The 57,671-nt window shown below is 46.5% G+C and carries 51 protein-coding genes and 2 pseudogenes (2 of these 53 cut by a window edge); 27 read left to right on the top strand and 26 right to left on the bottom strand.

Going from position 1 to position 57,671, the window contains the following annotated elements; translation table 11 throughout:
- From G8759_RS21655 to G8759_RS21640, 4 genes are all read left to right on the top strand, one after another.
- Positions 1–757, top strand: the final stretch of a protein-coding gene (locus G8759_RS21655; protein WP_167212305.1) for a RagB/SusD family nutrient uptake outer membrane protein. It extends 1,211 nt beyond the left edge of the window; only the last 757 of its 1,968 coding nucleotides appear in the window; its start codon lies beyond the left edge, outside the window; its stop codon occupies positions 755–757.
- Between the two features lie 107 nt (positions 758–864).
- Complete coding sequence (locus tag G8759_RS21650) at positions 865–2,175, top strand: rhamnogalacturonan acetylesterase (protein WP_167212302.1); 1,311 nt, start codon at positions 865–867, stop codon at positions 2,173–2,175.
- Between the two features lie 142 nt (positions 2,176–2,317).
- Entirely contained in the window at positions 2,318–4,132 is a 1,815-nt protein-coding gene (locus tag G8759_RS21645) for a rhamnogalacturonan lyase (RefSeq protein ID WP_232073894.1), read from the top strand.
- Positions 4,133–4,309: 177 nt separating this feature from the next.
- Positions 4,310–5,638 carry a rhamnogalacturonidase gene (locus G8759_RS21640; protein WP_167212295.1) on the top strand — a complete coding sequence of 443 codons (1,329 nt, stop codon included), beginning with the start codon at positions 4,310–4,312 and terminating at the stop codon, positions 5,636–5,638.
- 71 nt (positions 5,639–5,709) lie between these two features.
- Here G8759_RS21640 and G8759_RS21635 read toward each other — a convergent pair whose 3' ends face one another.
- On the bottom strand, positions 5,710–6,387 hold the full coding sequence (locus G8759_RS21635; protein WP_167212292.1) for a hypothetical protein: 678 nt from the start codon (positions 6,385–6,387) through the stop codon (positions 5,710–5,712).
- 128 nt (positions 6,388–6,515) lie between these two features.
- On the bottom strand, positions 6,516–7,484 hold the full coding sequence (locus tag G8759_RS21630; RefSeq protein WP_167212289.1) for a zinc-binding alcohol dehydrogenase family protein: 969 nt from the start codon (positions 7,482–7,484) through the stop codon (positions 6,516–6,518).
- Between the two features lie 161 nt (positions 7,485–7,645).
- Between G8759_RS21630 and G8759_RS35710 the strand changes: the two genes are divergently transcribed.
- Positions 7,646–7,819 (top strand): hypothetical protein, encoded by a 174-nt coding sequence (locus G8759_RS35710; RefSeq protein ID WP_197933041.1) that lies wholly within the window; start codon positions 7,646–7,648, stop codon positions 7,817–7,819.
- Here the strand turns inward: G8759_RS35710 and G8759_RS21625 are convergent.
- Both G8759_RS21625 and G8759_RS21620 read right to left on the bottom strand, forming a co-directional pair.
- Positions 7,775–8,245, bottom strand: coding sequence for an NADPH-dependent F420 reductase (locus G8759_RS21625; protein ID WP_197933040.1), 471 nt, complete (start codon positions 8,243–8,245; stop codon positions 7,775–7,777). The two genes, G8759_RS35710 and G8759_RS21625, sit on opposite strands and share 45 nt — an antisense overlap.
- A 90-nt stretch (positions 8,246–8,335) precedes the next feature.
- Entirely contained in the window at positions 8,336–8,944 is a 609-nt protein-coding gene (locus G8759_RS21620) for a Crp/Fnr family transcriptional regulator (RefSeq protein ID WP_167212286.1), read from the bottom strand.
- A gap of 196 nt (positions 8,945–9,140) precedes the next feature.
- On the opposite strand from G8759_RS21620, the gene G8759_RS21615 reads away from it, so the two are divergent.
- Positions 9,141–9,908 carry an AraC family transcriptional regulator gene (locus G8759_RS21615; protein ID WP_167212283.1) on the top strand — a complete coding sequence of 256 codons (768 nt, stop codon included), beginning with the start codon at positions 9,141–9,143 and terminating at the stop codon, positions 9,906–9,908.
- Positions 9,909–10,033: 125 nt separating this feature from the next.
- Entirely contained in the window at positions 10,034–10,948 is a 915-nt protein-coding gene (locus G8759_RS21610; protein ID WP_167212281.1) for an SDR family oxidoreductase, read from the top strand.
- 18 nt (positions 10,949–10,966) lie between these two features.
- Here the strand turns inward: G8759_RS21610 and G8759_RS21605 are convergent, their stop codons facing one another.
- Positions 10,967–11,341: a winged helix-turn-helix transcriptional regulator gene (locus tag G8759_RS21605; RefSeq protein ID WP_167212278.1), complete on the bottom strand. Its 375-nt coding sequence runs from the start codon at positions 11,339–11,341 to the stop codon at positions 10,967–10,969.
- 82 nt (positions 11,342–11,423) lie between these two features.
- On the opposite strand from G8759_RS21605, the gene G8759_RS21600 reads away from it, so the two are divergent.
- Positions 11,424–12,167, top strand: coding sequence for an SDR family NAD(P)-dependent oxidoreductase (locus G8759_RS21600; protein WP_167212275.1), 744 nt, complete (start codon positions 11,424–11,426; stop codon positions 12,165–12,167).
- A gap of 199 nt (positions 12,168–12,366) precedes the next feature.
- On the opposite strand, the gene G8759_RS21595 is transcribed toward G8759_RS21600, so the two are convergent.
- Positions 12,367–13,038: a succinate dehydrogenase cytochrome b subunit gene (locus G8759_RS21595; RefSeq protein WP_167212271.1), complete on the bottom strand. Its 672-nt coding sequence runs from the start codon at positions 13,036–13,038 to the stop codon at positions 12,367–12,369.
- Between the two features lie 577 nt (positions 13,039–13,615).
- Here G8759_RS21595 and G8759_RS21590 point away from each other — a divergent pair.
- Both G8759_RS21590 and G8759_RS21585 read left to right on the top strand, forming a co-directional pair.
- Entirely contained in the window at positions 13,616–14,443 is an 828-nt protein-coding gene (locus G8759_RS21590) for a helix-turn-helix domain-containing protein (RefSeq protein ID WP_167212267.1), read from the top strand.
- A gap of 79 nt (positions 14,444–14,522) precedes the next feature.
- Positions 14,523–15,338 carry an oxidoreductase gene (locus tag G8759_RS21585; RefSeq protein ID WP_167212264.1) on the top strand — a complete coding sequence of 272 codons (816 nt, stop codon included), beginning with the start codon at positions 14,523–14,525 and terminating at the stop codon, positions 15,336–15,338.
- A 174-nt stretch (positions 15,339–15,512) separates the two neighbouring features.
- Here G8759_RS21585 and G8759_RS21580 read toward each other — a convergent pair whose 3' ends face one another.
- The 12 genes and pseudogenes from G8759_RS21580 to G8759_RS21525 all read right to left on the bottom strand — a co-directional run bounded on the left by G8759_RS21580 (position 15,513) and on the right by G8759_RS21525 (position 28,742).
- Entirely contained in the window at positions 15,513–15,851 is a 339-nt protein-coding gene (locus G8759_RS21580; protein ID WP_167212261.1) for a YciI family protein, read from the bottom strand.
- 39 nt (positions 15,852–15,890) lie between these two features.
- Positions 15,891–16,229 carry a YciI family protein gene (locus tag G8759_RS21575; RefSeq protein WP_167212258.1) on the bottom strand — a complete coding sequence of 113 codons (339 nt, stop codon included), beginning with the start codon at positions 16,227–16,229 and terminating at the stop codon, positions 15,891–15,893.
- 350 nt (positions 16,230–16,579) lie between these two features.
- Positions 16,580–19,276 carry a sigma 54-interacting transcriptional regulator gene (locus G8759_RS21570; protein ID WP_167212255.1) on the bottom strand — a complete coding sequence of 899 codons (2,697 nt, stop codon included), beginning with the start codon at positions 19,274–19,276 and terminating at the stop codon, positions 16,580–16,582.
- A gap of 65 nt (positions 19,277–19,341) precedes the next feature.
- Positions 19,342–20,115 (bottom strand): exodeoxyribonuclease III, encoded by a 774-nt coding sequence (gene xth, locus G8759_RS21565; protein ID WP_167212252.1) that lies wholly within the window; start codon positions 20,113–20,115, stop codon positions 19,342–19,344.
- Positions 20,116–20,274: 159 nt separating this feature from the next.
- On the bottom strand, positions 20,275–21,282 hold the full coding sequence (locus G8759_RS21560) for a hypothetical protein (RefSeq protein WP_167212249.1): 1,008 nt from the start codon (positions 21,280–21,282) through the stop codon (positions 20,275–20,277).
- 56 nt (positions 21,283–21,338) lie between these two features.
- Complete coding sequence (locus G8759_RS21555; protein ID WP_167212246.1) at positions 21,339–22,346, bottom strand: bestrophin family protein; 1,008 nt, start codon at positions 22,344–22,346, stop codon at positions 21,339–21,341.
- 95 nt (positions 22,347–22,441) lie between these two features.
- Positions 22,442–23,500 (bottom strand): alpha/beta fold hydrolase, encoded by a 1,059-nt coding sequence (locus G8759_RS21550; RefSeq protein WP_167212243.1) that lies wholly within the window; start codon positions 23,498–23,500, stop codon positions 22,442–22,444.
- A 289-nt stretch (positions 23,501–23,789) separates the two neighbouring features.
- Positions 23,790–24,545 carry an SDR family oxidoreductase gene (locus G8759_RS21545; RefSeq protein ID WP_167212240.1) on the bottom strand — a complete coding sequence of 252 codons (756 nt, stop codon included), beginning with the start codon at positions 24,543–24,545 and terminating at the stop codon, positions 23,790–23,792.
- Between the two features lie 472 nt (positions 24,546–25,017).
- A complete protein-coding gene (locus G8759_RS21540; protein WP_167212237.1) occupies positions 25,018–25,470 on the bottom strand; it encodes a carboxymuconolactone decarboxylase family protein in 453 nt (150 codons plus the stop codon).
- 540 nt (positions 25,471–26,010) lie between these two features.
- Positions 26,011–26,217, bottom strand: a complete 207-nt coding sequence (locus G8759_RS21535; RefSeq protein WP_167212234.1) for a hypothetical protein — start codon at positions 26,215–26,217, stop codon at positions 26,011–26,013.
- Between the two features lie 683 nt (positions 26,218–26,900).
- Positions 26,901–27,622 (bottom strand): annotated as a pseudogene (locus tag G8759_RS21530) (alpha/beta fold hydrolase).
- A 121-nt stretch (positions 27,623–27,743) separates the two neighbouring features.
- Positions 27,744–28,742: an alpha/beta hydrolase gene (locus G8759_RS21525; protein WP_167212231.1), complete on the bottom strand. Its 999-nt coding sequence runs from the start codon at positions 28,740–28,742 to the stop codon at positions 27,744–27,746.
- A gap of 895 nt (positions 28,743–29,637) precedes the next feature.
- Between G8759_RS21525 and G8759_RS21520 the strand changes: the two genes are divergently transcribed.
- Entirely contained in the window at positions 29,638–31,686 is a 2,049-nt protein-coding gene (locus G8759_RS21520) for a sigma 54-interacting transcriptional regulator (RefSeq protein WP_197933039.1), read from the top strand.
- Between the two features lie 26 nt (positions 31,687–31,712).
- On the opposite strand, the gene G8759_RS21515 is transcribed toward G8759_RS21520, so the two are convergent.
- The gene (locus tag G8759_RS21515; protein ID WP_167212228.1) at positions 31,713–32,297 is read right to left on the bottom strand and encodes a DsbA family protein; all 585 of its coding nucleotides are present in this window, start codon (positions 32,295–32,297) and stop codon (positions 31,713–31,715) included.
- 433 nt (positions 32,298–32,730) lie between these two features.
- Here G8759_RS21515 and G8759_RS21510 point away from each other — a divergent pair, with 433 nt between their 5' ends.
- Complete coding sequence (locus tag G8759_RS21510) at positions 32,731–35,052, top strand: histidine kinase dimerization/phosphoacceptor domain -containing protein (protein ID WP_167212225.1); 2,322 nt, start codon at positions 32,731–32,733, stop codon at positions 35,050–35,052.
- A 68-nt stretch (positions 35,053–35,120) separates the two neighbouring features.
- On the opposite strand, the gene G8759_RS21505 is transcribed toward G8759_RS21510, so the two are convergent.
- Positions 35,121–35,468 carry a YciI family protein gene (locus G8759_RS21505; protein WP_167212222.1) on the bottom strand — a complete coding sequence of 116 codons (348 nt, stop codon included), beginning with the start codon at positions 35,466–35,468 and terminating at the stop codon, positions 35,121–35,123.
- A gap of 528 nt (positions 35,469–35,996) precedes the next feature.
- Between G8759_RS21505 and G8759_RS21500 the strand changes: the two genes are divergently transcribed.
- The 5 genes from G8759_RS21500 to G8759_RS21480 all read left to right on the top strand — a co-directional run bounded on the left by G8759_RS21500 (position 35,997) and on the right by G8759_RS21480 (position 42,729).
- Complete coding sequence (locus tag G8759_RS21500) at positions 35,997–38,567, top strand: histidine kinase dimerization/phosphoacceptor domain -containing protein (RefSeq protein ID WP_167212219.1); 2,571 nt, start codon at positions 35,997–35,999, stop codon at positions 38,565–38,567.
- Positions 38,568–38,721: 154 nt separating this feature from the next.
- A complete protein-coding gene (locus tag G8759_RS21495) occupies positions 38,722–39,810 on the top strand; it encodes a glycoside hydrolase family 43 protein (RefSeq protein WP_167212216.1) in 1,089 nt (362 codons plus the stop codon).
- Positions 39,811–40,074: 264 nt separating this feature from the next.
- The gene (locus tag G8759_RS21490; RefSeq protein WP_167212213.1) at positions 40,075–40,887 is read left to right on the top strand and encodes an SMP-30/gluconolactonase/LRE family protein; all 813 of its coding nucleotides are present in this window, start codon (positions 40,075–40,077) and stop codon (positions 40,885–40,887) included.
- Between the two features lie 307 nt (positions 40,888–41,194).
- Positions 41,195–42,007 (top strand): alpha/beta fold hydrolase, encoded by an 813-nt coding sequence (locus G8759_RS21485; RefSeq protein WP_197933038.1) that lies wholly within the window; start codon positions 41,195–41,197, stop codon positions 42,005–42,007.
- 284 nt (positions 42,008–42,291) lie between these two features.
- Positions 42,292–42,729, top strand: coding sequence for an acyl-CoA thioesterase (locus tag G8759_RS21480; protein WP_167212210.1), 438 nt, complete (start codon positions 42,292–42,294; stop codon positions 42,727–42,729).
- A gap of 44 nt (positions 42,730–42,773) precedes the next feature.
- On the opposite strand, the pseudogene G8759_RS21475 reads toward G8759_RS21480, so the two are convergent.
- A pseudogene (locus G8759_RS21475) lies at positions 42,774–43,408 on the bottom strand (HAD-IA family hydrolase).
- A gap of 469 nt (positions 43,409–43,877) precedes the next feature.
- On the opposite strand from G8759_RS21475, the gene G8759_RS21470 reads away from it, so the two are divergent.
- Positions 43,878–44,069, top strand: a complete 192-nt coding sequence (locus G8759_RS21470; RefSeq protein WP_167212207.1) for a hypothetical protein — start codon at positions 43,878–43,880, stop codon at positions 44,067–44,069.
- Positions 44,070–44,162: 93 nt separating this feature from the next.
- Here the strand turns inward: G8759_RS21470 and G8759_RS21465 are convergent, their stop codons facing one another.
- Together G8759_RS21465 and G8759_RS21460 are read right to left on the bottom strand one after the other, a co-directional pair.
- Positions 44,163–45,092 (bottom strand): aldo/keto reductase, encoded by a 930-nt coding sequence (locus G8759_RS21465; RefSeq protein WP_197933037.1) that lies wholly within the window; start codon positions 45,090–45,092, stop codon positions 44,163–44,165.
- Between the two features lie 34 nt (positions 45,093–45,126).
- Positions 45,127–45,501 (bottom strand): response regulator, encoded by a 375-nt coding sequence (locus G8759_RS21460; RefSeq protein ID WP_167212204.1) that lies wholly within the window; start codon positions 45,499–45,501, stop codon positions 45,127–45,129.
- Positions 45,502–45,947: 446 nt separating this feature from the next.
- On the opposite strand from G8759_RS21460, the gene G8759_RS21455 reads away from it, so the two are divergent.
- From G8759_RS21455 to G8759_RS21435, 5 genes are all read left to right on the top strand, one after another.
- Positions 45,948–46,139 carry a hypothetical protein gene (locus G8759_RS21455; protein WP_167212200.1) on the top strand — a complete coding sequence of 64 codons (192 nt, stop codon included), beginning with the start codon at positions 45,948–45,950 and terminating at the stop codon, positions 46,137–46,139.
- 177 nt (positions 46,140–46,316) lie between these two features.
- A complete protein-coding gene (locus tag G8759_RS21450) occupies positions 46,317–46,898 on the top strand; it encodes a DUF4468 domain-containing protein (RefSeq protein ID WP_167212198.1) in 582 nt (193 codons plus the stop codon).
- Positions 46,899–47,110: 212 nt separating this feature from the next.
- Positions 47,111–48,688, top strand: coding sequence for a M81 family metallopeptidase (locus G8759_RS21445; protein WP_167212195.1), 1,578 nt, complete (start codon positions 47,111–47,113; stop codon positions 48,686–48,688).
- A gap of 145 nt (positions 48,689–48,833) precedes the next feature.
- The gene (locus G8759_RS21440) at positions 48,834–50,993 is read left to right on the top strand and encodes a hypothetical protein (RefSeq protein WP_197933036.1); all 2,160 of its coding nucleotides are present in this window, start codon (positions 48,834–48,836) and stop codon (positions 50,991–50,993) included.
- Positions 50,994–51,150: 157 nt separating this feature from the next.
- Positions 51,151–51,663, top strand: coding sequence for a hypothetical protein (locus tag G8759_RS21435; protein ID WP_167212192.1), 513 nt, complete (start codon positions 51,151–51,153; stop codon positions 51,661–51,663).
- 56 nt (positions 51,664–51,719) lie between these two features.
- Here the strand turns inward: G8759_RS21435 and G8759_RS21430 are convergent, their stop codons facing one another.
- Positions 51,720–52,232 (bottom strand): dihydrofolate reductase family protein, encoded by a 513-nt coding sequence (locus tag G8759_RS21430; RefSeq protein ID WP_167212189.1) that lies wholly within the window; start codon positions 52,230–52,232, stop codon positions 51,720–51,722.
- Positions 52,233–52,290: 58 nt separating this feature from the next.
- Complete coding sequence (locus G8759_RS21425) at positions 52,291–53,157, bottom strand: helix-turn-helix domain-containing protein (protein WP_167212186.1); 867 nt, start codon at positions 53,155–53,157, stop codon at positions 52,291–52,293.
- A gap of 169 nt (positions 53,158–53,326) precedes the next feature.
- Here G8759_RS21425 and G8759_RS21420 point away from each other — a divergent pair, with 169 nt between their 5' ends.
- The 4 genes from G8759_RS21420 (at position 53,327) to G8759_RS21405 (ending at position 57,583) form a co-directional block, all read left to right on the top strand.
- Positions 53,327–55,255 carry a sensor histidine kinase gene (locus G8759_RS21420; protein WP_197933035.1) on the top strand — a complete coding sequence of 643 codons (1,929 nt, stop codon included), beginning with the start codon at positions 53,327–53,329 and terminating at the stop codon, positions 55,253–55,255.
- A 62-nt stretch (positions 55,256–55,317) separates the two neighbouring features.
- A complete protein-coding gene (locus G8759_RS21415; RefSeq protein WP_167212183.1) occupies positions 55,318–56,571 on the top strand; it encodes a DUF819 family protein in 1,254 nt (417 codons plus the stop codon).
- An 81-nt stretch (positions 56,572–56,652) separates the two neighbouring features.
- A complete protein-coding gene (locus G8759_RS21410) occupies positions 56,653–57,018 on the top strand; it encodes a VOC family protein (RefSeq protein WP_167212180.1) in 366 nt (121 codons plus the stop codon).
- Between the two features lie 4 nt (positions 57,019–57,022).
- The gene (locus tag G8759_RS21405; protein ID WP_167212177.1) at positions 57,023–57,583 is read left to right on the top strand and encodes a DUF6624 domain-containing protein; all 561 of its coding nucleotides are present in this window, start codon (positions 57,023–57,025) and stop codon (positions 57,581–57,583) included.
- Between the two features lie 27 nt (positions 57,584–57,610).
- Here the strand turns inward: G8759_RS21405 and G8759_RS21400 are convergent, their stop codons facing one another.
- Positions 57,611–57,671, bottom strand: the 3' end of a protein-coding gene (locus G8759_RS21400) for a hypothetical protein (RefSeq protein WP_167212174.1). The gene runs 446 nt beyond the window's last position; 61 of the gene's 507 nt are visible here — the last part of the coding sequence; its start codon lies off the right edge, out of view; it ends in the stop codon at positions 57,611–57,613.

The raw sequence follows: 57,671 nt of genomic DNA, 5'->3' as shown, positions 1-57,671 counted from the left end.
GTTACGGGCCCCGACGATGTATGTCCGGTATTTTGCCGGGCAGGCCGAAAATATGCTGGGTGGTCATGGCAACTATACCACCAGCCAGTACCTGTCCTTGTCCAAGTTTTTAGATGGCTCGCGGAATGCCGTAGCTTCGCAGTTTGGGCAGCGGGATGGTATCCTGGCCCGTCTGGCAGAAACCTATCTGATTGCTGCGGAAGCCTACGGCCGTTTAGGTCAGTATGTGGCTGCACTTCCCTATCTGAATAAAGTTCGCGATCGGGCGGCCTATAAAGCAGGAGAAGACCGTTCGGCTTATGTCGATGGGGGGCTGTCGTACAAAAACAATACGGCTGCCAACACGGCTCAATTCGTTTCGTACTCGGATAAGAACACGTATTTCGAATCCAATAACCTGACGGCAACCACTGCGAGCACGCTCGATGCGATGCATCTGAACAGTGCAACCGATATTTTTGGTGCCACCAACCAGTTCTATACGAAGTTAGGGGCAACCTCGCAGGCTGATCAATTCATTGCCTTTATGCTCAATGAACGCTCGAGGGAGTTATTGGGTGAATTAATGCGATGGGAAGACTTGTCGCGTACCCGAACGTTAGTGGCCAGAGCGACTGCCTTTAATGATGAGGCTAAACCGATTGCGCCAAAACATTTACTGCGCCCGCTTCCACAGAAATTTCTGGATGGGGTGAAACAGGGTGGTTCCATTTTAACAGCCGACCAAAAGACGGCAATGCAAAATCCCGGCTGGTAAAATCAGTTGACCAGAAGCAGGTTTATATAGCTGCCTCTGGTCAATGAACACCTGTCAGCAAAATGGCAAACACTTGAGATTCAACTTAGAAAGAAAAAGGTTTTTCCATGAATCAATTCATAAACGGCCTTATCTGCTGGCTAGTCTGGGGAAGCTGGCTCATCACTCATCTGGCTGCTGGTCAAACCTTTACTTTTGGAGCGCAGGTGAAAAAGGGATATACTATAGTGGATACCTCGGTGCGCTACCAGTCTGCCAGAGGTTATGGCTTTGATTTAAATACATCTGCTCAGTTGATAAACCGGTCGGCCACGAATGGGTTTGTTACAAGTAGCCAGCCGTTTTATTTTTCGGTAGCGGTGCCACAGGAGGGGAATTACAAGGTTACTGTAACCCTGGGCGATACACAGGATCGGAGCCTGACAACCGTAAAAGCCGAATCCCGACGACTCATGCTCCATCACGTGGCCACGCAAAAGGGAGAAATCAAGCGGATTAGTTTTGTGGTGAATATACGCAGGCCGGAAATTAGTACGGGTGGACGCGTTAGCCTAAAACCTCGGGAAGTTGGAAAACTGGACTGGGATGATAAGCTTACCCTTGAGTTTAGTGACGGGCGTCCCTGTGTAAATGCCATTGAGATAGAGAAAACAGATACTCCCATCACCGTTTATCTGGCGGGAAATTCCACCGTAGTTGATCTGGATGAGGAGCCCTGGGCGGCCTGGGGTCAAATGATACCGTGTTTTTTTGGACCAGGCGTTTCCATTGCCAATCATGCCGAATCGGGCCTGAGTCTGGGAAGTTTCTCAAACAGTCACCGGTTAGACAAGGTGCTTAGTGTAATCAAGCCCGGCGATTATCTATTCATTGAATTTGGCCACAACGATCAGAAGGAAAAAGGGCCACAGGATGGGGCCTACCAATCGTACACAGAACGACTGAAGCTATTTGTTTCGAAAGCGCGGGAGCAGGGAGCCCTTCCCGTGATTGTTACCTCAACGGCTCGCCGATCGTTCGATGTGTATGGGAAATCGGTCAACACGCTGGGCGATTATCCGGAAGCCGCCCGTGAGGTGGCCAAACAGGAAAACGTGCCCCTGATTGATCTGAACCGGATGACTACCGCGTTTTACGATGCACTGGGTGTTGAGAACTCTAAAAAAGCACTGGTACACTATCCGGCCAACACGTTTCCGGGGCAAAATCAACCCCTGGCCGATAATACGCACTTTAACCCATATGGCGCGTATGAACTGGCCAGGTGTATTGTAGAAGGGATCAAAGCCAGTAACCTGGGGTTAAAAAAATACGTAATAACTATGCCGACCTTCGACCCGGCTCATCCTGACCCGGTGGAAGGTTTCTACTGGCCACCAAGCCCTAACCAGTCAACCCTCAAGCCGGATGGCAACTAAACGCTATACACCTGATTACTATAGAACTACATTACGCCCAGCCTATCTTAGGCTGAACCAAAGGCAGTCTTCCTGTTGGCTGTTGTTTCTTTACCTGTTGCTTTTTTTGCTGCTTCCAGATGAGCTTCATGCACAGCGGTTGATGGAAAAACTAAATCGTGGATTAGTCGCAGTTCGGCAGGATAGTCAGCACGTATTTGTGAGCTGGCGACTGCTTGTCACCGATCCTGACAATGTTGCGTTTAACCTATATCGAACCGTTAAAGGAGGCAAGCCATTTAAAGTAAACCAACGTCCCTTAACAGGAGGTACTAATTGCGTCGATACGAATGCCCCGATCCAGCAGGATGTCGTATATAGTATTCGGGCAGTTATTGCAAATGGAGAACAGAAACCGGAAGATACCTATAGGCTGTTGGCGAGTGCGATTTATCCTTATATAACGATTCCTCTAAAAACGCCTGCCGGTTACACGCCCAACGATGCCTCGGCGGCTGATTTAGATGGCGATGGTACGTACGAACTGATTCTACATCAGGTCAGCCGGGGCCGCGACAACTCCCAGAAAGGAAGGACTGATCCACCGATTCTGGAAGCTTATAAGCTGGATGGAACCTTACTTTGGCGCATTAATCTGGGGCATAATATCCGGGAGGGTGCACATTATACCCAGTTTATGGCGTATGACCTGGATGGCGATGGACGGGCTGAACTGGCGTGCAAAACGGCCGACGGTACGCTAGATGGATTAGGGAAAGTAATTGGTGATTCAACCCGGCACTGGGCCAAAACAGACGGACCGCTGGAAGGTAAAATTCTGGATGGCCCTGAATTCTTTACCATCTTCGATGGAAAAACCGGGGCTGCCCTGGCCACGACTGATTACATTCCCTCGCGCAACCCGACCGACGGCTGGGGGGGCATTGGCGGGATCGGTGGCAACGATAACAATGGCAACCGGGTCGATCGCTTCCTGGCGTGCGTGGCTTACCTGGATGGTAAACTACCCAGCGTTGTGATGTGCCGCGGCTACTACGGCCGCACCGTATTGGCTGCCTGGGACTGGCGGAGAGGTAAATTGACATCCCGTTGGGTATTTGATTCGCAACAATCGGCGGACGGATTTTCCGGCATGGGCAATCATAATTTAACGGTTACGGATGTCGACAACGATGGCAAAGACGAACTAATTTACGGTTCCATGTGCGTCGATGATAACGGGAAAGGTCTGTTTACGACGAAACTACGCCACGGCGACGCCCTGCACGTGTCTGACCTCGATCCGGCCCGGCCAGGGCTCGAAGCCTGGGGAATCCACGAAAATGAAGCACCCATACCGGGTTATGAAAAAGGGTATGGAGCAGCGCTTTACGATGCACGAACCGGCGAAATTCTCTGGGGAGCATTTCCTGGGCAGGATGTAGGTCGTGGCGTGGCCGAAGATATTGATCCGGGCAATCCAGGCGCTGAATTGTGGTGGTCAGGTTCGAATGGACTGTTCAGCACTAGCGGAAAACGAGTTGGTGAAAGTCCCGCGTCGGCCAATTTTCTGGTCTGGTGGGACGATGATTTAACCCGTGAACTACTCGATGGAAACCACATTGATAAATATAATCCTTCTGGTCCGGCAGCCCGGTTGCTAACTGCCGAGGGCTGTTCGTCGAACAACGGTACGAAATCAACTCCTGCTCTCAGTGCTGACCTGTTCGGTGACTGGCGGGAAGAGGTAGTGCTTCGAACCGAAGATAACCAGAGTTTACGCATTTATACCACCACGATTCCCACTCAACACCGGTTATACACACTCATGCAGGACCCGCAGTATCGACTGAGTATTGCCTGGCAGAACGTGGGGTATAACCAGCCGCCCCATACCAGCTTTTTTCTGGGTCACGGAATGAAAAAACCACCTCGTCCAAAAATCACCCTGATCTCACCCGCCCCAGCGACCCGATAACTAGTCCTGGGCTCGTGGCACGATCAAAGGAATCGGTAAGGAATGAGACTTTACTCGCCAAAAAGCACGAAATCTTGCTTTCGTTGGTCTAAACGTGAAAGGGCAGGAGAGTCGACTTCGTAAAGGTGAGCATATTGCCTGCTTATTACCCAATCTTGTGGCCAGAACCTAATCAATATGAAATCAATAGTAGTTGCACTGGTTTGTACGGTGTTGGTAAGCGTACAACTTAGGGCGCAAAACGTGGTGAAAGCGTCGTTTCCGGATGGAAGCCCCATCAGTAGCTGGTTTACGACGATCCGAAAAGTAAGCCTTACCCAACTCGGAAAGCCGTATGTGATTACCAGTTTTGGCGTAAAAACCGATAGTACACTAGTACAGACCGAGGCTATTCAAAAGACCATTGATAGGGCAGCTCAGCAGGGCGGGGGCGTAGTCGTGATCCCCAAAGGTACGTTCATGAGTGGGGCTTTGTTTTTCAAACCCAAAACCCATCTGCACCTGGCAGAAGGGGCTTTTCTGAAGGGGTCCAACAACATTGCCGACTATCCAAAATTGCCGTCGCGAATGGAGGGCCAAAGTCTGGATTACTTCGCTGCATTGGTTAATGCCTATCAGGTCGATGGCTTTACCATTTCTGGAAAAGGGACAATTGATGGCAATGGGTTGCGCTTTTGGGAGGCTTTCTGGGCCAGACGTAAGGAAAATCCTAACTGTACGAATCTGGAGGTTTCTCGTCCGCGCCTGGTTTTTATCTGGAAATGCAACAACGTTCAGGTTCAGGACGTAAAACTGCACAATGCAGGTTTCTGGACAAGTCATTACTACCAGTGCCAGAACCTGAAAGTGCTCGATGCACATATTTATTCGCCCTACAAACCGGTAAAAGCGCCGAGTACGGATGCCATTGATCTGGATGCCTGTTCCAATGTACTGATTAAAGGATGTTACATGTCGGTCAATGATGATGCAATTGCACTAAAAGGTGGCAAAGGTCCATGGGCCGACCGTGTGCCCAACAACGGAGCCAACACCAATATCATCATTGAAAATTGTGAATTTGGCTTCTGTCATTCGGCTCTTACCTGCGGCAGCGAAGCGATTCATAACCGGAACATTCTGATGCGAAACTGCCACGTAAGCGAGGCCAGCCGGGTGTTATGGCTTAAAATGCGACCCGATACACCACAGCTTTACGAATATATTGCGCTCGAAAACATAAAAGGGCAGGCCCATAGCCTGCTGTATGTGAAGCCCTGGACGCAGTTTTTCGATTTACAGGGGCGTCCAGACGTACCACTTTCTTACTCCGATCATGTAAGCCTCAAAAATATTGAGCTTAGCTGCGATACATTCTTCGACGTTGCTATTTCAGAACACGACAAGCTCTCCAATTTTTCATTTGAGAACTTCGTGGTGGAAAGCAAAAATGCGGCTATCGACAAAAAGGTAGTCAACGGGTTTACGCTCAAAAACGTGAAAGTCAATGATAAAATCGTTCAGTAAGGTTGCTGTTGCGAGGTCAGGTCTAACTATGATTGCAAATGGAGGTTGAGAGCAGCTATTTCAGGTCGGGTTTACGGCTGTTTGGTAATTTTCAGGTCTGTGAAATAGCCTTCCGTTCCTACTTCAACCCACAGGCCGATACCGCCAGATGAGGTAGCGCCGTGCTTCATGTCCTTCACGATCAAACAGGGTTGTTTTGTATCGTTCACATATAACCTCGCTTCCTGCCCGTTGACGACAATTTTTAGGGTAATCCACTCATTCAGTGCCATATCTGCATACGATTCGTATCGTTCCGGCGCTTCTTTTCGCAGGCGATCAAACGTATAACCAGGGTAGGAGAAATATTGAACGGAATGGTTACGCCTGACCTGATCATCTGACCTGCCATTGGTCGGGCGGATATACATACTCTCGAAGCTTGAATTGGCCTCGTTGATCCGAAACGCAACGCCGATAAAGCCACGCGCTGATTCTGGAGCGTTCTTTAGCAATCGACTCAACACCTTTACCTCAATGGTTCCATTGGTAAAGTCTACGTCTTTTATTCGGACAAACGTAGGTTCATCAATCTTTTTCACCGTAGAGTCCTTCACAACTTTGAGGGCTTCTTTACCCATTACTCGTTCGAACGACATTGATACCAGATTAGGCATCAGTCTATCCTTCTTCAGCTTAATCGCCTGTGCATGTAAGTTGTTGAAAATAAGTACAAAAATGCTTAGTAAGGTAAGTAGGCTACAGTTCATAGTATAGATTGTTTGGTGCTATTTCAGTTCAGTTGTTTTGCTTGGATCCGTGCCACGGTTTGTCAGCGCTTCAGGGGTAACAAACCGTGGCACGGATCCAAGCAAAACAACTCTAGTTATAGAATCGGTTAAGGAAGCACGACCAGTTTACCGGCTGCCTGGTTACTGTCCATAAATTGGTGAGCCTCCACGATCTGATCAAGCGTAAAAGTCCGGCTGACGGCGAGCTTTACTTGTCCCGCTTCGATCTGACGGATGAAGTCCTGAAATACCGCCGTCGGGCTGGTAATCTGGCCACTGTCGTAGGTGGTCAATCGCACTGTAGCGGGAATGAAATCTATCGGGGCAAAATCGGGAATCGTCCAGTTTTCAGCCAGCATTCCACTCATACAGCCAGTGCCACCGGGTTTGAGACAAAGAAGCGAGTCGTGCAGGGTCGATGTACCCACCAGTTCAAGTACCTTATCGATACCCTCCGGATAAATAGCTCGAACGGCCTCATTCAGTCGCCCATTATCAATCAATACATGTGTGGCCCCATTAGTACGCAACGCATTTTCTTTCTGTGCGTTACGTGTCGTTGCCAGTACGGCCAGTCCCGCGAGGCTTGCAAGTTGGGTCGAAAGCATGCCCACCGACGAGCTTCCCCCACGAATCAGCAGGGTTTCGCCAGGCTGTATACCCAGGGCCGGATACAGCGAGCCGTACGCCGTTTGAAACATTTCGGGAATTGCCCCCAGCACCTCAAAAGGGAGCGTGCTTTGGAATGGACGTAGCAGGTGCTTAGGCAACAGGGTGAATTCGGCATAGCTTCCATCGAAATCCCGGCCCATCCCGCCCATCAGGGCCATTACCTGCTGGCCTTTGGCATATTGATCAGAGGGGTCATCGACTACCTCCCCAACACACTCGATGCCGAGTATCCGGGGGAACTGAACGCCGGGCGATAACCCTTTTCGGGTCATCAATTCCGAGCGGTTCAGGCCGAAAGCTTTGACCCGGACCAGCACCTGCCCTTCCGAAGGAAGCGGAATGGGGCGCTCCTCTACCTGGAGAACGGCAGGTGAACCCGGACGATGGATGACGACAGCTTTCATGAGTACGCGTTTTACTGCTCTAGAAAAGGTACAATATTCGCCCAAACGGCCGGAAAATTTACAAGAAATACTGGATGGGGTGCTCGTGAGCAATAGTTGCTGGATTAAAGCTTTTCTTTTGCTTCAGCTAACGTAACTGTTTTGCCCAAGGCACCAAATTCGTGCAGATCACCGAATACTTCCAGGCGGATGGACTGATCAATACCACCTACGCGAAGGGGCTCAAAACCCGAATCGACAATGAGTTCGTCGATGGTAGCATTGATGCTCCGATCGTCGGTAGCATAGAATTAAACGGCCAGTTCGGGCTTCTGGCCAGAAGCCTGAGCCAGTGAAGCCGCTCCTAATGTGCCCAAGGCTTTCGCTAGCTTAGCTTCTTTGGGTAAGAGCCCTGAAAGAATTTGTCCTGCTGACTGGGCTTCACCGATCGTTTTGACGAAACCGCCCTTTCCATCGCGAGCAATTGGGTTGGAAGGATCAACGATGATTTTTCCTTTTAGTTGGGAAGTATATTGTTGGAAAAACGCCTGAATGGGGGGAACCCAAATGGTCAGGATAATCACATCGGCTTCCCCGATTGCGGCCGTGATCGCTAAGGGACGAGCAAGATTGCCTTGCTCATTGGCAAGGGTTTGTGCCGTTGATAACGCACGTGCTGACAGAATTACCGACCGATTTCCTTTGGGAAAAATGGTGGCCAGTACACGGCCAATAGTGCCCAGTCCAATGATAGCGACTTTCGATTCTGCGCTGATTGCCATGGTATTACGTTGATTTAATGACCAGGCAAAGGTCCGGCAGATTACCAGGTTCGACCAATAAGGTATCTTAAGAAATAGGCTTAAACTAGTTTAAGGGTGAGGCTGGGTGGAAGCCAGGTCTTTCCTGATTTTGCTCAGAAATTCAGGGGTAATGCCCAGATAAGAAGCGATTTGGGTATTGGGCAGTCGTAGGGCTAATGTTGGGTATTGTTCCAGAAAAGTTAGATAGCGTTCCTGAGCCGTTGAACTGATCGATTGCAAGACACGGTTCTGGAGTTCTACATATTTGTTCTCAATAATGACTTTGAAGATTCGGTCAAGCTTGGGGATGTTCGTGTAGAGAAAATAAAGGTCCTGCTTTTCGATTTGCAGCACCACGGAAGGCTCAATGGCTTCAATAAATAACCCGCTGGGCTGGCCGGAATGAAAGCTGCCGATATCGGCGATCCACCGGTCCGCCGGGCGGTCATTTTCGGCCGCAAATTGCAGGTTATGTTCGGTTCCTTTCTGGTCAACGGCAAATAGCCGAAAGCAGCCCTCAACCACGAACGAATAGTGTTTGCAGGGAAAACCCTCCTGTAATAGTGTTTGCCGGCGTCGAATCGAACGCTGGGTAACTCGTTCTTCTAGAACATGTTTTTCAGTCTCCTTGAAAGGAATAAAACCCTCAAAGTGGTCGATCAGTGGCTGAAGATTCAAGGTGTAGCAGGTAAAGTAAACGATGTAAAGATGACTACTTATGCGCTAAAAAAGTTCGTTTTCGCTAAATTGCCGAAAGTAGGAGTGCACTTGTTTGGACCGAAATTTCACGAATGAGTGCATGGCCGGATTGATCGTCAAACGCTATCAGTGAGCGACCTTCAAAGCAACTGACCGTACTAACTGACAATATCGAATGAAATACCAGGAGTATTGTCCGGCATCAGATCTTCTCCCTTTTGTTGACTGTTACTGGACCCTCCGGACAGAAAACCTGCCAGTAGCTTCCAGCAGACGGGTGATCCCTGATATATGCACTGATGTTATTGTTAATTTAGGGGAAGAAATACAGATCTGGAACGGGGAAACGCACCGGTTGAAGTCTGAAAAACCTTACCTGATTGGTACCATGACTACGTTTCAGCACATGTTGCTGCAACCTGGCACAAACCTGGCAGGCATTCGGTTTAAACCCTTTGGACTAAGTACCCTCCTGGGTATCCGGCAGCAGGGAATGGCAAACAAGATCGAAGAATTTGACCGAAATGAATTCCCACTGGATTGCGGACATTTTCAGCCGATTGGCGCTGGTCAGGAACGTCACGACGGTTTCGCGAAACTAAATAGCTGGTTACGACGCCAAATCAATGGCGAGGATAACGCTTTGATAAACAGGCTGATTGGTACTTTGCTCAAGGCACAGGGGCGAATTGCTGTAAGGGAACTAGCCGATCAATATGCAACTTCGGAAAGGCAACTGGAGCGGAAATTTGGAGAAAGCTTAGGCGTTTCGCTGAAAGAGATCTGTAATTTGATCCGGTTTCAACATGCATACCAGCTAGTCAGCCATAGGAAGGAGCAGAGTCTGCTTGATATTGCGTTTGAGGCAGGCTATTACGATCATGCCCATCTGACCAGGCACTTTAAGCGCTACGCTGGTTATCCACCCTCTCAAATTGGTTAACGGCTGACCTGTTTTTGTCGTTTTTGTACAAAGAATACCGTTTACGAGGCTTTTATATTTGCCCAAAAGTCGGCTAAAAAACGGCTTTTACTTGTTCAAACGACTATTTTTTGATAGATAGACCGATGGAAAAAACACTAGAGGGAAACGTAGCTTTAGTCGCGGGAGCTACGCGAGGAGCCGGGCGTGGCATTGCTGTGGAATTAGGTAGAGCAGGGGCTACCGTTTACGTGACAGGCCGTACGACCCGATCGCAACAATCAGAATACGGCTTACCTCAAACGATCGAAGAAACGGCTGAAATGGTCACCCAGGCCGGGGGTAAAGGCATTGCGGTTCAGGTCGATCATTTAGTACACGAAGAGGTCAAACGGTTGATTGAACAGATTGATCGGGAAAGCGGCCAACTCGATATTTTGGTCAATGACATTTGGGGAGGAGAATTTCTGGCCGAGTGGCATAAGCCGGTTTGGGAGCATTCGCTCGAAAAAGGGTTACGGCTACTTCGTTTAGCGATCGATACCCATATCATCACCAGCCACTTTGCCTTACCATTGCTGATTCGTAAACCAGGTGGTTTGGTCCTCGAACTAACGGACGGAACTGCCGATTATAACCGGTCTAACTATCGCATATCCCTATTTTATGATTTAGCGAAATCGTCGGTGATTCGCTTAGCCTGGGCTCAGGCCAAAGAACTGGAGTCTTTTGGCTGTACAGCAATTGCCCTGACACCGGGCTGGTTACGTTCCGAGATTATGCTCGATATTTTCGGGGTAAGCGAAGCGAATTGGCAGGACGCCTTACATAAAGAACCGCACTTTGTGATTTCAGAGACGCCGTATTTTGTTGGCCGGGCTGTAGTAGCCTTAGCCACAGATCCAGACCGAAATCGTTGGAATGGTTTATCTACGTCCAGCGGGCAACTGGCTAAGGAGTATGATTTTACGGATGTCGATGGTTCCCAGCCCGATGCCTGGCGTTATGTGGTTGAAGTACAGGATGCCGGTCTGCCAGCAGATGCTACCGGGTATCGGTGAGTAAAGCTTAACTACTCCCTACATTTTCAGTCGTTCCCTATGCTGTTTACCCCATTTGATCATCTCCAGAATAATGTCGCCGAATGACCAGCAATAATCAGTTGCCGTATACTCGACCAGTACTGGCGTTGTTGGCGTTACCGTTCGGCGAATCAACTGATTGGTTTCCATCTCCTTTAGTTCACGGGACAGCATTCGGGTCGTGATTCCTGGAATACTTCGTTCTATATCCCGGAACCGTTTATTCCCGTTACAAATCGAATTGATGATCGGCAATTTCCATTTGCCACCGATCACATAAATCGTATCCTGTAAGGCCTGGACTTCCTGGCGCTGATTACGCGGATTGGACAAAACTTCGTTGACCAGTTCAAGTCGCTTTTCTTCCTGCATAGCTGGTATACTTGATTATACTGGTAACAAAGTTATACCAATTGGTGCATAGTTTTGCAGTCATTAAACCATTTTTATGTTTATGGACCATCTAACAGGAAAAATAGCGCTGGTAACCGGCGGGAATAGCGGAATTGGTTATGCTGCGGCCAGTGAATTAAAACAGCAGGGTGCGCAGGTAATCATTACAGGCCGACGAAAAGAAGCGGTAGACAAGGCTGCTGACGAGTTGGGCGTTGTGGGCCTTGTGGCCGATCAGGGGCAGGTTACCGCCATCGAAGAACTGGCGGCTTTTGTGAAGGACAGCTATCATAAAATTGATATACTATTTATCAATGCAGGCGTACTGGGGGGTGACAGTATTGAACAGGCAACCGAAAAAGCATTTGATAACGTGATCGGGGTCAATTTCAAAGGGGCTTATTTTACACTAAGTAAATTTATACCGTTGTTAAATGACGGTGGGTCTGTCGTATTTCTTTCGTCAAATACAGCCAGCATGAATAGGGCAAACTCGTCTATTTATTCCTCCAGCAAGGCTGCTCTGAATGCCGTTATGCGGATAGCTGCGGTCGAATTGGCCCCTCGCAAGATTCGAGTTAACAGTGTAAGTCCGGGCCCGATCCAGACTGAGATTCTGAGCAAACAGGGCTATAGTGATGAGCAGTTACTGCAGTTGAATGAGTGGATGATTGATAGCATACCACTTAAGAAAATTGGTAAAGCCGAAGATGTCGGGAAACTGGTTGCTTATTTCACTAGTGACGCTGCCAGCTTCATTACGGGTGCTGAACTTATTATGGATGGCGGCATGAGCTTAACGTAATAAGTTGACTCAGTGGGTTAAAACAAACCGGAGCAGATTCAAGAATTCGCTCCGGTTTTGCTTTTGGACAGATTTGCTTCACTATCTGGTTACAACCGATCCATAATCGCTGCCTGTCCCAGCCTCCTTTTTTGCTCAGATTGGGAGCGGCTACCTTTACTCACAGGTTTATATAATGCGTCGCACCTGACCATATAACCTATCGTATCCAGTGAAAGTAAATAGATACCGGCATCAAGGCGAGCACAAACGATACAATTATTGAGAAGGCGGTTCCTGAGAAGGCTATCCAGGAATTGTATTTCAGGTGATTAAAACCCAGGGACTGAAAAGAACTTCTAAATCCGTGCAGCAAATGCCAGAAAAGAGAAAAACAACCCGCTACGTAGATAAGGACTTCGAACGGATTTTGAAATTTTTCAAGCATCATTTCATAAAGGGGTAACTCCTCCCCATGTATAAATTGGTTCGTGCGGTTAGGAATCCAGAAATTAGAGGTATGAATCACAAGAAACAGCAAAATGAGTGTTCCTAACAAGGCCATACTCCGGCTATACCAGGTGCTACTAGCCGAGTCTTGCCTCGAAAAATAGCGAACAGGACGTGCATTCCGATTTTGTTTCCAAAGTAATAAACCCTGAATGATGTGCACTAAAAAGCCAATTACCAGGACTATCTCAATCGTACGAATGATCGGATTCGTGGCCATAAAATGGGCCCAGTGAGTGAATGTTTTGCCGCCATCATTATAAAAGATCATCGCATTAATAGCGCAGTGAACGACCAGGAAACTTATAAGAAATAATCCAGTCAGTGCCATTACCATTTTCTTACCAATGGAACTTGTTACTAATTCGTTGACCCAGCTCATCGTATTTTTGGGAGATATGGTTTTTTGCTGATTGCTGCCAGCTCGAATTTTTATCAGGTTATCTATACGTACAATTGCTGTGCCGATTGGGTAATAGTCAGACAATTAGAGAGTTATCTTGGTTTCTTTTTCTTCTAATTACACTTTATTTCGCCAATTAACTGGCCCTTTTACGAAATAAAGTAGAACGCCCAGTGGCATTAACGCTCCTGACAAAGCACATGCCAGGATGGGAAATGGCTTTCAAGCGCGTAAAAACGAACTTTACTTTAAAATGATCCGTAGAAATTGACTTCCTGTAATTGGATAAGTGTTGTCATTTTGAATAACTCCAAACTATTAACGGTATCCTGTTTGTTTCGACACTGATCCGAAAGCTTCAGAATCGCTCTTTTCAACGTCTAGTACCATGTTTTAGCAACTGGATTGTTTAGTGGCACGCAAATAGTCAATTTCATTGCTGGATAGAAATACTAACTGTTTCAGCCATGCAATCTTCCCTTTGTTCATGATACATCACTTAACAGAAACTGCCTTGGCATGTCATTATAAACTACCTGTAGAGAAATTACACTTTATGAGAATGAATAAAGACATGCAGATAACACAAACCGGCCTGTTTTTTGCCTGTAATGGAACGAACGAAGCGGTTTTTGAAGAGCTTATACCCGAACATATGCTGACACATGTGTATGGAGGGCGAGTTTCCGTAACAACGGCGGATAAGACGTTTTCGCTTTCTGCAGGACAAACCGCTTTATTTGCCCGAAATCAGTTGGTTAAATTCACGAAATTACCAGAAGGTGATAGCCCCTACACGGCCGTAACCTTATTTTTTACTCAACCTTTTTTACAACAGTTTTTCACAACCATACCGCTACCGAAACGATCAGCAAGCCATCCTTCGGTTGTGCAGATTGCGCCACATCCGCTACTGGCAAATCTGTTCGACTCTATCGCACTATATGCAAGTCTGAATGAGGAAGTTATACCAGACGAGTTGGCTTTACTCAAAGTAAATGAGGCTATTACTCTGCTTAGAATGCTTGATCAGCGCGCGAATAATCTGCTTTCCGATTTTTCTGAACCGCACAAAATTGACCTGGCCGATTTTATGAACAAGAATTTTATGTTTACCATTTCGATACCAAGATTTGCCTATCTGACTGGCAGAAGTCTGGCTACGTTCAAGCGGGATTTTCAAAAAATATTTGGTATTGCACCCCAAAAATGGCTCACCGAAAAACGTCTGGAATACGCCCATTTCCTGATTGCAGAAAAAAAGCAAAAGCCATCGCAGGCCTACATCGAAGCCGGATTTGAAAACTTTTCGCACTTCACCTACGCCTTCAGGCAACTATATGGCTATACACCTTCCTCAATTTCTGAGCCGGTCAACAAATAAATGTTGAGCCTTTGAACACAATAGCGTAGAACGTACTACTCTATTTTTGCCTATCGTTAAAACTTGATTTACAAGGCAAATGGTCAATAAAGTAGTATTAATTACGGGCGCTTCTTCAGGCATGGGAAACGCAACCGCTAAGCTTTTGGCTGAAAGCAATTACATCGTTTATGGAGCAGCCAGAAGAATCGAAATGATGAAGGAGTTAAAGCAGCTAGGGGTGAAAATTTTGCAAATGGACGTTACTGATGACCGCTCCATGCAACAGGGTGTTGATGAGATTATTAAAAATGAAGGTCGCATTGATATTCTGATCAACAATGCCGGTTTTGGTTCGTTTGGTGCACTGGAAGATGTGCCGATGGCCGAGGCTAAATATCAAATGGATGTCAATGTATTTGGTCTGGCTCGTTTAATCCAACTGGTTTTGCCGTATATGCGTAAACAAGGGTCCGGTAAAATTGTCAATATTACCTCAACCGGGGGAAAACTGGCTAGTCCGCTGGGAGGGTGGTATCACGCCAGTAAATTTGCGGTCGAAGCCTTGAGCGACAGTTTGCGAATGGAAGTCAAGCCATTTGGTATCGATGTTATCGTTATTGAGCCGGGCGGGGTGAAATCTGAATGGAATGATATTGCCATGAAGAATTTACACGATGTATCAGCCGGAAAAGCTTACAGTCAGACCGCCGAAAAAATCAGTAACCTCGCCTATAAAGTCAAATCTAAAAGTGCAGAACCAGAGGTAATTGCTAAGTTGATACTTAAAGCCATAACCACTCAAAACCCCAAAACAAGATATTATGGGGGTTATATGGCCGGAATAGTTTTATTTCTAAAAAAGATACTTTCAGATAAGCAATTTGACCAGTTAATGTTGAGCCAGATGAACTAAGACGGCTGCTAACAAGGTCAGGTGGGTCGAATCGCATGAACTCAATCTGTCAACCTCACAATGTGAGGTTGACAGATTGAGTTCATGCGAAATCATAGTAAATCAGTAGGGATTTGATTGCCTGGTTACACACCAAAACCAGCAACATAAACACCCTCTGGTAGCCATATTTAGTCAATTTCCCTGGCGGATCTCTACAGTACCTCCTATGTCAAAGATTGGGCAGTTTCTTGCCACATGAATGGCCGCTTCGTAATCACTGGCTTTTATAATGGTTAACCCAACAATCGATTCGTTCAACTCATCATACGCGCCATCGACGTCGGCATTCCCCTGCCGGATCACCTTACCCTGCGGGTCCAGCCATTGGACTGGCCAGGCCAATAGGTCTTGCCCAGCCAGGTTATTAAACCATTCCTGCCATTGATTCATGTAAACTTGCGTTACCTCCGGAGAAGGTTGTCCGTCTTTTGTTTTGTAATCACTTCGGAAAAGCAAAAGAAAATCAGTCATCTAGTTCAATTTAGTGGGTATCGGAATTGCCTGACTAGCTCAAGTTAACATACGTATTTCGACGGTTCCGTCTACTTCCAGGATGGGTGCATTTTTTGCAATTTCTTCGGCTTCACGGTAATCATGGGCGCTGATAAAAATTAAACCGATCACAGAACTATTGCTTTCCAGATAAGGCCCGTCTGTCACTGTCTCGTCCTGATTTAGTACCACTCCCTGCATATCCCATCGTTGAACTGGCCTTGTCAATTTGTTGAGGGCAGCCAGGCTTAGAAACCAATCCTGCCAGTGTTTACGAAGCGTTGACTGTGCTTCCCCTGTAGGTTGTACTTCCTTTAGTGTATAATCCCTTCGAAATATCAATACAAACTCGTTCATTTTCTTTAGGTGGCTGATTGCAGTTTTGAAACCGTACCCATTTGTACTGAATAGACCATATTGCGGACTTGCCAGACTCTACTGACTAAGCTCTATCTTTATGATCTTTACCAGAAATAGGCAGTTCTGACTTTATATGTATTTACAATACCCATGCCACATAGTCAAGTGATTGAATGATAGTGAATTATGGCTTATTGTGAGTGCTTTTTTACGCGATATTTAGCGAATCGGCGATCATATTCACTAAATTCAGTTAACCTTTATAAGCTATTCGCTGATAGCAACCATTTTGTTAATTGATGAAGAGTTAGAATCTAGGGCCAGTTTTATAAAGCCTACTTTATCGATTATTTTGTGAAATAGTCGGACTTTACAATAGCCAGTTTTTTAATCTTGGAATGTAGTGTCGTAGCGGGAATCGCTAAAAACTCAGCGGCTCCACCTGTGCCTGAAATCTTTCCGTTAAACCGCTTGAGCACCTCAATGATATACGAGCGTTCAACTTCATGAAGTGTTCGATTTGATAAATCGACCGTTTCTTCACGTTCATTTCGATTTTTGGGTAAATGAATTTCCTGTAGAACCGTTCCACTCGTTAACAGCACACTTCGTTCGATCAGGTGTTCAAGTTCTCTGACATTTCCCGGCCACGAATACACTTTTAGTTCCTGGATCACTTTGGGGGAAATCGCATTTACTTTTCGTCCGGCGTTCTTGCTGTACCGATTAATGAAGAAATTGGCCAATGGCGCTATGTCCTCGATTCTATTTCGTAAGGGTGGTAGCTGAATAGGAAATACATTGAGTCGGTAATATAAATCAGATCGGAACCTGCCTGCTTTGACTTCCTCTTCCAGATTCCGGTTGGTGGCCGCAATAATACGCACATCAACTTTAATCGTGCTCTTTCCACCAACTCTTTCCAGCTCTTTCTCCTGGAGAACCCGTAACAATTTAACTTGAGACTCCAGAGGCATCTCTCCAATCTCATCCAGAAATAACGTGCTGTTATTGGCCAGTTCAAACTTGCCAATCCGTTTGTCAAGGGCACCCGTAAAGGCTCCCCGCTCATGGCCAAATAGCTCACTCTCAATTAGATTGGCAGGTAAAGCTGCGCAATTAACCTTAATCATAAGCTTATTTTTCCGGGGCGATGCATTATGGATGGCGCGTGCAATCAATTCTTTGCCGGTGCCGGTTTCGCCCAGCAATAAAACGCTCGATGACGATTCAGCCACCAGTGATATCAGATGATACACTTTCTGCATTTCGGGACCGCTACCGATGATGTCCGAAAAATTATAGAGGGTTTTTATCTGTTCTTTCAGGTGATCATTTTCGACTTCCAGCAATTGTTTGTAGGTCAGCACTTTTTCATTCGCCCTGATATTCGATATGGCGATTGATATCTGAGCGCAGATTCCTTTCAGAAGGCTCAGATTAATATCGTCGGTTAATAGCCAAAGCGTACCCTGATCGACGTGTCCGACGCGAAGAGCGGCCCCGTAGGCATTCTTAAAGCCTACTTTTTTCCATAACTGGACGTATTGAGCACTATTTCCTTTTTTTTCCTCGGCCTCAATATTAAAAATAACGGGTTCACTGCTGGTAAGCACCCGGGCAGAAAGGTATTCGTGAATAGTTATATTTTTAGATGCGAGTTGATTAAAGTTCTCTTCTATACCGACAAACATTGCTTTGTCATACATATAAGGAGTCAGCGTTATCCCATCATCGTCGAGGATTCGTATCATGGCCAGCCTTATATTCAGGACTCGCTGTAAGACGCTGGAAATGGCCACTTCTAAATCTGCCTTTGTTCGGACACCCGCTATATCCTGACTAAAATCGAGCAAGAACGATTTTTCACTTTCCTTGTTGAGCAGCTCCTCATTGGCTGAAATATTACTTGCTGCTGTTGACAACTGGCTGGATATGCGCTCTATAATGTGAATGGCAGACGGATCAAATGTGCCGAGCTGATCCGAAAATAGAATTAAGCTGTGTTTGTGCGGGTGGTCACCCGGAAGGACTTTAATCAGCATTTCCCTGGCACCAGCCGTGTAATTGAGCTTAAACCAAAGCGGAGCCGCGTTGATGTCAAACGATTTCATATCGAGAACCAGCGGTCTGTCGGAAAGCAGGGCTACATCATAGATTCCATCCTGTACCCGGTTCGGTGTGCTAATCGCTTCCGTATAATTTGAATATTCTGTATACCGTGATTCGGAATCGGTCAGAAACGCCATGTACGTTTGGTCCGTTTCATCCAAAATCGTCATGACACTATGCGTGAAATTGATTAACTTCTTGAGGCTATGGTTGATGACAGTTAATAAATCCTTCCGATCACGAACCATTACCATATCGTTACTTAACGAAAGTAAAACTTCATTGGTCCACTCTTTATGCCCGATTTCTTCGTACTTAATAATATTGGAAACTGCGCTCGAAATCTGTGGTGCAATCCCCTTTATAATGCGCTTAAATTCAGGAGTAAAACTATCTGTCCTATCCGAATAAATATGTAAGAAACCCATGGTTTGCATCTTACTCTTCAGGGGTGTCATCAGAATTTCCCGGATGCCAACGTCGTAATTTGCCCGCAGAAATGAAGGACTATCAGGAGCCTGTATAAGCTCTTCCAGCAAAAAAGACGAAGGCTCACCGGAGCTGATCACTTGCCGAATAAACGGCTCATGGAGCGTAAAATGCTTATTGATTAACGAACCATATTCTTTGTGGTTTTTAATTGGCGACGAAGCCGGATCAAGGAGAAAGGCTGAATAATTTTCCTGCTGAGAATCGATCAGGGTAACAATGGCATGGGTAAAATAAAATAGCCCTTTTATTCTGGACGAAAACAGGATTAGCAGGTCGTTTTTTTCTCGAACCTTCGTGATGTCATTTCCTAAATCCAGCAGAATATCCCGATCCCGTTCAAGCAGGTCGATTTGGTTTTGCAATGCTTCTACCGCAACATCGCCCGGCCTGGTTCGGGATGGCTTTTCATCAACTGGGTCAAGCGTTTTTGACTTTTTCATAGGAAGGATATACTGCTTATTTTCTGGTCTGTTGAGAGCGAAACAACGTTTTTTCGTTTTAGAAACTACGATGATAACTCAATCCAGGTAGGGGCATGATCACTGGATTTCTCCCAGCCTCTCACCTGTCGGTCAACTCCAGCCGAAACCAACCGCCCGGTAAGTGGGGGACTCAACAATATATGATCGATACGCAGACCGGCATCCCGGTTGAACGCATTCCGGAAATAATCCCAATAGGTATAAATCCGCTGAGCAGGAGCCAGTTTCCGAATCGAATCTAACCAGCCCATATCCAGAAGCCTGGCATAGGCAGCCCGTGTTTCGGGACGAAATAACGCATCATCGATCCATCGCTCAGGATTATACGCGTCCAGATCGGTCGGAATGACATTAAAATCACCCGCTAGAATTGTGGGTTTGTTTGTTTCCAGAAGATTGGTCGCGTGGTTTATAAACCGGTCAAACCAGCGCAACTTATAGTCAAATTTTGGGCCGGGGAACGGATTTCCATTGGGCAGATACAGGCAGCCAATGAGCAGATCCTTATACGTGGCTTCAATGTATCGACTTTGGTCATCCTGATCATCACCCGGAAGCACCCTTCTACTTTCCTGTAGCTCATCACCCCGCGACAGGATGGCAACTCCGTTCCAGCTTTTCTGCCCCTTCCAGATAGCCCTGTATCCAGCTGCAAGAATCGCCTGTTCCGGGAATTTATCCTGAGGGGCTTTTAATTCCTGTAGACAGACAACATCCGGAGCGGTTTCGGCTAACCATTGCAGCAGAACGGGTAAACGAGCGTTAATTCCATTTACATTATAGGTGGCAATTCTCATCCGTAGAGTCCGTTAAGTACCTCATGCCATAAATGTAAACTCAATTATGCATTGGCCCGATAAATTTTGTCTACATGTAGTCGCTGATCAATAAAAAGTCCAGACTTTTTCGAGCTATTGGCCAGACAATTACAGAGCCCTTTGACCAGATCGATTTTATTACTGATAGAGATACATTGTTTCCGGTTTTTGAAGTTCGTCGGACCATTGGTTTATGTAGGTGATCAGGTCGTTCTGGTCTGGATGGATTCTAAGTTCACCCTGACTGCCAAAAACGATAAGCCCAAGCGCCAGGCAGTGTGCCATGTCAAGTTGGAGCAACAAGCCCAGACTGAACCCTTCAATGAAATGTTGCCGGGCATCGGCGGCTATCTCAATGGAAGGAGCTACCTTCTTCCGGGCAAGGATAAATTGCTCCTGTTTGGTAAACAGAATGGCATCGGTGGTCGAATAGATCAGCAACCGGGCGATGTTCATGGTTCTGAAAATGGAAATATACTTTCGTTTCAGATCGAGAAAGTTCTGAACACTTACCGGGGTATCCCGCTGAACGCCGTTGAGTACTCGCCAGAGGTTAATCGCTTCGCCTTCATCCAGCGCAAAAGTAACCTGGCCATAGAGGGAAAAGTCGCTGATGATATCCAGGGCTTCATCGACCTGAAAGGAAAGCTTCGAGAGCGGATCTCCCAGGTAAAAAATAAACTCCAGATCCCTTTTTCCAATAGGCTTAATCACATTGGTCAGCAGGCTGTTCCACAAATCAGACGCTCCGGCCAGGCTTGACCAGTCATTAAACGCAATTGTCCGGCAGTTTCGGAAAAAGGACTGTAACACCTGAGTCACAGCATTACTCGTTAAGAACCGCCACTGGTCTCGCACACTCCCTGCGCTGGGGATGTCACCACTGAGACTAACCAGTGGGGCGAGGTCTGGCATCGAGTTTAAGGTCAGACTGCGGATACCCATTAACTGGAGAATCTCGGGCAAAACAGCCGTATGGATACCCAATGCATTCACTTCCTGATTGGCTGTCGATGGATCTGGCTGGTTATTCGGTTGAGAACTGCTCAGGTAGAGGTTGGGCAAAACCGTAAAGGCTTGCAGTTGAGACCTCAGGTCCATCAGAATGGGACCTGGATTCAGGATTTCCAGATTAAATGCTTCCATGATTTATTCATTTAATGATGTGAGGGTTACCTGGCTTACAGGCACCAAAAAGCGATTTATAGAATGATGTCGTGTTGTGGTTGTAGCTCGGCGGGTAGATCAACTTCCCCAAGCATCTGCCGAAGCTCAATCTCAAGCAGTCGGCCCATTTGCGAAATCGGAACATCGTTGGCGCTGCCTTCAAATGGATTTTCCGTACTTTCTCCTACCTGTTCCAGTGAGGTATACATCCAGGAAATAAGCATGCTGAAGGGAAGAACCAGCCACACCATATGCCCCCTTAGCGGACCAGCGATTATGTTATTGAGTTGGTCAAAGTCCCGGAGGATTCCAAAAGGCAGCAGAAAGCAAAAGAGCCATACGAATAAGGTATTGATAATGGCATATTGGCGTGGATAAGGCGAGTCTTTCAGTTGCTCGCTTTTCCCCTGCTGAATAAAAAAGTCTTTAATAACCCGCTCCATTTCCACCAGTTGTAGCACAACGATTTCCCCATTTTCATACAAGGTTTTAACAGTCCTGCTTTGAAAAGTCAGTAGTTGAGTCGCTTTATTTTTGACTGGTAAAATCAGCTCTAATTCATGATCGGGTAAGTATCTGGCCAACTCGCCGTCCAACGATACCTCCCGTTCGGGAATTGAATAAAACTGCTGATATTCAGTATTATGCTTTTTGCTGGTACTTTCCCATACCCGATCTTCCCGCAAATAATACCGCATGGCGGTCAACCAGGCAATGTGGCGGTAAATTAATTCTTTGCTTTTTTTTGGGTTATTAAAAAAGTCAAGACTGATGATACCCCAGTACCGGCTCAGGCTCATAAGATCCGTCCAGACTTTCTGGCCTTCCGCAGCCCGATTGTAAGTCTGGGTATTTTTAAACCCAACCGTGAAAGCTGTAGCTGTTCCGAGTAGAGCCACAACGGGCCAGGGAACGGTCAACCATTTCAGCCCGAAAACCTCATAGAGAAGAACTGGCAGAAGCCCAAGTACAAAAAGAATATACGCTTTTCGTCTCGTCCAGATCAGGAATTCAGATAATCGATAGGATTTGCCGATGTGCATATTGTTGAATTTTACAATTAGAGTTTACCTGAACTTTTTATTTAAAAGCTGCCTGGAAGAAATTGAAACAACTTACTCTTACTGGCGTACTCAACTCACTGTTGTTTCGACGCAAGTTCCCAGACTGCGTCTGTAAATGCGGCAGGGTTTTCCTGAGGTAAATTATGACCTGCATTCGGAATTACACGATGCTGACGCCAGCCCGAAAACTTTCCGGCCATTGCCTTGCCATCGGTTGCCGGAACAACACCATCGGCATCGCCATCTAATGTGATCGACGGAACAGTAATGACGGGTTGTAAGGCGAGTTGCTTCTCAATATCCTGGTACATTAAGTAGCCATCGGTAAAACCCAGGCGATGACGGTAGGAATGGATGACTACCTCAACATAATCCGGGTTGTCGAAAGCGGTTGCACTGCGATCAAATTCAGTGTCGGTAAACCGCCAGTTTGGCGAGTTACGTGTCCACATTAGCCGCGCAATGTCACGCCGGTTCGCGGTCAATCCGGCTCGGCCACGCTCCGTCAGAAAATAATACTGGTACCAGAAACCGGCTTCAATTAGTGCAGGGAGCGGCAGTGTTGCTTTGGCAATATCCTGGATCAGATAGCTGTTGACCGATACCAATCCCATGCATCGCTCCGGCCAAAGCGCGGCAACCACACAGGCTGCACGGCCACCCCAATCATAGCCTGCCAGCACGGCACGCGATATCTTCAATGCGTCCATCAGGGCAATGATATCAGCGCCGAGGGAGGCCTGTTGCCCGGATCGGGGCGTTTCTGAACGCAGGAAGCGGGTCGTCCCATGACCGCGTAAGTAAGGCACAATGACACGGCAGCCACGGGCCACCAGCATAGGCGCGACATCGACAAAGCTATGAATACCGTAGGGCCAGCCATGCAATAGAAGTACCGGAATACCGTCGTTTGGGCCTAACTCAGCGTAGCCAATCGTTAGGACACCCGCATCAATTTGCTTCAGCACATCGAATGAACTGATTGGTTCCTGGCTGAACGTGGATGAAGTAGTCTGACTTTCCCTGCCGGAGTGTGCACTCGCAGATCCAGCCATAATAAACGGTCCGACGGCAATAGAGATAGCCGCAGTCGTTAAAAGGCGACGACGTTCATAGTTGAGTTGTTCCGACATAGTTCATTTGCAGTAGTCGCTAGTAGCTATGGCTTGCCTGTAGCGTGTCGAGAATTGCTGTTATCAATTAGCGAAAACAGGTTTTACCTGTTTTAAGAAAGTTTCTGTCCATTGTATCATCGTGTTGCTGATCGGATTTCGCGGGGACACCGCGCCGACGTGGGTTGTCCCGTGCACGAACGGGTGGAAAGTGCACGCCCCTTACAGCAGCCTCGACGAACTGACACCCGTCATCTTCGTCACGATGGACAGAAACCAACTATAGATATGTTGCTTCGAACGTGTAGGTCTATACGTTTTGCATTTGTTTACTTAACCACTTCTTGAAATCAATCGAACCAAGCCGCGGATTATCACCGGGTATCAGCATCAGGTTCGTTAATTCAGCGCCAAAATAACGGGCATGTACGTCGGGTGATACCGTTCGCGGATCATTGATAAGCTTTAGGTATTGCTGTACCAAATCGGAGAGACGGAACCGTTCGGGCCCGGCGATTTCAACGGTAGCGTTGAGTGGGTCTCCAACGGTGAAGTCGACCATGGCGGCCGCCACATCTTCGGCCGCTATCGGCTGCACAAAAGCAGGCGAAAGGAAGACCGTTTGTCCGATCGTACCCGATTGGGCAATGCCACTCAGGAATTCAAAAAACTGCGTTGAATGGACAATTGTATAAGGAACTTTGGACGCCCTTATCAACTTCTCCTGAGCGATTTTTCCGCGAAAATAACCACTTTCTGACAAGCGATCCGTTCCTACAACCGACAGTGCTACATGGTGTTTAACACCGGCAGCTTCTTCGGCGGCAAGCAGATTTCGCCCCGATGTCTCAAAGAATTCCAGTACAGCCTTGTCTTCGAATGAAGGGGAATTTGCTACGTCAACAACGACCTGTGTGTCTTTTAGCACTTCAGCCAGTCCTTCGCCGGTGATGGTATTGACACCCGATGCAGGTGATGCGGCAATTGTTTCATGCCCAAGTCGGCGAAGCCTGTCTACCAGTTTCGATCCAATGAGTCCGCTACCTCCAATGACTACGATTTTCATAATTTAACTTGTTTAAAAACAGTTAGGAAGCTTGTTTAGATTGTTTTCCATCTACAGCCAAAATCAATTCAAGTACTCCAGTTCAATTTTCGATCTGAGGTCAAAAAGGGAGTTTATTTTAATTGATTACAACCGCTGACTTACTGATAAGTAGACAATACACGTGCCACATAGGTAAGTGGCTGTATATCAATGGATAGGACTAAGCATGGACTAAATTTATCCACTGTATTTCGCCAAATAACTGGAGAGACACGAAATACAGTCAACTTTAGGATTGAAAATCAATTTTTTAGAATCGTCGGGTGACGGTTCCGAATGACTATCTTAATGTAGCATTCTGTTGAATTAAGAAATTCGATTGCTGTAGTGCTGAAACAAATCAAACCAGACAGGGAGCCATTAATGCTCTCTGTCTGGTTTGACTACTATTCGTGCTGTATTTTGATACAAGCGATTGTACACAATCGGATTACCCGAACTGGCCTACCGTATAAGTTCCTGGTGTATTGGGGAAAGCAATATTAAATCGATTCCACGTATTAATATTAGTAATCACCAACGTCAGGTCAATCAATTCTTCATCAGAAAACTGGGCTTTTGCCTGGCTATAAACAGCATCGGACACATCACATTTTGTTACAGCCTCAGCCCACTCCAAGGCTGCTCTTTCCCGGTCAGAATAATAGGGAGTTTCTCGCCAGGTATTCAATCCATATAGTCGTTGCTCGGTTTCACCTTTTGCCCGGGCTTCCTTATAATGCATGTCAAGGCAGTAAGCACACCCGTTTATCTGAGAAACCCGGACATCTACCAACTCTTGAAGTTGTGTTTCAACCGGCGACTTTTTTAAGTAGCCGCCGGCTCCGAAAAGTGATTTTAGGGCACTTTGACCCTTCTCGAAAACATTCAGTCGTTTTTCCATTTTAAGTACTAATTAATTGATATTCAATAGTTAAAAATTAAGAATTGAGTTTTGTCAATTGGCATTCGATTTACGCTCGAATTCAAGTGTTTACGTCTACAAGCATACCATGAATACACGGGGAATCTGGCCAGCAAAAAGGAGACGGTTTAGTATCAGTCAGTGTTTGAACGAAGCATTACTATCAGGTGCACAATACTTGTGGAGATGGAGCATTCACCAGCTACCAACTATGTCGACGAAATGTCACTACTTCTTTTGTGTACTAAGGATAGCGTATAAATGTCAGTCATAACTGGGTCACTTAAAAGCCCTTTAAAACGCCCATGGTATAAACTGTCTGGTGCAAAAGGTCAGGAGGACTGGCCTCAAAAATCAGATTATCATAGTCAAATTTCCTCACTTCCGACGAAGTCAACCCGTGTTTTGGCTGTACCGGTGCTTTTCATTTCATATTGTTTAAACCGATAAGCCGGGCAGCCGGTGAGGTTTCTAAAGCCTTATCGGTTTAATTTAGACGAATACTAGCCTGGGTCTGCGTTATTGATCCAGATTTGGATTAAAATCGGGTTGGGTTCCTGCATCTGAGAATTCATCCTTCTCCCAGACTATATCGTCTATAAATTCACCTCCCTGACTTGCATCTTCCTGGTGGTTAGGTAGTTCAAAAGCTGAGGAGTCATTTTGGGGCTCGCTAACGGCTTTGTTTGCCACAATTGTTTTAAAGAGATCAAATAAGGTGTTCATTGGATTCGTGTTTTAGGTTGAGTCCTCTGGCAATTCATGAACAAAGAGGGGTTGTCTGCTTTCTTTTGATTACTGCCAGGGCTAAACTGTTTATGAATTAGGACATTCAATGCAATTTTGATTTAAGATAGTAAGTAGGCTGCAATCGGTATGCCAACTAAATAAGTAGCTGATTGTGAATTGATTGATGAAATTTTCTCGTTGCTGCTTCCACTTTATTTCGCCAAGTGACGGACACTTTAACGAAATAAAGTAAAGGGTTGCCTGAGAAGATATGAAGTGGAAAATTTGGTAAGTCAATGAAGATTCAGCTTACATTGATCCAGGTAAATTTATCTAGAAGGAATACCTTGTTGCCGTAAATTTTACGGGAAATTAATTCTGTTCATAAATCGATAACGATATGCATTATACGTCATCAGTAAAACGACACTTCTCTCGAAGTAGTCAGAAATGACCCGTCTGACCAGTGCTGAAAAACCGTATGGCTGAAACCCCAATTACAAATTCCGACAAGTTGCAACAACTCAGGAAAAATAAAGAAGAAATTGTTGGCTAAACTTTTACCAAGGCCCAGTCAACAGACTCACGATAGTAGAACCCCCAAACTGATAGTTGAAGTCAATAGGCTACGTACACTATCTTGAAAAGCTTGCCTATTGACTTCTTTGGTAATTGAACAACTAGTTGGCAACGAGTTCTTTGAGACTCACCTTGCTGGCAGCCTCGATAATAAATGAAGCCACTTTCTTAGGTTGAGATACCATCGGAATATGACTGGCGTTGAGTTCGAGCGTTTTTGCTTTGATGGACTTGGCCATAGCCCGTTCCAGGTCAGGATTGATCATTCGATCCTGACTACCAACGATGTACCAGGAAGGTTTAGTTTTCCAGGCGGCATTGGAAATTTTCTCCCCCGGTGCAGCTGCCGCCCAGGTTCCCTGCGTAGCTAAAATGACCCGTCGTTCCGATTCGGGCAGATCCTGAGCAAAATCCTTATGAATACCCTCGGGTGTTAACGACAGAAAACCAGCGGCATCGACTCTGACTTCCTCATTACCGGGTGCGGGCGGGAAGGTTTTTGCCACATCGCTTAAGGATTGACCATTGTCGGGGGCGAAGGCGGCCACGTAGAGAAGCCCAGCTACTTTTGGATCATTGCCTGCTTCAGAAATGACCACCCCCCCCACGAATGGCCAACCAGCAACACAGGTCCATCCATAAGCGCAATGGCTCGTTTGGTAGCGGCCACATCGTCCTGCAAGGAGGTGAGGGGATTTTGTACTGCCGTGACATTCAATCCTTTGGCTAGTAACAGGGGGATGACTTTCGCCCAGCTAGAGCCGTCGGCAAAGGCCCCGTGTACCAATACAATATTCCTGACGGTTTTGGTTTGTGCTTCCATTTCAGTAATTGAGATAAGAGTGAAAAATAAGCCCAGAAAGGCTCCGATTAATGAATTATTGAGCTTTAACATGATTAGTTGATTTTGATGTTTTCGAAAACGAACAGGTAACTAGGCTGGTCTAACTGAGGTACTTTTTGAGTTCGGCAGCGGCCTGTAGGACCAACGAGCGAACAGCGGGTAGGGTAGCTAAGCCGTTCAGGAGCCCAAAGTCGTGGATCATGCCATTGTAGCGAACCGTCGTCACGGCAACGCCAGCTTCGTCCAGCTTTCGGCCATACGCTTCTCCTTCGTCGCGTAAAATGTCGTTTTCCGCAACCTGAATCAGGGTTGGTGGAAGGCCACGCAGTTGCTCAATCGACGCCTGCAGCGGAGAAGCGTGAATATTCTTGCGTTGCTCAGGGTCAGCGATGTATAAATCATACATCCACTTCATTAAAGAGGTCGTAAGAAAACGATCCTTACCAAAACGCTGATAGGAATCCGTTTCAAAATCCGCATCGACAATGGGCCACATCATAATCTGAAGTTTAATGGCAGGCCCCCCTTTTTTCTTAGCCATCAGGGCGGTAACAGTAGTCATATTACCCCCGACACTGTTGCCGACAACCGCCAGTCGGCTGCCGTCTACATTGATTTCAGCACCGTTTTCGGCTACCCAACTGGTCGCTGCGTAGATTTCGTTGATGGCTTGTGGAAAGGGAGCCTCCGAAGTACGGGTATAGTTCACAAAAACGGCGGCAAAGCCAGAGAGTACCACCAGATCACGCACCAGCCGCTGGTGGGTCGGAAAGTCGCCTAAAACCCATCCGCCACCATGAATGAACATAAACACGGGCAGTGTTTCAGTAACCCCTGCCGGACGAACAATGTGAAGGTCAATGGTGTAACCGTTACTGGTAATGGTTTTCTGGACAACATCAATCCCTGAGATATCAACCTCTACGGATGCCTGAGCTTCCACAAGTCCAAGCTGCGCTTCCTGGGGCGACAGGGTCTCTAATGGTGGACCACCACTCGAATTCAGAATTTTTAAAAACGCTTTTGTGCCCCGGTCAAGATTGGGATCATCGGCATAGTTAACCGGACTGACGGGCTGAGTCATAGTGTTTGTATTCATAATTTTTAGCTAGATTTAAATTGACCCGATAAGGGATGATAAAGGCTTTTCAAAGCGCGTGCCATGACAATAGCGTTACCAAAAAGTGCCAGGATTGCGTTTAAAGGATATTTTTGCCTAAAAGCCTGTGAAGAAAAGAGTTGTATAACTCCAAATCTGGGAGCAAATCCAAAAAATTGGATGTATTAAATTTCTTAAACCGATCTTGCTTAATGGTGGTTTTTAGGCTCAATATAGCTTCAGTCAGGCGGGCTAAAGTACTCGGGTAATTGTACCGAAGAAGATGTTCATAATGCCGTATCTACTCCTGAAAACTCATTGGAACATGGCGAATTTCTTAAGACCGTCAACGCAAACAGAAATCAAAGAATAGCTCCCTGCTGAACTGGGAGAGGGTTTGCCAGAGCAGTTTTTTTACAGAATCTGGCTCATATTACCCCTTAATGAGGACCTTGAAAGTAGTGTCGCCATGTTGCCTGAAGAACTAAATTTCGTTGGTTGGAGGAAAGATGACAGTGATTGTAAATTCTGGAGATCTCCAGAAATTTGGATTTACTACAGTTGTTCGTAGGCAACATGGTTATTAAAATCACAACGGGTAATGAAATAACAGCTGAAGAATGGACCAGTCTTTGTTAATTTTCAACCGCATCATCCAGTAAATTAGCTTAAAATTGACTGAGGAGGTTAGACTAAGGCACTTTACTGATTTGTTAGTTAGTCAATTAATAGTCGGTCAGGGTAAGGTATAATTCTTGTCAGGTTTATAAAATTAGGACTGTTGCTTCAAGCCGTGCAACGGTTATTAATTCTACGTCTATTAACCGTGGCACGGCTCGAAGTAAAAGGCCTGGAAATTAGTCTGTTTTTCGGATAACTCAACCTGTTTTAGACTATGCAGTCGTCATCCAATCTTTCGATCAACTCGACATCGGCCTGTAAGATTTTAATCGTTGAGGATGAGTACATCATTGCCAATGATTTGAGCATCATTCTACAGGATGCCGGTTATCCGGTGATCGGTATTGCTAACTCGGTAGCTAAAGCGCTGGCTCTGATGGCGCAGCAAGAGCCCGATATGGTACTGCTTGATATTTACCTGAAAGGAAAGGAAACCGGTATCGATCTGGCAAAACAACTCGAAGAAATTAATATTCCTTTTATTTATATTTCCGCCAATGACAACCAGAGCGTGCTGGAAGCGGTGAAGGCAACACAGCCCAGCGGTTACATTGTCAAACCGTTTCGGGAAAAAGACGTCCTGACAGCACTCGAAATCGGGAGATACCGGCATTCGCACAGTGTCGAGCAAAAACTGCGGGAAGAAAAAGCGCTCCAGATCGCAATTACCAATGCATTGTCTGATACAGGAGACTGGGAGAATCGGTTATTGATCATCACCCAATTGTTGCAGCAGCATATTCCTTTCGACTTTTTAACAATTCGCCACCAGCGGTTGGGTACAACACACAATTATAATTATTACAGGATTGGGTTTGAGGAATATCAACTGCTAAGCCTACAGACTATTCAGCAGATGACTAACGCAAAGGTTGATTTCCAGTTATTGCCGCCGGGTAAACTGTTAGTAAACGGATCTGTTCGTTACCATCAGGAAGGCTTGGGCACTTTATGCCAGCAGGACCCATTCATTCAACTCCTGGTAAAAACGTTTCGGTTCGAATCGGCCCTGATGATGCCGTTTAGCCTGGTCAATGGTGAGCAGTTTATAATTGGTTTTTTAAGCCGGAATTCTGAATCCTATCTAGCCCGGCATCAGGCGTTGCTGGAGCGACTGGAACAGCCTATAGTACTAACTCTGGAACGGGTAATGGCTTATGAAGAGATTGCCCGACTCAGCAACAAGTTAAAACAGGAGAATTCCTATTTACAGGAAGAGGTAAAAACATTCGTAAATTTTGAGGAGATCATTGGAAAAAGTGAAAGCCTTTTGCATGTCTTTAAGTTGGTGACCCAGGTAGCCCCAACCGATACCACCGTGCTGGTGATGGGAGAAAGTGGTACTGGAAAAGAATTGATTGCGCGCGCTATTCATAACCAATCGTCTCGGAAAGAGAAGATTCTGGTCAAGGTTAATTGTGCCACACTCCCCGCTAATCTGATCGAATCGGAATTATTTGGCCACGAGAAAGGATCATTTACCGGAGCCTTTGAAAAGCGAATTGGTAAGTTTGAACTGGCTCAGGGAGGAACCATATTTCTGGATGAGATTGGCGAATTACCCCTGGAATTACAGGCAAAATTGCTGAGGGTGTTACAGGAAAAAGAAATTGAACGAATTGGTGGTAAAGCCTCAATAAAAACCGATGTTCGCGTCATCGCGGCAACAAACCGGAATCTGGAAGTAGAGGTCACGGAAGGCCGTTTTCGCATGGATCTCTTTTTTCGACTGGCCACGTTCCCCATTACGTTGCCCCCATTACGGGAGCGACCGGGAGATATCGTGCTGCTCGCTCATTATTTTGCCCGTAAACTGGCCCAAAAACAACGAAAGTCATTTCTTGGATTCAGCGACATGGCACTTGCTGAGTTAACCAGTTACGCATGGCCGGGAAATATTCGAGAGTTAGAAAATGTCATTGAACAAGCCATTATTCTGAATAATGGGCAAACACCGTTGGTACTGGGGAGACCATTGGAAAAGCGTTTATTTGCACCAAATCCTACGCTTAGCCAGCCTAAAAGCAATTGGGTTTCGGAGAGGCCGACAGTTAGCGTACCCAGAGATCTATCTGAAATGAAACAGATGCAACAGGCAACCGAACGGGAATACATTCTGGCCATTCTTAATCAGACAAACGGTCGTATTCGGGGAAGTGGTGGCGCTGCCGAGCTATTGAATTTAAAGCCGACCACGTTGGAATATCGAATGGAAAAAATGGGTATCCGTAAAATACTCACTGTTCAACCCCCTGATTCCTGATTAAGTACACATTGCGAACAGGATGCCTAGCCAAATTCGTTGTTACTCCAGTAAATAATACCCTGATTTTTATCAACCGAGCTTAAAGCTTGCTTGCCAATTTGCTGTAAATGAGACCGAATGATGGGAACTAACCGAGCTAGGGTCAGCTTGCCGTGGAATTGTTGACCACCCACGAACACCGTTGGGGTAGCATTGACGCCTAGACTGACTCCTGCCTTCCAGTCGGCTTTAATCAGGTTATAGAGTCGATCATCCAGTAAGTCGTTAAAAAACTGCTGTTGATCCAACCCTATCTGAAGGGTTAAGGCTGACAGGGTGGAACACGTGATTGACGTCAATGAAAATAAGCCTTGCGACATAGGCACAAATTTTCCCTGACGCCTGGCGGCTTCGGCTGCAACAGCAGCCAGCAGGGATTGATCTCCCTGGCGAATAGGAAAATGATGGTAGGAATAGTTAAGCTGATTCGTGAACATGCTTAGAATTGTATCGATCAGCTTTCTTATAGACCGGCTCTGAGGGCATGTGAAATCGCCAAACTCAAGCAATTCTACAGATTTTGAGTATGAGCCAATCATCGGGAATGCGGTTTTTTGAGTAGAATTCATAGGGGTCAAAGTTTTCGGATAAACGGGTTAACTGGATTCATTTATAAATCCAGTTAGCTGATCCCACAGACCAATGGCACTCCATCAATTGAAGAACAGAGAAGGCAGGCTGGGCGAATGAAAGAAATGCTGAACGTATACAGTCAACAGACGTGCCAACCAGGAAGAATTCGGCTCGTTTGCTAAAAACAATCCTTTACGGGCCAAAAAGAGAGATATATTTAGATTAATGGTGTGTTAAGCAACTGATAAAGAATTGTCTATCTCCAAAATACGGCAAATAAATAGAGAATCTCCAGTTTCTTAGAGTCGCTGTAACATACCGAATGAATGCATCAATCGCTGGTTTGCAGTAGGGAACCTCCCTCTTCAAAAGAAGAAGCTCGTCCAGGAAGCAGGACCTACGAAATTGATTCATTGCTAAACGATTTCTATGAAGCAGTTCATTTTTCTGGTCGTCCTGTGCCTGTCAGCCATAGCTGCTGAATCACAATCCTCATCACCTCCGGTACGTACGATTCGAAGGATATTGAACCGGAATACGGTCGATACCATCCAGGTAAATTCGTTGTTGAACCTAAGTCGATATTATATTTTTAAAGCAGGCGAGCAAATTCATGATCTGGATACGGCCTTGTTGATGATTCAGCAAAGTCGTACGCTTAGCCAGTCGCTGTCCTACCACAAAGGGATGGCCAATGCTGACTTTTGTTCCTATCTGGCCTGGCTTGAAAAAGGAGACCATCGGCAGGCAATTCTATATGCTCAGCGGGCTATCGATCGGTTTACCCGGTATGGTTACTGGCAGCTACTTGGCGCTCTGTATCTGGAAATGACGCGTTTATATACCCTTGATCTGGACGAACTTCCGGATAAGATTGACTGCTACCAGAAAGCACTTTTGTCATTCGAGCGGGCAGGTGATAAAGCCAGACAGATGGATATGTACAAGGAATTGGCTGATCACCATCAGGTTCAGGAGAATTACGTGCAGGCCCTGGCGGAATTGCAGAGTGCGCTTACCATATCCCGCCAGATCGGGCGAACGGATCTGGAAAGAATTTATGATCTAATGGGGTTTGTTTCGACCAAATTAGGTGACTATAAAGAAGGGTTAACCTATGGATTGCTGGCGGTTAAACTTGCTGAGGAACGAAAAGACAGTACCATACAACTTTGTACCATTTACAATCGACTAGGTCTTACTTACTACGCGCTTGGACAGTTTAAACAGGCAAACAACTATTATCGAAAGGCGCTGAGAATTGCCCGGCAGTTCCATGAAACACCCTATGTACTCGCTTTAACCAGCAACATTGCCAAATTACTGCTTCACCAGCATAAACCCCAGCAAGCGCTTCGATTTCTGAAAAGTCAGATTGAGCAATATCCGCCAATAACGGCAGAAAGCAAACTTATTGTAGCTCCACTATTTCTGGATATTTACGCGGAATTAAATCAGGTCAAATTGGCACACTCGTATTGCGATCAGGTACTGGATCTGCTGGCAAAAAAAGGGGATGGAAGCGTAGGGCGTGCCCCAATTTATGAGTCGGCCATCCGGTTTCTGATCACCAGCAAACAATTTACCCGGGCGCATTATTACCTTCAATTAAATGCGATGCAATGCCGGGAAAATGGCTCAATAAAGGACCTGTCCAGAAATCATTTGTTATGGTTTAAACTGGATTCGTCTCAGGCCAATTATCAGGCAGCTATCCAGCACTTCCAGCGCTATGAAGCTTTGCAGGATTCATTGTTGAATGCCACAAAAAGCCAGCAGATTGCTCAACTGGAAATACAATATGAAACGCAGAAAAAAGACCAGAATATAAAACTTAAACAGCAAGCCATTCAACTGTTAACCAAACAGAGCCAGCTCCAGCAAAATCAATTGCAACAGGCCAATACCATACGGAACGGTATTATTGCTGGTACTATATTGTTAATCCTGTTGCTTGGTTTGGGATTCAACCGCTACCAGCTCAAGCAGCACAGTAACCAATTGCTGGAAGTTAAACAGATCGAAATAAATCGTAAAAATCATGACCTGGAACGGATTGTGCAGGAAAAGGACAATTTGCTGATCGATAAAGAACAGCTGCTGACAGACAAGGACCATCTGTTGGAAGAACGAGAATGGATGTTGAAGGAAATGCATCACCGGGTTAAGAATAACTTGCAGATAATCACCAGCCTGCTTCACTCACAGGGTTCCTTTTTGAAAGACAAGGAAGCATTGTCAGCGATTCGGGAAAGCCAGAACCGGGTGCACGCGATGGCATTGATTCACCAGAAATTGTATCAAACAGACCGGTTATCAAGTATTCCGATGGTCAGTTATGTTCAGGAAATTGTCGATTATTTAATCAACTCATTTAATCGGGTTGATACGGTTCGTAAACAGATCACCGTTGCACCAATCGACCTGGACGTTACGTATGCGGTCCCGTTAGGGCTGATTCTCAATGAAGCAGTAACCAACTCGTTAAAGTATGCATTCCCGGATGGTCGGGTTGGCACACTATGGGTTGATTTGATGGGAGATAAAAATAATACCTACCGGCTTGTTATTGGTGATGATGGGGTTGGGTTTCCGGCTGATTTAAATCCTAGTCGTAGTCGAACCCTCGGCATGAGCCTGATACGTGGTTTAAGTGAACAGATCGAAGGTGTACTGGACATCAGCCAGCAGAAGGGTGTCCGGATTAGCCTGACTTTTGTTGAAGAAAAAAATGCGCGTGTTCCTGCCTGAACGTATTTGTTTGGGGTTCTAAACAAAGCGATTTGGAACGAAAAAGCCTGCAATCGGCTACCTAAGAGCTACATGGTCGGCATAGCCATTCGGACTTCTACCACAGCACCCCATTGAATGATTGGACAGCCTTTTGCGATCTCAATCGCTTCCTCATAGTCAATGGCTCTGATCATGAGTATCCCACCGATCGATTTATTTACTTCCGCATAGGGCCCATTCGTAACTACATTGTCTTTTCTAATAACACGACCTCCCAAATCCCAGCGCTGAGGTGGCTTGACCAGAATATTTTTGGCGGCCAACCCGTTGATCCAGTTCTGAAAGGGTTTGACTGAGGCTTGTATTTGCTCCTGTGATGGTCTGGCGTCCTGGCTGGTCAAATCCCGGTGGATCACTAATAAGAATTCGTTCATCTGACGGTTTGAGGATTGAAATCTGTTGATGCGCAACTTATTCAGTAGCCTGGACTTCTATAAGGCTTTGACACATTGTCTATGAAATTCTCCAACGTTATCAAGGGCGGAATCAAAGCGTATGCCAGGGATAAACAAACTACATAAAAGGGCAGAAATGCATATTGAAGGCCATATCTGGGCTTAGGTGTAGTGCGAATCCGAGCCGTATAAATCCAGCACACTGGGTAAATCCAAAAAATTGGACGCAACTCAATACACCTACTTTCATGTCAATTGGATTTTGGCGCAGATCCGAGCTTTAGTTTTGAAGAGCATCATGACAAACCACGGGTAGCCTTGCGGTTGAACAGTTCTGAGCAAAACTCCTACAGGCAAAAATGAACTCTGTACATGTCAGAAGGTTATCCCATCGTTCAGGCTTGATTCTTGCTAAAGTAGTTTCACGCTGGCTTTAATTGAACAGGTTCAGCTTATCTGGTTACCGGCTTGTTATCCATAAATTGGCTTTTTCGTATTACCTATTCTATGCACGTTCATAGATTAATTCGTATCCTGACGTGGCTGTCCTGGCTGGGCATGCTGGCTTGTCTTACACAGGCACAGCCCGTTTCGATCGCTGATGCCAATAAGCTACTGAAGTCAGTTCAACGCAATGCACTTGATACCAATCAGATACATGCGCTGCTCAAATTGAGCGATTTTCATATCAATAAGACCCTGAACCCAAAAACAAGTTTGGATAGCGCGCTCGTTCTGATTGAGCAGGCCGAAACGATAAGCCGCCGGATCGGTTTCGCCAGGGGGCTGGATAATGCTCTTTTTCTGCGGGGAAAAATTCAGATTAAACAACACAATATCAGTGCCGCCTTGCGTATGTCAACAAGTTTAAGCGATTCTAATCGAGTCAGGCTTTTACTGGAGCTGGGAAAGGATAAGCTTCGGCCAACCAACACGCAATTGGCTAATCGGGACAGTGCTATCGTATTTTTTCGTCAGGCGGAACTGATCAGCAAGGAGACTGGCAATCAAAAATGGCTGGATGAAAGCCAGTGTTTGCTGGGAATCAGCTATCTGTTGAACAAAGATTGGCCAAGAGGTAAAGCCTACTTTATGAACGTTATTCAGTCCCGCCAGCGGGCTGGTGACAAAGCCGGAGAAATTAGAGTCTGGCTCCGAATGGCAACGACTACATTTTGTGATGACTGTCGGGAAAATATGAGCGCATTAGAAAAAGCACTATCCCTTGCCCGCCAGATCGGTGACCAGTCGCAGGAGCTATTGATTTTGATGGAAATGGGCTATGAACATTTTCAATTGGATGGTGGAGAAACCAGACAGGCTGAACAGAAAGCACAACAGGCCCTGGCCATTCAAAAAGCCATTGGTTCCAGAGCCCTTAATCAGGCTTACCATGCACTGGCAGAGGAAAGTGTTTATAACATGCCAGGCGAATACGGCTATTTGTCCAATGCCTATTATTTTATGTCTGATCTAAGTCAGGCTAAAGGTGATTTAAATCAAAAATTATTTTATGTCTTAACGGTTGTCAAAAGCGCCGAGAGTAGCGGGCTGATTGATGAGCTGGATTATGCTTATTTTAGGTTAGGGAACGCCTATTACGGGTTAAATCAATTTGACAAAAGTTTGGCCTACTACAAAAAGTCGTTGGCTATCAGTCACCAAAAAGGGAGGCTATTTATCCAGGTGGGGCTGATTAGCCGAATGGTGGTGATCTTGTTAAAACAGGGAAAAGCCCCGGAAGCATTACAGTTTCTGCAAGGCATGGCAAGGGAATACCGCCCATTTACCTACGAGGATAAATTACTTATCGCCCAGAGTTTTGGCGAGTGCTATAATGCTCTGAAACAATACAAACTGGCGGAAAGGTATTACCTGGAGAGTGTCGTCTGGAGTAAACAAGTTGCTGTGCAGTTTCAATATACTGCCTGGCAACGCATCAGCCAGTTTTACATTACGAACAACCAATATGCTAAAGCAGATCCCTATTTGAAGCAGTTGCTGTCAACGAATCAAAAGAAAATCATACCGAGCCAACAATTGGAAATTCACTTGATGCGCTTCAAAGTGGATTCAGCCCAGGGTAATTATCCGGCGGCTATTAAGCACTATCAACTGTATAAATCCCTGACTGACTCGATTTTCAATGAGAAGAAGAGCAAACAGATTACCCAGTTGAGTATTGAATACGAAACCCAGAAGAAAGAACAGGCACTGACGCTGCGGGAAAAGAATATTGCCCTGCTCACCGAACAGAATAAAGCCCATCAAACCCAACGCAATGCCCTCATTGGAGGAACAGCCCTATTGCTGGCTCTGTTAGGACTGAGTTACAACCGATACCGATTGAAGCAGCGGAGCAACCGACAACTGGTAGCTCAGCAGCAAAAGCTACAGGCCCAACACTATGAACTGCAGGCAAGTCAGGAAGAGATCAACCAAAAGAATGAGAGCCTGCAACTCTTACTAAATGAGAAAGAATGGCTCCTCAAAGAGATTCACCATCGGGTCAAAAATAACCTTCAGGTGATCATGAGCCTGTTGAACTCCCAGGCCAGGTACCTCATGGATGATGCCGCCCTGTTAGCCATCCGGGAAAGCCAGCACCGGGTTCAGACGATGGCTATGATTCATCAAAAGCTTTACCAGTCGGAGGGGATGGCCCGCATCGATATGGGGTCATACATCCAGGAAGTGGTCGTGTACCTCCGGGATTCTTATAACCTGCCTCCGCAGAATCGCTTCGAGTTAAAGGTAGAGCCTATTGAGTTAGATGTTACTCAGGCGGTCCCATTAGGATTAATCATTAATGAAGCCATCACGAATGCACTGAAGTATGCCTTTCCGAAAGGGCACTTCGGAACCATCAGCCTCACTCTACACCGGTTATCGCCGACTACCTGTGAGCTTACTATTGCCGATAATGGCGTTGGCTTACCACCGGAGTATGATGCCTCACGCAGTCGTTCGCTGGGTATGACGCTGATTATGGGCTTTAGTCAGCAACTGGATGGAAAGTTAGTTATTCATAATAAAGATGGACTAAGAATTAGTTTGGTATTTAACGCTGAAGAATGAGTGCTGCCAAATCACCGGCCTAATACGGGAAGTGTGGCGTAGACAAAATTAGAGTATTATATAAATGTAGTTTTCTACTCTAACTTACGCACTATTCTATGCAAGGCATAAAATAATAGTACTCGCCCATTTTTTAGACTACAATCAAAAAGTAATGATGAAGCTTACAACGTTATTGACTGTATTGATTATTTCCATTGGAGGAGCAGTTGCACAACCTGAAAAAGCATCAGCCCCCAAAGATTTAACCGTTAAAGAACAGCTCGAAATTGGAAAGGAAAAACAGGTCTGGATGCTGACTTACTTTCGCCAGCGTTATCCTACACGGATTGAGGTTGATGCGCAGGGAAAAACCATTGAAGTCCCGCTGCCAGATCCAATGCTGATAAATAAACTGCACATCGCCTTGTCTACGGATGGACGCCATTGGACTCCGTTAAACGACAATAAACCCGTATGGGAGCACCATGTTCGTGATCCGTACGTTCGTCGAGGTCCTGATGGTCTATGGCGAATATTATCTACGGGTGGAGGCAGGGGTAATGACCGCGAAAAGGTCGGCCCAAGTTGTCTCTATATAACCTCCAGGGATTTGATCCATTGGCAGGTTGACGGTACGTTGCCTTTAATGAAGGACGTACGGGATGAATCAGGAACCTTGGCTGGAAATATTTGGGCTCCCGAATGGTTTTATGATAAACAAACAGGAGAGTATGTCTTATTCTGGTCTTCGTCATTTAAAGACGCGGGCTGGAAAGAAAGTAAACTTTGGTATTCCAGAACTCGTGACTGGAAAGTATTCACCCCTGCAAAAGTATTTTTTAATCCGCCCTATTCGGTAATAGACGGAACCTTATTAGAAGAAAACGGAACCTATTATCTCTTTCATAAGGAGGAAGAATTTGGCGCTAAAACGGGCGAAAGAAGGGCGATCCGGGTAGCCACATCGAACAAACTGGAGGGGCCATATAACCTGATTGAAGGTCCGTTGAATAATGGCCAGATTGTTCCGGTAATCACCGAAGGTCCAACCGCAATAAAAGATCCTGTAAAACCCGGATTTTTACTGCTCTATGATTACTGTATGACTAATCGTTTCGGTGCTTCCTACTCACCCGACTTACTTCACTGGGAGGTCGAAAAGGACGTTAGTTTTCCCGCAGACGCCCGGCATGGTTGTATTTCACTTTTAACTGCAAAGGAGGCTGATATTTTACTGAAAACATATACAGCTAAAAATTGAGCGATGGGCAAATGTTTCTAATGACGCCAACGATTTAGGGTCAAAACCCAGATAAGGTTAGAAGTTGATAGCGGAGTAGCTCCCCATCGATCAAAGTATTTCCAGCAAATCGAACTATAACTGATTATAAAGGAGGAGAAAAATGCTTTTCTGGCTAAAGCAGTGGTTTTTATACACTCTATTCTCCCGGTGAGCCGTCAAGGGTGTCGTTCACCCGCCATGATCGCGTTGATCCTGCTATTTCTCAACTCAAATGCAACTTATATGAAACTCGTACTCGTTTTGTGCTGCCTGCTAGTTAGTATCAATAGCCGGGGCCAACATCAGCTGAAAAAAATTTGGGAAAGTGATAGTACGCTGGCCATTCCAGAATCAGTGTTACCCGATAAAGATGTTCTTTATGTATCGCTGATTGATGGAAGCCCCTGGGATACTGATGGAAAGGGTGGAATTGCCAAGCTGGATAAAAATGGCAAAATTATAAACCCAGGCTGGGTATCTGGTTTAAATGCCCCAAAGGGAATGGGTATCTGGAGTGGGAAATTGTATGTGGCCGATGTATCGGAGATCGCTGTGATTAATCTGTCCAATGGGAAGGTCGAATCTAAAATTCCTGTAGCATCGGCCACCGGATTGAACGATATTACGGTCGATGATAAAGGTACAATCTATGTATCAGACAGCAAGAATGGTACAGTTCATCAACTAAAAAATAACCAGGCAACCCTTTATTTAAGCAATTTAAAAGGAGTGAATGGTTTAAAAGCAGTTGGTACAGATCTCTATATTCTTACCGCAAAAGAAGTATACAAAGTGGGTTCCGATAAACAGCAGACTGTGGTTGGTACGATGGAATTAGGTGGAGATGGTATAGAACCTGTAGGTAAAGGCGACTTCATTCTCACTACCTGGGCCGGTCTCGTTTATTACATGGGCAAGGACGGTAAAATGGAAACGTTACTGGATACACGCGCTCAGAAAAAGAATACGGCTGATATTGGGTACGATCCGGCTCAGCGTATCATTTACATTCCCACCTTTATGGCTAAGTCGGTCGTTGCTTACCAACTAAATTGATTCAGGATTAATCGTTCTGTCACCTGATTCGAAAAATCGACCCTGCCCGGATCGTTGATGACAAAATTCAGCTTAGCTGGACGTTGCCGTCAACGATCCGGGTATCCTATTTTTATGCTAAAGGGCTCTTCGTTCAGCACCGGGCTGGAATAGGTAGTACGACTCAGCAACGAAACGCATAGATGGCGTGAGTACCCCCTTACATTGTCGTATTTGCAACCGCCTGAGTTAGCCTCATGAAACTACTTTTGAGGAACGGATACGAACTCATTCCGCCAACTCAATTGACCTCGAAATACGGATTGCAATGATGGAACTTCATGATGACGACCTGAAAAAATTCGAAGCCTATGGTGCTCCACCTCTTCCCCAGGCACGTGTTGAAGGCTACGTCGACCATGACAATGCTCGAATCTGGTACGCCGTTTACGGGTCTGGTCCAGCGGTGATCTTGTTGCACGGAGGATTGGGCCATAGTGGCAATTGGGGTTATCAGGTACCCATGTTGATCAATTCGGGTCGTAGAATTGTGCTCATCGACAGCCGCGGTCATGGCCGTAGTACGCGCGATTCGAGGCACTATACCTATGAGCTAATGGCCGCTGATGTGCTGGCTGTCATGGACACATTGCGGTTGGAAAAGGCACCCCTGGTGGGCTGGAGCGACGGTGCCTGCATTGCTTTGATCCTTGCCATGAAAGTTCCGGCACGCATTGCGGGTGTATTTTTCTTTGGCTGTAACATGGACCCAGGTGGCACTCGGGAGATCGAGTGGCCTAATCCGGTTATCGACCGTTGCCTGGCCCGTCATGCCAACGATTACCACCAACTGTCAACTACTCCGGACCATTTCGAGGGATTTGCCGAAGCAGTCGGCCAGATGCAGCGGACCCAGCCTGATTATTCGGCAAACGACCTGACGACTATCGATTGTCCAGTGGTAATCGTACAAAGTGAACATGATGAGTTTATCAAAGCCGATCACGCTCAATACCTGGCTCAAAGTATTCCCGGAGCCGATTTAATCGTATTGGATGGGGTGAGCCATTTCGCACCTTTACAACGGCCGGAGTTGTTCAACAAAGTAGTGGAGGCCTTTCTGGAGATTGTCTCTTACTGACGCGTATCAATAAAAAACTTCTGCAAGGGGCATAAAAAAAGCCTTAGTAGTTAGACTACAGAGGCAGAAGAAAGACAACAGAATAAAAACGCTGAAATGGACTCTATATTGTGCATCCTGCAACCAATTGGGCCCTATTTTTCATTTTATTTTAAAAAAATTGGTTTTGGTTGAACGGTGGGTGTTCCCAAACTGGTCGACAAGCATAAACAGGCGTTTTTCGTAAACCTGGCGCTGAAAGCTGGCCAATAGCCGTGTATGTTCCAAACTTTTGCCCGATCCTGATGCGTACAACAGCCAAAACACGTAGCGATTTCTGCTATTTTCAATCCATAACCACACGATGGATGGACAACGATATGTACGGGCATGTCAACAATGTAGTTTATTACAGTTGGTTTGATACTGCCGTCAATCAATTCCTGATCATAAATAAGGCACTTGATCTTCAGAAGAGTCCTGTTATCGGTTTAGTAGCCGAAACCCAGTGTTCCTATCTCCATTCCGTTTCATTCCCGGATCGCATCACCGTAGGGCTTGCCGTTTCATATATCGGCAATTCCAGCGTCCGCTATGAACTGGGAATTTTCAAAAATGACGATGATCAGACCGCTGCTCACGGACATTTCGTTCATGTTTATGTGGATGGGGATACCCAGCGCCCTACACCGTTGCCCGAAACACTCCGTATTCTGTTAAAAACCGTTCAACTTCCTGGTTAAAATTACCGGTTTACCTCTTGATGTTTTTATTGAAAAAGCACGACTCAGTTGATACCAAGCACGGCCCTGGATATATCAGATGTTGTGTAGAAAATAGAAATATCAGTATAAGCTTCCAGTACATCAGGGCGGGTATACCCCCAGGCAACTGCCCCAAAGGCAATAGAAGCTTCCTGGGCGGCTTCAATATCCCGGATCTCATCACCTACGCAAAGCGTTTCGGCAGGAGTAACACTACAGGTTGCCATTGCCTTTCGGAATTTGTGCTGTTTGCCGAAAATCGATGTACCACATCCATAAAATGTAATCAACGAAGCACATTCGTGACCTAATACCTTTCGAATATTTGCCTCGCTATTTGAGCTGACAATGGCTAGTCGGACGCCAGCTTCGGTCAATTTCGTTAACAGATCAGCTATATCCCCAAAAAGTTTGATCTGGTCAATATCCCGGGCCATAAGCTGGATAAATGATCGGGCAATCAGCGGAATTTTCCAGGCAGGCAGCCTGGCCTGTTTCATCATTTGCCGGGCGTCAAGCCCGCGCAACTGGTCAACGTTTTCTGGATGATTGTTGGAAAATTGTACATACTGGCCAGCGTGTTAACTGTACGCAGAAAATAAGGAAAGGAGTCAGCTAACGTACCGTCAAAATCAAAAATTACCAGCTTGTAGATCATAAGCATTATGTGTAATCAGCATCGGTTTGGTTCATCTGAATCGGGCAATCAGGCTGGCCGGCAAGATAGCCAGAAATGATTTGATCAGGCTAATCTTTATCGTTCTGAAAAGGGAAGCCAGCTTCAGTACAGAAGTTCCATACAATTGAAACGACGAATGACTGCCGACAATGAGCTGCGGTTCACTGCAATTGGCACTAACTTTGTAAGTATATTATTTATTGAAATTTGTACATCTCTTTTGTGGGTACTACTTTTTACGATTCAACAAAGCCCTAGTTAGGCGGACGGGGCAGTGAGGTTAAGACCTTATGCTTTCAGTTGACAGCCAGTGAACTGATATAAAGCTGGAAGGAGGTTTTGGGCCCTTTCTTTTTTAATTAAGGGGTAACATGGCTTGTTCCCGACCGTTTGTAAATGGCATAGCTATTGCTTATTTGGATTGATTCCCAAGACAACATTTCACCGTATGGATCCAACGAACTACGAAACGCTTCAGCTAAAAGGTGAGAGCACGCGTCAATATTGCTTTCGGCTTCTTCACTTTGCTATCAAATACCGAATCAGTAAAGCCAGCAATTATCGATTCGTTGCCGATCAGATTGTTAAACAGGATCTGGTAGTCCAATTTACCCAGTTTGTTCCTCCGCCTGTCCACTAAATGGAGAGATTGACTTTTAGAAACCTCATGCTGATCTGGCCGAATCAGTTGATTACTGCCAGGTTCATGGCTGGTAATCTAGCCCAATTTTATTTACAGACTGGCCAGAAACGCAGCCAGTTTAGCCTGTCCTTTTTCATCAGGTAACCGCCCGTAACCAGCCCCCATATTATCGAGGAGGTGTTTGGGGTCAGATGTGCCAGGGATCACGCAGGTAACAGCGGGATTGGACAGGATAAACTTGAGAAAAAACTGTGCCCAGCTTTTGATATCATACTCTGCTGACCAGGCAGGTAAAGCTTTTCCTTTGACCAGCTGAAACAGAGAGCCGCTTTCAAATGGTTCATTGATAATAACGGCCACTCCTTTTTCACGAGCGGTTGGAAGCAGACTTCGCTCGGCATCACGAACGCGGATGGAGTAGTTTACCTGCAAAAAATCAATAGCCTCGCTTTTAATGAGACGCTCGAGTTGATCATGGGCCAACGTGGTGTAATGAGTCACCCCAATATAACGAACTTTACCCGCGTGTTTCCATTCCCGGAGTGTCTTTAGCTGGGTTTGCCAATCAACCAGATTATGTACCTGAACTAAATCCATGGTTTTTCGACGCATCTTACGAAACGATTCGCCTAACTGATCGATACCCGCCTGCCTGCCAGTAGTCCATACTTTAGTGGCGAAAAAAAAGTTTGCATTTGATCCTGCAGCAGCGGTTAGGTCACCAATCACTTCCTCGGCTCTACCGTACATCGGTGAGGCATCAATTAATTTGCCGCCTTGTTGCTGCATTAAAGTAAGTACCTGACCTAGAGGCTGCCGGTCGGAGTCCGATGAACCAACATCAAACTGTTGCCAGGAGCCCAGACCAACAACAGGCAGTAATTCATCCGATGTGGGGATGGGTCGTTTCAACATGGATTGGTTTGACATTGCCTGGTGCGGAAACGGATCAATCAACCCGCCTAAACCTGCTACGATTGTCTGCCTGAGCATAGTTCGCCTGGAAAGCTGCTTTTTCATGGCATTAACGTCAATAACCTTAGCTGTAACACGGTTAGTTAAACTGATCAGGCAATTCGATGCCCAGCGTACGGTCAGGGTTGCCGGCTTGGCGAAACAGGCTTGAGTACTTTTTCTCCGTACCGAGCTCAATAGAAGTTTTTTGCCGGGTAGCAATAGCCCTTAACATTAGAACCGGCACTCTGCGTAATGCGGGATGCGCCTTTAGCTCTTTTAAAAAAGAGAGGCTATCAACGCATGAATCGACAAGAATCATTAGTGGAGGAAGCCCACTCAGTAAATCTGTCAAAAGACTGGCATCGATCTGTCGGACTTTAAGGGTAAAGCGGGCATAGATCTGTTGAAAGGTTGGGCCAAGCTGCTCATTGAACTGCTCGCGGTTGTCAGTCAATACCAGTATCGTTTCCATCTCAATTGCCCCAAACGTTCAGCCCAACCACCTGTTATTTTGAGTAACTAACTTCTCCTAATAATGTTTGCCAATTGATCGACATTCAGTAAAAATTGACTCTGGCACCAACCAGACTTTCTATTGGAAAGAAGTTTCAGTTTTTGGAAAGTATCTGGCTTTGCCCTGGACCCGGTTCTGTCGAAACGATATCGTTCAACTAAAAAGCTGGCTGAACTGGGATGAAAGGTGATCCAGAATAAACGCTGTAGGTACACAATTTTAGCATTCTTTGCTAAATACAAATGACTTACCCACTTCAGATAAGTCATAATACCGAAATCGTTCTCCAAATAAGCTAGTTAATCCCAACCGTTAAATATTATCGACCTTATCACACATAACGAAAAACCTTGGAGGTCTGATCTTTCTGGGTTTAGTTATAAATGGGTGAGGCAACTACTACTATGAGTCTATTCATTACCTTCTATGTTGCCCCAATGCTTTTCATTCTGATGTGTGGTTGGCTAACCGATTCTCAGGAAGCAACCATGCAAATAGCCATACCCATTGCCCTTATACCTGTTCTAAACGTTTTGGCAACCATAGGCTGCATAGGTGTTACAATTCGCACAATGATGGATTGGGTTAATCGCTAGAAACCAGTACTTTAGCTTGCTGGCTAATCACGCTTACGAACAATTGAAAACCAGAAGTCTCAGAAAATGGGAGGTGGTGGAAAATTCCTTTATCTACCGGTTAAAAAGTGCTTTACGCCCGGCGCCCAATTTAGTACGTTCTTTATCGACGAATATACCTGATAAAGAAAATAGCTGATGAAGCACTATCTATGGTTAGCATTTTATCTGCTGGCGGGCGTCAGTTATGCCCAAAAGCGAACGTATACGCTCGCTGATATGCCGTTTTCGATTGATTCCATAACGGGTGGGATCGTCTATAAGGGTGTAATTAAGACTCCGGGAGTTACTGCCGATCAGCTCTATTCTCAGGCGAAATTGGTTTTATCGACCGTTTTTCCAAAAGATAATCAGATCAATCAGGCTGAAGATCAGGCGCAGGGATTGATAAGAGGCAGAGGCCGGTTATTTATTCCCATGAATAGCACACGAGTTGGTGAAACCAGTTGGCAGGCCTATTACGAAGTACCTATCGAAATACAGGTGAAGGACGGCGAATACAGCTACCTGATTTCGTCCATTGACATGGTAAATAAAGGGAAAAAGACCAGCCTGAATACGGAAATCAGCAAGAGTTTGCCAACAATACATCAACAGGTTCTTTCGCTGGATGAATACGGTCGATCCCTTCGAAGTGTCAGACCAATTATCAAGTTCATAAAAGAATTAAAGCGGGGTATGAAACCTCATTCAAGTGGTCTTTTTAGCTGGCTTCGCTAAAAAAAAAACGTCTTAAAGTTTTTGTTGAATGTGGTATCGGTTACTTATAACCGACATGGCGAGTACGGTTGACCAGACCTGCCCATTCAAACCAGATGCCGTTTCTCAAGCTACAGAGTTCAGGTGCTTATAATCTGATCTCTCGAACGCCAATACCGGCTAAACCTTCTCAAACGAATTGCCTACTCTACAGAATGAATTAACTTGGGGGCATGAAACTTGTCCTCTTTACGCTGATCGCCGGGCTTACGTTCGCAAGTTCGGCCAAAGCTCAAACAACCAGTAACTCTGGGGGAACCAGATTGCCACGAATTGCAATCGCTGGTTTAGGCATTGAATCCAGTACATTTTCTCCGGCGGTTACCCAGGAAGAAGCCTTTCACGCCCGTTACGGCGCTGAAGTATTTAACGCGTATCCATTTATGGTAGCCATTGCGCCGTTGCGAAAAAAGGCAGTCTGGCTACCGGCCATCGTGGGTAAATCATTGCCTGGAGGGGCCGTAACAAGGGAAGCATACGAGTCGCTGGTTAACAAAATGCTGGATTCACTTAAAAAGTACGGCCCCTACGATGGCTTGTATTTTGATATTCACGGTGCTATGAGTGTTATCGGCCTCGACGATCCGGAAGGCGACCTGATAACCCGAATCCGGCAAGTGATCGGCTATAAGACCCTCATTTCTACATCCATGGATTTACATGGTAATGTCTCCTGGCGATTGGCGCAGAATACAGATTTGATGACCTGTTATCGCATGGCCCCTCATGAAGATGCCATGCAAACCAAGGAACGCGCAGTGGTCAATTTGCTCGAACGAATTAAGAGCGGGAAAGGGAAGCCTGCTTATAAAGCCTTGATTACGGTGCCAATTCTGCTACCGGGCGAAAAAACGAGTACACGCATCGAGCCCGGTAAGAGTCTTTATAGCGAGGTGGAGCCACTGGCCGATCATCAGCAGGGAATTGTGGATGCAGGTATATGGATAGGTTATGCCTGGGCCGATGAACCTCGCAATCATGCGGCTGTCATGGTGGTCGGTGATGACAAGTCCAGCGTAACTCAGGCCGCGGAGAAATTAGCCCTTAGTTTCTGGAATGTACGCTCAAAATTTGACTTCGTAGCGCCAACCGGTACACTGGAGCAATGCCTGGCTAAAGCCATACCCAGCCAGAAACATCCTTTTTTTATCAGTGATACCGGCGATAACCCGACAGCAGGTGGAGCAGGTGATGTGACCTGGACACTCACCCAGTTACTGGCAAAGCCTGAGTTTCAGCGGGCAGATGGTCCTTCACTGATCTACGCATCGATCCCTGATCCGGGACTGGTGAAAAAGGCAATAGCTGCGGGTGTGGGCGGTCAGGTAGAGGGTACGGCGGGAGCCATTGTCGATCACCGATTTGCCGCACCGGTTCCGCTCAAAGGCACGGTAGAGTCGATTGTCGAGGGCGACAAAGATGCTGAGGTGGAAGTAGTCGTGAAAGTGGGTAGTATTCACGTTATCGTTACCCAAAAACGCAAGCCCTATCACAAAGAAAAAGACTTTACCCGATTAGGTCTGGAACCAAGAAAAGCGGATATCGTAGTGGTGAAAATTGGGTATCTCGAACCTGAACTTTACGCCATGCAGGCCGACTGGATTATGGCCTTGACGCCCGGTGGTGTTGATCAGGATTTGTTTCGTCTACCATACAAACGGATTGAGCGTCCGATGTTTCCGTTCGATAAAGACATGAAAACCCCCGACCTTTCGGCCAAATTTGTGCCTTTGTCCGGTACGGCGAAGTAGGTGTTGATTGTGGTTTAGCACCGACCTGAATACATATCCCGTGATTCGAACTGCTAGTCTGGAATACGATCGGGCTGGAAGGAACGCGTAACGTTTACGCCTGTCGGGAGAAGGAAAATTCCTGCCCACCTGCCTTATTACAACTATGAGCTATCGTTTTTTTGTGCTGATTCTGACCGGATTGTTTGGTCATCTGGTTACGCCCTCGACGACAACATTCCTGCCATCCAACGTGCGAATTGATCGAAAAGCGGTCGTAGCACGTCATAATGTAGTGGTAACCCGCTTTGATTCGATGCAGTCGGTGTCGGTTGGTAATGGCGAGTTTGCGTTTACGGTTGATCCAACCGGTCTTCAAACCTTCCCAGACATGTATCAGCATGGGGTACCGCTCGGTACCCAGTCGCAATGGGGGTGGCACAGTTTTCCAAATTCGCAGCAGTATCGGATTGAGGAAGTGTATAAGGACTATGAATCACATGGGCGTAAAATACCTTATACATACGCCTATTCGCAGCCGGAACGCAAAAAACTTGCCTCTGACTGGTTTCGCGAAAATCCGCACCGCTTACATCTGGGGCAGGTTGGGTTTGGGTTGACTAAGGCCGATGGAACGAGTGCCAAACCCGAGGATTTGAAAAACAGCCACCAGGTGCTTGATTTGTGGACTGGCGAAATTCGAAGCCATTTCGAACTTGACGGACAACCGGTTGATGTGTTGACCGTTGGTCACCAAAATCAGGACCAAATCGCCGTTCGTGTCAAATCGCCCTTACTGAAAACCGGGCGATTGACCGTGACGTTCCGTTTTCCATATGCTTCCGGCGAATGGGAAAACAATACAGACTGGAAAAGCACCCAACGGCACGTATCCCGCCTGAAGCCGATAAGCAATACGTCAGCCGTGATCGAACGAACGCTCGACACAACGCGCTATTCGGCCAGTATCGGCTGGAGTTCATCCGCATCACTGGTACAGGAAGGAGCTCATGCGTTTGTGCTGAAACCAGCGGGGCAACTGACCTCTCTGGATGTGAGTTGCCGCTTTTCGAAACGCCCTGCCGGCGAAACACCCGCTTCGTTTACCGATACCCAAATGAACAGTTATCGAAGCTGGGAGCAATTTTGGAAGTCGGGGGGCGCTGTTGATTTTTCGGGTAGTACCGATCCGAGGGCTTCCGAACTCGAACGGCGGGTTGTGCTTTCACAATACTTAACCCGAATTCAGTGTGCCGGCTCGATACCACCCCAGGAAACGGGGCTAACGTATAACAGCTGGTATGGCCGTCCACACCTCGAAATGCACTGGTGGCATGCCGCCCACTTTGCCCAGTGGAACCGGATCGATTTATTGGAACGAAGTCTCGGCTGGTATCAGTCGGTACGGAATAAAGCCAAGGCAATTGCTGCCCGTCAGGGATTTAAAGGCGTACGCTGGCAGAAAATGACCGATGCAGAAGGGAACGAAAGCCCATCGACCGTTTCCCCATTTCTTATCTGGCAACAGCCTCATTTTCTGTATTTTGCGGAGTTGTGCTATCGCCATCACCACAATCAGGCCATCCTGGAAAAATATAAGGAACTGGTATTCGATACTGCCGATTTTATGGCTTCGTATGCGTATTGGGACCCAGCCACGAAGCGGTATATTCTGGGCAAAGGCTTGATTCCGGCACAGGAGCGGTTTAAGCCCGAAGAGACCTATAACCCAACCTATGAACTGGCTTACTGGCGTTGGGGGCTTACAGTAGCGCAGCAATGGCGGCAACGGCTGGGGCTACCCCGCAATCCGGAATGGGACGATGTGCTGGCTAAACTTTCGCCACTGCCCGTACAAGAAGGCTTATATCTGGCGGCTGAAAGTGCGCCGAATTCATACACATTTGAACCGTACATCACCGATCATCCAACGGTATTGGGAGCATACGGCTTTCTGCCGGCATCGGCTCAGCTTGATGTGCCTACCATGCAGCGTACTTTCGACAAGGTTATGACTGTCTGGCATTGGGAAGATACCTGGGGGTGGGATTATCCACTGGTAGCCATGTCTGCCGCCCGGCTCGGGAGGCCCAAACAGGCCGTTGACGCCCTGATGATGAAGGTGACCAAAAATACCTATCTCCCAAATGGGCACAACTACCAGCGGAATAATTTGCGAATCTACCTGCCCGGCAATGGCGGTTTACTGATGGCTGTTTCGATGATGTGTGCAGGCTGGGATGGGTATACCGGATCAGCTACGCCCGGTTTCCCGTCCGATGGTAGCTGGAACGTGAAATGGGAAGGACTCAATCGAATGCCATAAGAATTGGCCTGGATAAGCTGCAAATCAGGGCCTGATTTTGCTGGTTGATACAGGGTTCTGGTTGCTTGATCCAGATGTTGGTTGATGAGGGTGAATGAGGGACAATAACTTGCCTCTTTCCTGAACCCTAAATCAGCCGAATCGGCGGTTATTCTGTATGATGAGTTTTTATCTAAATCACATCGATGAGATCGTACTGATCCTTTGCCTGGTATTTACGTTTATCAATACGATTCGGCTCGTTCGACGGGCTACCGTACCTGTTCGAAAAGTACCTGCTTATTTTGTCGTTTTCGGTGCTACGGCCATAGCCACGTTTATCGGTGGTGGGCATTTGTTTGAAATCAGCTACCGGGCCATCGAGCGGGCTATCAATGGGACGTTTGTATACGATTACCGATTCTATTCGCTGATTCTCATGGGCATGGTCCTGTTGTCGCTCAGTATGCGTATGCTTCGTGAAATCGGAGCGTGGTTTCGCGGTATTCCCGGTAGTCAGCGCAGCGCCATCAAAACCGCACTGTTGATCATTGTAATCAGTGCTCCCACGGGAGTTTTTACGCCCATTGGTTATGTACCCTCAATCGGATGTGCCATCACGTTGCTGTTTTTCCCATTTGCTGTCAGGAAACGAGTTGCTGACGTAAGGGAAGATGTAGTAGTCTGGTAGCTAATCCCAGGTAGTCAGGCGAAGAATGAGTAGAAAGCCTTCGCCTGACTATTCATTTACGCTTTCACATACTTTAATTCGACCAATCCACGCTCATAGGATTTGCTGGCAACAAACGTCCAGTTATGCCGTGTTTCGGTTGGTTGAAACAGGGGTATACCGTTTCCCAGAATAATTGGATGGACGAAGATCTGTAGCTCGTCGATCAGCCCTGCGTTGAGCAGAACGGTGTTTACATAGCCTCCACCGACTAAAAAAATATCGTTCCCATTCTGTTCTTTCAGCGATTGAACAAAAGCCGCAATATCGCCCGAAACAAACTGTACATAAGGCTCCTCCGGATGAACTGTGTTGCGCGTAAAGACATAATTTGTCAGGTCTTTGTACGGAAAGTCGCCGAATGTTTTGGTCAGCTTGTAGGTTTCGTTGCCCATCAGGGTTGTATCAATCCTCTCCATAAAAGCAGAATAGCCGTATTCGCCTTCAGTAAACAACCAGTCAATTTCGCCGTTCGGCCCGGCGATGTAACTATCCAGACTGGTAGCAATAAACAATTTTATCGTTCGCATGTCGATTCGTTTTTTGCGCAAAACTACCGGAATGGGAAGCCCTAAAATTGTATAAAAGTTACGTTGTCTGGCGAATGTAACAGGGATCGTTTTTGTCGATCGTTCCGGCCAGAACCTGTTTCTGATATTGGCCGGGTGTCAGGTTTGTCAAAGATTTGAAGAGATGGTTCAGATGGGCCTGGTCAAAGAAACGATGGCGATGGGCGAGTTCCGTCAGGGATTGGTTCGGGTTGCTGGCCAGATCGGCGGTTACCTCATTTACCAGCCGTATGTGAAGAAATCGGCCGGGCGAAACTCCAACGTATTTATTGAAAGCCTGTGTTAAAGATTTGGCACTAACGCCAATTGACATAGCCAGATCCCGAACGATGCCATGGTGCCAGGGCCGTTTTTGCAGATAATCCACTGCGTAAGGAAGGTAAGCGGGCAGGTCTTTGCCTGAGAATTGATTCAGCAGAAAACATTCCAGCAAGGCAAGTTTGACCTGCATGTCATTTGTTCCCTGCAATTGTTCGGTCAGGTCTTTAATGGGCTGGTGCAAAACCAGACTGCTTTCAATAACCAGATTGGTAAGTTCCGACGCCGGAATATTCGTCAAAGAATAAAGAGCCCACGGTTTCAGGAAAACGCCAAATGTTTCGTGTCGCCCACGGGTTGCGCTGCGTTGTGGGTGCGTATAAAGGCTGTTGATCCAGGTTGTCTGATTGTCAATTAATGGTTTACTGTCGGTTCGGCAAATCGAAAAATGATCCGAAAAGTTGAACATAAACTCGTGCCGCATCACGGGTAAGCCAATATCCTGCTGGTCGAACTTTTCGGCTGAAACTGCCCAGAATTTGTCGACGAACAACCGAAGCGGTACAGAAGGATCGCGGGCAATAACGTTCATAAACGAGATCGAAAGCTGTTTTGACAACAGCTTCACAGGGAGTTGAGTTTCGGGCTAGTTGCTGATTTTTTACCGGAAAATTTCCTACTTATACCCTATGGTTTATCGATAAATAAAAGTAAATAGTGACGTTTCCGTTGGTCCGTCCACGGATCTTCGATAATTTGCCCAGGCAATCTCTCTATTTTTAGATACAATCGTACGAATGAAAGGGTGCTCTCGCTTTACTGCCACCTTTGGCTTTATGGTGCTTTTGTGGGTAGTTGTCGTTCCTGGCTGGTCGCAGGTAGTTTCGGATAACAGCAATCCCGTCGATACGCAGCAGCTGGAAAAGGAAAAAGAAATTAGTCGACTTAAAACGGACTTACAAAAAAAAGTGAGCACCGTTGGTGAGGCTGATTCGCTTTTAACTGTGGCTCGTGAGCTGAATTATGCACCTGGACAGGTCATCGCATTTTGCCAACTGGCAATGCTCCATATTCAGCAACAGGAGACAGAAGAGGCAAAGAAACTTTTCGCAAAAGCCGAGGAAGCCGCCGGCCAGATTCAGGATGTGGAAGAAGGAGGCTGGGCGCTGGGAATTATAGGACGTATTCAGCACGATTATCGTAAGACATCGCCTGAGATAGCCATTGCGTTGAGCAAGGTGATGACTTCGGTAGGGGGGTCTATGAAAAAGGCCGCCAAGGGACTTGGCAAAAAGTCGTTGCGGCCTGACCGGACTATTCCTGTCGATATATCGATAGAGGCTACCCAAATGGCCGTAAAAAAGCGGCTTGAAAATCGATCGTCTCCCGCTATTCCGACCGATTACCTGAGTTCAATTCCGATTCCAACCTATGATCCCGGCCGGAACCGAAGCTTTCGAATTAAACCGGAAATGATCGATCGGTGGGTCGATACACTTATTAATTCGTCCAGAAGCAATCCGAAAGTCGTGGAGCAGCTCACGACCCGCAAGAAACTTCGTGATTCAACCAAAGCATTGAGCAAGGCATTTGCGAAAGAGGGCGATTATGCGCAGGCTTATCGGTATTTTTTGCAGTACAGCGCCTATAAAGATAGCTTAACCGCCGAAGCGACCACGCGTCGCCTGGCTTCGCTGGAATACAGACAGAACCTCCTTAAAAAAGAAGCACAAATCCAGCTATTGACAAAAGATCGCCAGTTACGGGATCAGGAGTCGCATCGGCAACGTCAGTATGTTTTTATACTCATTGGCTGCATCGCGCTTTTGGTTGGTTTTTCGCTGATCCTGACCCGTAACAACCGGGCAAAGCAACGGGCTAATCGCCAGCTAAATGAGCAGAAGGAAGCCCTTCAGCAAACACTTGTCAAATTGAAATCAACCCAGGATCAGCTTATACAGGCAGAAAAAATGGCTTCACTGGGTGAACTGACGGCTGGTATCGCTCACGAAATACAGAACCCACTAAATTTCGTCAATAACTTTTCGGAAGTCAGTACCGAACTGGTCACGGAACTGATCGAGAATCGCCAGAGCGGGCAACACGATGACGAACTGGATACTGAAATCATTAACGATCTACAGCAGAATCTCCAGAAAATAAATCAGCATGGCGGTCGGGCTTCGGCGATCGTAAAAGGCATGCTCGAACACGCCCGTACGAGTAGTGGTGAGCGACTGCCAACGGATCTGAATGCGTTAACCGACGAGTATTTGAAGCTGGCTTATCATGGTGTACGAGCGAGAGACTCTACGTTCGAGGCCAGGTTGATTGCCGACTATGCCCCTGATTTGGGGCCGGTTACAATCGTTCCGCAAGAAGTAGGTCGGGTGCTCCTCAATGTTTTCAATAATGCGTTTTATGCTGTACAAAAACGGCAGCAAAGTAACGGGCCAGACTACCAGCCAATCGTTGCAGTATACACCAGCCAGGAAGCAGATCGAGTCAAAATACGAATTCGCGACAACGGTACAGGTGTTCCAGAATCGATAAAACTGAAAATTTTTCAACCATTCTTTACGACCAAACCAACCGGGCAGGGAACGGGTTTAGGGCTTTCGTTAAGCTATGATATTATAACGAAAGGTCATGGTGGAACCTTTACGCTGGAAAGCGAGGAAGGTGAGTTTACAGAATTGACCCTGACATTACCAACATCTATTTAAGCGTAGTATAGCTAGCCGTATTCTGTGCGAGCAAGCAGTCCAACGAATTCGTTCAGATTCTGATGCCGAAAGAACCTCTGATTACGCAGGATGCCATAATTCTGGGCATCCTGCTTGCACTGCTGGCTCTCATCTTCCATACCTCGCGATCCGAACATCGAAGCTGGCAGAAATTCTATAACTTAATTCCTGCTCTGCTGCTTTGTTACATTTTTCCGGGAGCCATGAATAGCTTTGGTATAATTTCGGGTGAGCAATCAAAGCTCTATACTGTTGCATCCCAGTATCTGCTGCCTGCTGCGCTGGTATTGCTGACATCTACCGCCGATCTGCGCTCTATACTACGGTTGGGCAACAAAGCATTACTGGTTTTTCTGGCTGGAACGCTCGGTATCGTCATTGGTGGTCCAATCGCGTTGGCGCTGGTAAGTTCATTATCGCCGGAGTTTCGCCAGCAGGCCATTGACCAGCAACTCTGGAAAGGACTGGTCACAATTTCGGGTAGCTGGATAGGGGGGAGCAGCAGCCAGATCGCTTTGAAAGAAATTTATGGTTGCAGCGAAGCCCTGTTTGTCATTATTCTGGTCGTTGATGCGATCGTGTCAAACGTCTGGACGGCCTGTCTGATCTACGGAGCGGCCTTTTCGGGGCGGATAGACCGGTTTCTGAAAGCCGACACGTCGAGTATCGAAGCGGTTAAAGTGAGGATTTTAAGCTATCGGGAAGAACGTGATAAACCGGCCGATTTAACCGACTTATCGACCATTCTGGCGCTGGGTTTTGGCGGAGCAGCGGTTGCCCATGCCCTGGCTTCCTGGCTAACTCAAACGTTTCAACCGCATGCCGACTGGATGCGGGTACATGGCTTGGAACCGTTTCTGTCGAACTTCCTATGGGTGGTGATTTTATCAACGACACTGGGTATTGGGTTGTCGTTTACCCGAGCCCGAAAGCTCGAAAAACTGGGTACAACGGACCTCTCGACCTTGTTTATTTACTTTCTGATCATGACAATCGGCATGCGGCTCGATCTGTCAACTATCAGTGGCAATCTCGGATTATTTGCTGTGGCCATAATTTGGATGCTCATCCACATCCTGATCATGTTTATAGCTGCCCGCGTATTGAAGGCTCCGTATTTTTTCGTAGCAGTGGGTAGCCAGGCCAATATTGGAGGGGTTGCAACCGCTCCGGCAGTCGCTTCCGTTTTTCACCCGGCGCTGGCACCCGTGGGCGTTTTACTGGCCGTACTTAGCCATGTACTGGGCACCTATGGAGGTATAGCCTGCGCCTGGATGATGCAACTCGTACAATAAAAATCGACCAATCGGGCTATATGACGTAAAAAGATTACGTTGAGTGAATTTTAGTATTGCGTCTACTGAACGACAATACGCATGAAACTAGCGAATACCGTACCGATTCTGTATTCGGCCAACGTGACAAGAAGCCTTGCCTATTACATCGATGTGTTAGGCTTTGATGATAAATGGGAGTGGGAAAATCCACCAACCTTTGGGGGCGTGGTGAAAAATGACGTGGAGATTTTCTTCTGTCTGAACGGTCAGGGTCATCCTGAAACATGGGTTTGCCTGGTCATCGATGACGTAGATGCCTACTATGAAACAATCAAAGCAAAAGGGGCTCTGGATGTGTCGCCACCCGAACGTATGCCCTGGAACATGCGGGAAATGTTTGTCAAAGACCCCGACGGGCATATCCTTCGGATTGGTCATCGGATAGAATGCAACCCCGCTGCATAATAACATGGAAGCCCAAATCGCTCAGGAACTCATTCAATTAGCAAACCATGATCTGGCTGTTCGGGAGCGATTGCTTCAGGAAAACAAGCTGTCGGAGGGCTACAACCCGGATATGGAAGCCATTCATCGGGCAAATGTTGCCCGGCTTCGGGAAATAATTGGCCTGATTGGCTGGCCAACCCGCTCGAAAGTAGGCGAAGAAGCCAGCGAAGCCGCCTGGCTCATTGTGCAGCATGCTATTGGCGAGGCTTTGTTTATGAAATCTGGTTATCAATTGATGCTCGATGTCAGCGATGACATCAATCCGCAGCATTTAGCCTATCTGTATGATCGGATCTGCTTTTTTACCGGCAAACCGCAACGCTATGGCACTCAGTACGATAAGGGTAAACTATATCCCGTTGAGGACAAGGTCGCTGTAAATAGGTTACGGGCCGAAATCAATCTTCCGGTTATTCCCGAACAACGTCTTGCTGAAGCAATTGACGCGGGCAACTCGGCTGATCTTCACGCCGATGCTGACTTCCGTGAGTGGCGTCAGAAAGCCGGGTGGCTTTCCGAATGAATAGGTTCTTACCAGACCATCGTCAGGTCAGGAAGCTTTGCCTGTATCCAGTGAAGCCAGCCAGTTAATGGCAGCTCCTAATGCAATC

The sequence above is a fragment of the Spirosoma aureum genome (genome assembly GCF_011604685.1).
Classification (GTDB): domain Bacteria; phylum Bacteroidota; class Bacteroidia; order Cytophagales; family Spirosomataceae; genus Spirosoma; species Spirosoma aureum.
This window is presented reverse-complemented; position numbering and strand designations above follow the sequence as displayed.

Excerpts from the sequence above, each read along its gene's own strand:
- G8759_RS21650 (WP_167212302.1), top strand. The coding sequence starts at position 865 with ATGAATCAATTCATAAACGGCCTTATCTGCTGGCTAGTCTGGGGAAGC.
- G8759_RS21645 (WP_232073894.1), top strand. The coding sequence starts at position 2,318 with ATGGAAAAACTAAATCGTGGATTAGTCGCAGTTCGGCAGGATAGTCAG.
- G8759_RS21640 (WP_167212295.1), top strand. The coding sequence starts at position 4,310 with ATGAAATCAATAGTAGTTGCACTGGTTTGTACGGTGTTGGTAAGCGTA.
- G8759_RS21635 (WP_167212292.1), bottom strand. The coding sequence starts at position 6,387 with ATGAACTGTAGCCTACTTACCTTACTAAGCATTTTTGTACTTATTTTC.
- G8759_RS21630 (WP_167212289.1), bottom strand. The coding sequence starts at position 7,484 with ATGAAAGCTGTCGTCATCCATCGTCCGGGTTCACCTGCCGTTCTCCAG.
- G8759_RS21625 (WP_197933040.1), bottom strand. The coding sequence starts at position 8,245 with ATGGCAATCAGCGCAGAATCGAAAGTCGCTATCATTGGACTGGGCACT.
- G8759_RS21615 (WP_167212283.1), top strand. The coding sequence starts at position 9,141 with ATGAAATACCAGGAGTATTGTCCGGCATCAGATCTTCTCCCTTTTGTT.
- G8759_RS21610 (WP_167212281.1), top strand. The coding sequence starts at position 10,034 with ATGGAAAAAACACTAGAGGGAAACGTAGCTTTAGTCGCGGGAGCTACG.
- G8759_RS21605 (WP_167212278.1), bottom strand. The coding sequence starts at position 11,341 with ATGCAGGAAGAAAAGCGACTTGAACTGGTCAACGAAGTTTTGTCCAAT.
- G8759_RS21600 (WP_167212275.1), top strand. The coding sequence starts at position 11,424 with ATGGACCATCTAACAGGAAAAATAGCGCTGGTAACCGGCGGGAATAGC.
- G8759_RS21595 (WP_167212271.1), bottom strand. The coding sequence starts at position 13,038 with ATGAGCTGGGTCAACGAATTAGTAACAAGTTCCATTGGTAAGAAAATG.
- G8759_RS21590 (WP_167212267.1), top strand. The coding sequence starts at position 13,616 with ATGAGAATGAATAAAGACATGCAGATAACACAAACCGGCCTGTTTTTT.
- G8759_RS21585 (WP_167212264.1), top strand. The coding sequence starts at position 14,523 with ATGGTCAATAAAGTAGTATTAATTACGGGCGCTTCTTCAGGCATGGGA.
- G8759_RS21580 (WP_167212261.1), bottom strand. The coding sequence starts at position 15,851 with ATGACTGATTTTCTTTTGCTTTTCCGAAGTGATTACAAAACAAAAGAC.
- G8759_RS21575 (WP_167212258.1), bottom strand. The coding sequence starts at position 16,229 with ATGAACGAGTTTGTATTGATATTTCGAAGGGATTATACACTAAAGGAA.
- G8759_RS21570 (WP_167212255.1), bottom strand. The coding sequence starts at position 19,276 with ATGAAAAAGTCAAAAACGCTTGACCCAGTTGATGAAAAGCCATCCCGA.
- xth (WP_167212252.1), bottom strand. The coding sequence starts at position 20,115 with ATGAGAATTGCCACCTATAATGTAAATGGAATTAACGCTCGTTTACCC.
- G8759_RS21560 (WP_167212249.1), bottom strand. The coding sequence starts at position 21,282 with ATGGAAGCATTTAATCTGGAAATCCTGAATCCAGGTCCCATTCTGATG.
- G8759_RS21555 (WP_167212246.1), bottom strand. The coding sequence starts at position 22,346 with ATGCACATCGGCAAATCCTATCGATTATCTGAATTCCTGATCTGGACG.
- G8759_RS21550 (WP_167212243.1), bottom strand. The coding sequence starts at position 23,500 with ATGTCGGAACAACTCAACTATGAACGTCGTCGCCTTTTAACGACTGCG.
- G8759_RS21545 (WP_167212240.1), bottom strand. The coding sequence starts at position 24,545 with ATGAAAATCGTAGTCATTGGAGGTAGCGGACTCATTGGATCGAAACTG.
- G8759_RS21540 (WP_167212237.1), bottom strand. The coding sequence starts at position 25,470 with ATGGAAAAACGACTGAATGTTTTCGAGAAGGGTCAAAGTGCCCTAAAA.
- G8759_RS21535 (WP_167212234.1), bottom strand. The coding sequence starts at position 26,217 with ATGAACACCTTATTTGATCTCTTTAAAACAATTGTGGCAAACAAAGCC.
- G8759_RS21525 (WP_167212231.1), bottom strand. The coding sequence starts at position 28,742 with ATGAATACAAACACTATGACTCAGCCCGTCAGTCCGGTTAACTATGCC.
- G8759_RS21520 (WP_197933039.1), top strand. The coding sequence starts at position 29,638 with ATGCAGTCGTCATCCAATCTTTCGATCAACTCGACATCGGCCTGTAAG.
- G8759_RS21515 (WP_167212228.1), bottom strand. The coding sequence starts at position 32,297 with ATGAATTCTACTCAAAAAACCGCATTCCCGATGATTGGCTCATACTCA.
- G8759_RS21510 (WP_167212225.1), top strand. The coding sequence starts at position 32,731 with ATGAAGCAGTTCATTTTTCTGGTCGTCCTGTGCCTGTCAGCCATAGCT.
- G8759_RS21505 (WP_167212222.1), bottom strand. The coding sequence starts at position 35,468 with ATGAACGAATTCTTATTAGTGATCCACCGGGATTTGACCAGCCAGGAC.
- G8759_RS21500 (WP_167212219.1), top strand. The coding sequence starts at position 35,997 with ATGCACGTTCATAGATTAATTCGTATCCTGACGTGGCTGTCCTGGCTG.
- G8759_RS21495 (WP_167212216.1), top strand. The coding sequence starts at position 38,722 with ATGATGAAGCTTACAACGTTATTGACTGTATTGATTATTTCCATTGGA.
- G8759_RS21490 (WP_167212213.1), top strand. The coding sequence starts at position 40,075 with ATGAAACTCGTACTCGTTTTGTGCTGCCTGCTAGTTAGTATCAATAGC.
- G8759_RS21485 (WP_197933038.1), top strand. The coding sequence starts at position 41,195 with ATGATGGAACTTCATGATGACGACCTGAAAAAATTCGAAGCCTATGGT.
- G8759_RS21480 (WP_167212210.1), top strand. The coding sequence starts at position 42,292 with ATGCGTACAACAGCCAAAACACGTAGCGATTTCTGCTATTTTCAATCC.
- G8759_RS21470 (WP_167212207.1), top strand. The coding sequence starts at position 43,878 with ATGGATCCAACGAACTACGAAACGCTTCAGCTAAAAGGTGAGAGCACG.
- G8759_RS21465 (WP_197933037.1), bottom strand. The coding sequence starts at position 45,092 with ATGAAAAAGCAGCTTTCCAGGCGAACTATGCTCAGGCAGACAATCGTA.
- G8759_RS21460 (WP_167212204.1), bottom strand. The coding sequence starts at position 45,501 with ATGGAAACGATACTGGTATTGACTGACAACCGCGAGCAGTTCAATGAG.
- G8759_RS21455 (WP_167212200.1), top strand. The coding sequence starts at position 45,948 with ATGAGTCTATTCATTACCTTCTATGTTGCCCCAATGCTTTTCATTCTG.
- G8759_RS21450 (WP_167212198.1), top strand. The coding sequence starts at position 46,317 with ATGAAGCACTATCTATGGTTAGCATTTTATCTGCTGGCGGGCGTCAGT.
- G8759_RS21445 (WP_167212195.1), top strand. The coding sequence starts at position 47,111 with ATGAAACTTGTCCTCTTTACGCTGATCGCCGGGCTTACGTTCGCAAGT.
- G8759_RS21440 (WP_197933036.1), top strand. The coding sequence starts at position 48,834 with ATGAGCTATCGTTTTTTTGTGCTGATTCTGACCGGATTGTTTGGTCAT.
- G8759_RS21435 (WP_167212192.1), top strand. The coding sequence starts at position 51,151 with ATGATGAGTTTTTATCTAAATCACATCGATGAGATCGTACTGATCCTT.
- G8759_RS21430 (WP_167212189.1), bottom strand. The coding sequence starts at position 52,232 with ATGCGAACGATAAAATTGTTTATTGCTACCAGTCTGGATAGTTACATC.
- G8759_RS21420 (WP_197933035.1), top strand. The coding sequence starts at position 53,327 with ATGAAAGGGTGCTCTCGCTTTACTGCCACCTTTGGCTTTATGGTGCTT.
- G8759_RS21415 (WP_167212183.1), top strand. The coding sequence starts at position 55,318 with ATGCCGAAAGAACCTCTGATTACGCAGGATGCCATAATTCTGGGCATC.
- G8759_RS21410 (WP_167212180.1), top strand. The coding sequence starts at position 56,653 with ATGAAACTAGCGAATACCGTACCGATTCTGTATTCGGCCAACGTGACA.
- G8759_RS21405 (WP_167212177.1), top strand. The coding sequence starts at position 57,023 with ATGGAAGCCCAAATCGCTCAGGAACTCATTCAATTAGCAAACCATGAT.